A 56,050-nucleotide genomic window follows, 5' to 3' on the forward strand; every position below is an offset into this window, starting at 1 on the left:
GTTGGCTGAGTTTTTCTCCGGCTAGGCCACTGATCAACGGCCTAGCCCCACTCCCGGTGGTGGGTGTAGCGCCAGTTGTTGTGTGTTGTGCGGCGGTTGCTTTGAGTTGCTCTAGTGCTGGAGTAAACGCGCCGTGGCTGCCTGCGGATGGGTTGGTGGCAAACACTTGTGATGGGTGCATCCCATGGCTTGTGCTTGGGCGATGGTGGTGGTTGCTTCGGCGTGGATGGCGTTCATCAGGGAGACGTTGGTGGCCATGGTGTGGGCGGTGTCGATGAAGTGTTGACCAGAGGTGATGATGGCGTTGATTTGCTCGCCTGCAGCGGTGAAGTGGTGTGTGCTGTCTGCGACAGTGGCACCGGCGTGCGTGTCGCCTGGTGTGGTGGAGATGCGTGTCTGAGCGCCGTCAATGTACTTAGACGTAAAAAATACTTGAATCGGTTCCATGGGGTAGCAGAAGTGATAAAAAGATTCCCCGAAGACTCCCCACAACGACTAGTCGATGAACAGTGGCAGCCTATGCGCTCAAGCGGGCGTGCTGCTCAATCTCGCCGACCACCAACGAACGCACCCGACGATCATGCGGCATATTTTCATGCAACACCACAACATGCGGGAAGAAATCCTGCACATAGGAGTTCTCCGCACCCTCAAGGAAACACGACGAAGAAGGCACCACCGTTGTATCCGTCTTCGTGGCCAGACAGGTGTACATCACCCCGGGCAACAGGTCACCGTCGGCGTTCAACTGCTCCAAAACTTCGGAACCAGCGATTTGTTGCATCCCAGCGGGGCCAAAGTAGTTGTCGATCATCGACTTCATCAGTTCCGCGCGGCGATCATTGGTCACCCGCGAGGACAGCATCCCACCCAGCGAGGTGCCGTGATTGGGCGTCGACAAACAAATGATGTGGCGAGTGGGAATGCCAAAAAATCTAGCGCACCAGCGGGCAATCAACCCACCCTGCGAATGTCCAACCATAATCACCTTTTCCGCACCGGTCGCATCCAGCACCTGGCGAATATAGGCAGCTACTTGCTCTGCAGAATCCGGCACACTGGACGTCGCGCGCTGCCCGTAAGCCGGCGCAAACACTACCCACCCAAGCTTGCGCAGTTGGGTACTTAGCTCCAGCCAGTCCCCGTTGGACACGCTCGTGCCATGCAGCAGGACAACCGGCCACGGGCGCTGCGGTGTGGGGCGTGCGCGCCAGTCGTCTTCAAACCAGCCACGCGTTGGTAAATAAGTAGAAACTGGCACGGGTTACTTCCGTTCTTGATTGCCCTGGGGTGCGAAACGATTCTGCGGTGCAGCAGGATATTGCTGGCGGGGTTGGGCTGGGTACGGCTGCTGAATAGGTTGCTGGATGGGCTGCTGTTGCATCATCTGCTGCGGTTTGTTGCTTCCACGGCGGCCGATCAGAACAATAACGCCGATGACCAGCAGCGTCGGCACTATCCAAGGCGCAACGATGATCAACAGTTCAACAATTCCAACGCTTCCCATGTGCCCAACCTACCAGGCAGCAAACCGGAAAACGCTGGGCGTAGGCATCCCGGCCAGCAAGCGGAAGTTCCAAAGTAGCAGCAAGCCCCGCGACGTCATTACCCATATGTGTTTTCCCTCCGCTAGCCGCGCATCGGCCACGACATATTGAAATCCGACACGTCCCGCCCCTGGCCCTCAAAGTACTTCTTCAAACCGGCCTGCTGCTTGTAAAACCACACGGCCTGCTTTTCCATCAACTCATCCACTCCCATAGTGGTGAGCTCCGGGTGCTTCTTCGCCAACTTCCAAGCAATGCGGGCCGCAGCCAAGGCATCAGCAGTCGCCTCGTGCGCGTTATCCAGTGGCACAGCATGGTGCTCGCACATCGCGCCCAACGTGCGCTTGCCTTTGCGGTAAGGGTCAAAAGCCTTGTCCACAACATAGGGGTCGAACACGGGGCCGTCGACTGTGAAATCGCCGCTGAGCTGCCGTAATACACTCAAATCAAACGCCGCATTAAAAACGATCAAGGTATGGCCCTTGTCCCAACCCTCGCGTATAGCCTGGATGGTCGATGCCAAGACATCCTCGTGCGGCTGGCCGTTCTCACGCGCATACTCGGTGGTGATCCCGTGCACCTTGGTGGCTTCCTCCGGAATGTCCACGCCCGGATCCGCCAGTAACTCGACCTTGTCTACGTCTTTGCCCGCAATGGTGATCATTGCTGACGTCACGATCCGCGCGGTCGCAGGATTCGGCGAGGTTGTCTCCAGGTCAAAGGACAGCATCGAAGCAGGATCAAACGTAGCGGCGAGAGGCATGGTTACAGTATGCCAGCGCCATAACTTATGGGGGTGCCAAGTAGACTGGGGCGCTATGAGCCAGGCCCCCCACAACGACAGTCAGCTCCGCCGACAATGGGACGAACTTGCGGAAAAAGTCCGCTACCACCGCGAACAGTACTACAACGGTGAACCATCAATCCCCGACGCTGATTTCGACGCATTGTTCCGCGAACTGGAGCAGCTCGAGCGTGACCACCCCGAGCTTGCTGTTCCCGACAGCCCTACCAAGCAGGTCGGTGCACCTGTACCGGAGCAATCCACCTTTGACAACGTTGAGCACCTCGAGCGGATGCTCAGCCTTGACAATGTGTTTGACGAGGCCGAACTGGGGGAGTGGCTTGCCCGTACACCCGCGGACAAGTACCTGTGCGAGCTGAAAATCGATGGGCTCTCCCTCGACGTCATCTACCGCAATGGTGTGCTTGAACGCGCAGCCACTCGGGGTGATGGACGCGTGGGTGAAGATGTCACGGTCAACGCGAAAACCATCACTGACCTGCCGCACGAGTTGCACGACTCCGAGGACTTCCCCATTCCGGAGGTCCTTGAGGTGCGCGGTGAGGTCTTTATCAGCGTGGCTGATTTTGCCGACGTGAATGCAGCGCGTATCGAAGAAACGGCCACCGAGAAAAACCCACAGGGCCGCCCCTTTGCAAACCCGCGCAACGCAGCAGCCGGAAGCTTGCGGCAAAAAGACGTCGAGCAAGTCCGGCGACGCAAACTGCGAATGATCTGCCACGGGCTTGGCCACTGCGAGGGCTTCACCCCCACCTCGCAGCATGAGGCCTACCGGGCGCTCGAAGCATGGGGACTGCCCGTCAGCCCCTACACCGAACTTGTTGACGCCGCGGACGTGCCGGGCCGCGTGAAGTACTGGGCCGAACATCGCCATGATGCCTTGCACGAAATGGATGGCCTGGTTATCAAGGTCGATAATATTGCCGAGCAGCGGGACCTAGGGGCAACCTCCCGCGCACCGCGTTGGGCCATCGCTTACAAATATCCACCGGAGGAAGTAACCACCAAGCTCGTTGATATCCAGTGCGGTGTGGGCAGAACCGGCCGCATCACGCCCTTTGCCATCATGGAACCGGTGTATGTCGCCGGCTCCACCGTAGAGATGGCCACTTTGCACAACCAGTATGAGGTTCAGCGCAAAGGCATACTCATCGGCGACACGGTGGTTCTGCGCAAAGCGGGCGAGGTAATTCCCGAAGTACTAGGCCCCGTGGTGGAGCTGCGCGACGGTAGCGAAACCCCCTTCGTGTTTCCCACCACCTGTCCTTCTTGCGGCACTACCTTGGCGCCCCAGAAAGAAGATGACAAAGACTGGCGCTGCCCCAATAGTCGTTCCTGCCCCGCACAATTGTCGGCGCGACTGACCTACCTGGCGAGCCGCAGCGGATTCGACATCGAAGCTCTAGGGGAGAAGGGCGCGCGCGACCTGATTGAGTCCGGAGTCCTCTCGGATGAAGCGGGGCTGTTCGATCTTGATGAGCAAGCCTTGCAGCGCACCCTGGCCTATACAAAAGGCAGTGCGCGCGAAAAGGACAAGGTTCGGGCGCGCCGGGCCGAAGACCCCACATTTGTGTACGAAGGCGAGATCAACGCTAACGGCCGTAAACTGCTCAAAAACCTTGAAGATGCCAAAAATACAGACCTCTGGCGGGTGCTCGTCAGCTTGTCGATCAGGCACGTCGGTCCCACGGCTGCTCGTGCTTTGGCGGACAAGTACCACAGCCTCCCCGCGCTTATTGACGCCCCGGTGGATGATCTCGCGCAGATTGATGGGGTGGGGGAGATCATCGCGGCGTCATTCAAGCAATGGTTTGAAGTCGATTGGCATCGTGCGATCGTCGACCGTTGGGCTGCCAGTGGTGTGACCATGGAGGAAGAAGTCGGCGAGCAGCTGCCCCAGACACTGGAGGGGCTGACTGTTGTGGTGACGGGGTCCCTCGAGGGCTTTACTCGCGACGGCGCCAAGCAGGCGATTGTCGAGCGCGGTGGTAAAGCTGCCGGGTCGGTGTCGAAGAAGACGGACTTCGTGGTGGTGGGTGAAAATGCGGGTTCGAAGGAGGCTAAAGCTCGCGACCTGGGCCTGCCGATTCTGGACGAGGCCGGGTTTGTGCGCCTGCTTGACAACGGTGTGGACAACTAATTCAGCTCAACGTTGCGTTTTCATTAAGTTTTTAATAAGGTGGCGGCTAGGCAATAACCCCACCACCTTTTGGAGATCACTATGCACAACGTTCACGAAAGCCACGACCACGTCCACGGTGAAGGCTGCGGCCACGTCGCCGTTCCCCACGGCGATCACGTCGACTACGTCCACGACGGTCACCTACACCACAGCCACGACGGCCACTGGGATGAATGCGGCCACAGCACCTGCGACGCAGAGCACCCCATCCACGAAGACCACGACCACGTCCACGGTGAAGGCTGCGGCCACGTCGCCGTTCCCCACGGCGATCACGTCGACTACGTCCACGACGGCCACCTGCACCACAGCCACGACGGCCACTGGGACGAATGCGTCTGCGACTGCGCCTAAGCACAAGTAAAAAGCGCGCTACCTCAACAAACAGTGGGGTAGCGCGCTTTTTGTAGCTCGTCGAATAGCCACAAAGCTAAAGGCTAACCGATTATAGCCCCGGCAATACGCCCCAAATTGCCCAGATGCTCGACTTCGCTGGCCAAGAAGTCCGGCCCACCAGGACGGCCGAGGATCAGCAGCAGCGAATCACCCACCGGGGTAGCGGCCAACGCCGCATCAAGCAACGCCCACGGCTCCGGAATCCACTGCTCGGACTCGGGGTCCAAAATGCGCGCCCCGCTGATCTCTGGAATCACAGGATTGTTGCTATCGTCTTCCGGTGCGGCAGCAGAAGCAGCCACCCGGCGGGAGGACCCAGACACGTCCAGCAGAATGGCCCAACCGGCAGTCATCGTCTGGGGCAGTGCGCTGACAAACCGCTCCGCCGCACGTTCCTTGTTGTGCCGATTTGACGCGACGTCAGCAAGCAAAGCGATCTGGCCACGGCGGTCGACAGCGCCGGAAAATGGGCGGATCGAATCGACCTCCACGCCGTCCAGACCCTGCGCCGCGGTAATGAGGGTGTCAGGTAGGGAAGAAGCGGGGATCTCCACCACGAGATCATCCATCGCGGTGCCTTCGGGGAATGTCTGCACAACGTCGACGGAGCGAATGTTGCAGTCCACCGTGCCCAGCGCATCAGCAAGTCGGCCCAGGCTACCTGGGGTATCGGGGAGTAGAACACGGAGAAGGTAAGACATTGGAAACCAATCTGAAAATGTCGGTGGTGTGAATCAGTGTTCCCTAACTCTACCAACACAAGTGCCTATCGCGTCGATAGGCCCCCGCTAGAGCACACCCCCGGGTGGGGTGCAGTAGACTGCTAGAGATCGATCCCTTGAATCCCCGTAAAGGAATGAAGACGTGCCAGAAATTTCGCGCGACAAGGTTGAGCACCTCGCCAAGCTCGCCCGACTTGCCCTGACCGAAGAAGAACTTGAACAGTTCGCAGGACAGATCGACGGCATCATCGCTAACGTGTCCGCGGTGGGCAAAGTCGCCGCCGACGGTGTGGAACCTATGAGCCACCCTCACTCCATTCAGACCACCATGCGCGAAGACGTCGTGGTGCCCACCCTCACCGCCGAGCAGGCGTTGGAGATGGCACCGGCTGTTGAAGAGCAGCGCTTTATGGTCCCGCAGATCCTTGGCGAAGACGAATAGGAACGGCACGAACAATCATGACTGAATCTACCTACCTTGCTTCCCAGTCGCCCAGCGAACTGACCCGCATGACCGCGGCGGAGCTAGCCGACAAGATCCACAGCCGCGAAGTGTCTTCTGTCGAGGTCACCCAGGCTCACCTCGATCGCATCGACGCAGTTGATTCCGACTTGCATGCCTTCCTGCACGTAGGTGCCGAGGCTGCTTTGGAGGCCGCTTCGCGTGTTGACGCTGCGTTGGCTGCGGGTGAAGCTCCCGCATCGCCGTTGGCGGGTGTGCCGCTGGCACTCAAGGACGTTTTCACGACTACGGATGCGCCGACCACTTGTGCGTCCAAGATTTTGGAGGGCTACGTTGCGCCCTACGATGCAACCGTCACCCGGAAGATCCGGGAGGCCGGCATCCCAATCTTGGGCAAGACCAACATGGACGAGTTCGCCATGGGCTCTTCTACCGAGAACTCTGCTTACGGACCCACCCACAACCCGTGGGATGTTGAACGTACTGCCGGTGGCTCCGGCGGTGGATCTTCTGCGGCTTTGGCTGCTGGCGAAGCGCCTCTGGCAATCGGCACCGACACTGGTGGTTCCATCCGTCAGCCCGCAGCACTGACCAACACTGTTGGCGTGAAGCCCACCTATGGCACCGTTTCCCGCTATGGGCTCGTTGCGTGTGCGTCTTCGCTAGATCAGGGTGGTCCTACTGCGCGTACAGTGCTTGATACGGCACTGCTGCATGAGGTCATCGCCGGGCATGATCCCTTTGATGCGACTAGCGTGAATAAGCCGGTGGCCCCGGTTGTTGCCGCCGCTCGCAAGGGCGCGAATGGTGATCTGAAGGGTGTGCGCGTCGGCGTCGTGAAGCAGTTTGACCGCGAGGGCTACCAGCCCGGCGTGCTCGAGCAGTTCCACAAGGCAGTCGATCAGCTCACTTCCCAGGGGGCAGAAGTGGTGGAGGTCGATTGTCCTCACTTTGATGATGCTTTGGCGGCTTACTATTTGATTCTTCCCTGTGAGGTGTCCTCTAACCTCGCGCGCTTCGACGGTATGCGGTATGGCCAGCGTGTTGGCGACGATGGCACTCGTTCTGCGGAAGAAGTGATGGCTATGACTCGTGCGGCTGGCTTTGGCCCTGAGGTTAAGCGCCGCATCATCCTTGGCACCTATGCCTTGTCGGTCGGCTACTACGATGCCTACTACCTGCAGGCTCAGCGTGTGCGTACGCTGATCGCCCAGGATTTCGCCGCAGCTTACGAAAAGTGCGACGTGTTGGTTTCGCCCACCACGCCCACCACTGCGTTCAAGCTCGGTGAAAAGGTCTCTGACCCGCTGGCTATGTACAACTTTGACTTGTGCACCCTTCCGCTAAACCTTGCGGGCCTGTGTGGCATGTCCGTTCCGGCGGGTCTGGCATCCGATACGGGCCTTCCTGTTGGTCTGCAGATCATGGCTCCAGCATTTGCTGACGATCGCCTTTACAAGGTGGGTGCAGCTTTCGAAGCTGGGCAGAACTAAACACCCCCTTCCCTGGCGGGGCAGCAGGCACACATGTGGTGTGTTTTGTCCGTGCGGATAGTATTAAGCCCGCCACCGAGTATCGAGGGGCAGGGTGGCGGGCTAAACGGAACTCTGCAGCCACTTTACCGGGCGTCGGAGAGGAAGTGCGCAGCGCACGCAGTCGCACCAGTAACAGCGATGACGGAAGGCCACGCGCCGATCTTCTTCGCAAGCGGGTGGGAAGCGCCAAAGGCGCCAATGTATGCACTGGTCAGGCCGGCAGCCAACGTGAAGCCGCCCTTAGCCCACCAACTGCGTGCAGCCCAGCCACCGGCAGCGGCCAACAACGCACCGCCAAGGGGGCGGATACCGGTCTCGCGGGCGATGAGCCAACCACCCACCAACCCCACGCTGACTAGAGCTGCGGTGTTGACGTCTTCGGGGGCTTTAATGTCGATGGCGCTGGAAGTCTTTTTCGAGTTACTCATGCATTCAACTGTAGACCGATTATCGGAATACGCCAGAGTCACACCCGTTCGGTAGGAGATTAGGTGGCCGAATAAAGGGGACTTTAGACTGATATACGACCATGGAGCGGCTGCGAGGAACCCGGTGGGAATCCGGGACTGGCGCGCAACGGTATTGCCCTTAAGGGCACAAGTCCGATACTCGCCCGTTCACCATGTCTCGAGTGCGTACCTCGCGTCCAGGTGCTGCTCACGAACGAAAGGCCCAGCGTGAGGCTGTCTTTACTCTCGCTATTGCTCAGTATCCTGTTGCTTTTAAGCCTGATCGCATCCCTCACCTTTGGATCGGTGGAATATTCCCACGCCCAAGTATGGGAGGTTGTGTCGGCTCGTCTGCAAGGGATGCATGGCCCTGATAAAGCCATTGATTCGATCGTGTGGGAGTTGCGCGCGCCGCGCGGACTTCTTGCAGCCGTGGTTGGCGCTGGCCTTGCTTTAGCCGGCGTCGCTATTCAAACATTGGTGAGAAACCCACTGGCAGACCCGTATTTGTTGGGTATTTCCAGCGGTTCAGCGGTGGGCGCCACCGCGGTGATCACCTTTGGATTGTTTTCCGGGCTGGGCGTCTACGCCTTGTCCGGTGGTGCTTTGCTCGGTGCCATCGCCGCAACTGCAGCGGTGTACCTTGTGACCGTCGCACAGGGCGGTATTACCCCACTGCGATTAATCCTCACAGGCGTTGTGCTCAGCTCCGCGTTTTCCGCGGCGTCAAGCTTTCTGGTTTTTAAAGGGCCAGACCCCCGGGCGGCACAATCGGTGATGTTCTGGATGCTCGGTTCGGTTGCCGCAGCACACTGGGACACTCTGTTGTTGCCCGCCATCATCGTGGCTGTGTCGTTGGTGATCCTGGTGCTGCTGTCCGGAAAACTTGATGCTCTTGCTGCGGGACCCGATACTGCTGCTGCCCTCGGCGTCGATGTTGGAGCATTGCGCAAGTTTCTATTTTTCCTCCAGGCGCTGTTGGTGGGCACCATGGTCGCGGTGGCCGGTGGAATTGGCTTCGTCGGGTTGGTTATTCCCCACATTGGTCGTTTATTGGTGGGATCGCTGCACCGCAGGCTTCTGCCCATCGCGGCACTGTCTGGTGCGATCTTCTTGCTGTGGGTTGATGTGGTTGCGCGCATTTCCGCCCCGCCACAAGAGATCCCGCTGGGTGTGGTTACCGGTGTCATCGGCGCCCCGCTATTCCTTTTGCTGATGGGGCGTAAAAGCACACTCAGTGGCGAGGGGGCGCGTTAATGACACAGCTTCAATGTCACAGCGTGCTCGCCGGTATTGATGCCAAGCATCCTATTGTCGGCGGCGTCAGCTTCACGGCTGCTCCCCATACGATGACCGCGATCGTCGGCGTCAACGGCGTTGGAAAATCCACCTTGTTGCGTTCGCTTGCTGGGATCACGCGGCCTTTGGGCGGCACCGTGGAGCTTCAGCTCGATGGTGCTTCCGCTCCGGTTGACGTGCATGGGTTAAAGCCGAAGGCCCGCGCGAAACTCATGACTCTGGTCGGCCAAGAGGAATCACCACCCGGGGACCTCACCGTGTCAGAGGCGGTGCAGTTAGGGCGGCTACCGCACCTGAAGTCTTGGCAGATTGGTGGCAAACGCGAGCGCGTTATCGTCGGCGAGGCGCTGGAGTTGGTGGGCATGTCGCACGTCGCCGACCGGCCCACTGCCCAGCTATCCGGTGGTCAGCGAAGGCGCGTCATGTTGGCCAGAGGTTTTGCCCAGGGCACGGATCTCATCGTGCTAGACGAACCCACCAACCACTTGGACGTCCACCACCAGCTACATCTGCTGAAAGTGCTACGCGAATCCGGCCGCACCATCGTCGCGACTATTCACGATCTCGACTTGGCGATGGCTCACTTCGACCACGTCGTCGTCCTGCACAAGCAGCCGAATGATGACGTCGCGGGGGTACTTGCCGCCGGACATCCCCACGACGTCCTCATCCCCGAAACCATTCGGGAAACATTCGATGTCCGCGCGCTCGTCGCGCAGCCTGAGGGTGCATGCAGCCCCCATGTGCTGATCGATTCCCTGTAGTCAACGAACCCCAAACTAGCTGCCTTTCAAGCTAGTTGATCACAAGGAGAACACTTATGAACATGTCCACCCAACGTTCCCGCAAGATTGCAGTCAGCGCATCAGGTCTGGCGCTCTGCGGCTTGCTTGCGGCCTGCTCCGGTAACACCGCCCAAGACGCATCCAGCTCGGCTAGCGTCCAAGCTCAGGGCAAAGGCACACCGGTAACCATCGTCAACTGTGGCGAAGACGTCACCTACGACCACACCGGCAGCCTTATGGTCAACGACTCCAACATTTTGGCCGCCGTCTACGCAGCGGGTGCAGGCGACAAGGTTAAAGCAGTCACCTCAGTCAACAAAGACAAAGACGTGCTGGTCGAAAAATACGGCAAGATCGCCGACCGCGACGAGCTAAGCGACAAGGCCGCCGGACTCGAACAAATCATCGCCGAAGCCCCCGATGTTTATGTCGCTGGCTGGAACTACGGCATGACTGATGCCAACGGAGTGAACCCCGAATCCCTCGCCAGCCATGGCATTGGCGCCTACGTCCTCACCGAATCCTGCCGCCAATCCGACGGCGCAAAACGCGGCACCGTCGAACCGTGGCAGGCCGTGCGTGACGACCTCAACAACCTCGGCACCGCCTTCGGTGATGAAGAAACCGCCAAGAAAGTCATCGAAGATCAAGACTCCCGACTTGATAAGTTGAAGGCTGCGCCGCAGGCGGACACCAAGCCCGTCGCCTTCGTTTTTGATCAGGGCCGCGACGGTGTGTTTACCTCCGGTCGCTTCGGCGGTCCCGAGGCCATCATCACGGCAGCCGGCGCCACCAACGCAGCGGGCGATGTTGACGACACCTGGACCACCGTCTCCTGGGAAAAGATCGCATCCACCAGCCCCGACGTATTTGTATTCGTCGATTACCCCGGCCAAAACCTCGATGAAAAAATCGAGATGCTCAAGACCAACCCGGTCACCAAGGATCTGCCCGCGGTGAAGGAAGAACGCTTCGTGAACCTGCCCTACGTCATGTGGACCTCCGGCCCCTTGAATATTGACGCCGCGGAACTGGTGCGCAAAGCACTCGAAGACTACAACCTGGTTCCCGCAAGTGACATCCAGGCACAGTTCCAATTGCCTGCCAGCGTCGCCGGACAGAACTACTGGAACTCCAAATAAACAACTCAAGGTGTACCCTGTGTGAGTGAATTCAACCCCGCGCACTCAGGACACACCGCCCGCCGGTGCACACGGGCAGCAGCCGCAGATTCCAGAAAAACAAGCGTGGAAGGCTCTGACCGCCCTGTGCATCGGCTTCTTCATGATCCTTCTGGATCAAACCATCGTGGCGGTTGCCTCGCCGAAATTCCAATCAGAACTCGACGCAAGCCTTAACGCCGTCGTCTGGGTCACCTCCATCTACCTACTGACGTTCGCAGTACCTCTTCTTGTCACCGGGAGACTAGGGGATCGCTACGGTCAACGGAATGTCTACATCGTCGGCATGAGCCTGTTCACACTGAGCTCTCTAGCATGCGGGCTTGCCCCAAACATTTATTTCCTCATTGTCGCCCGTGCATTCCAAGGCCTCGGCGCTTCCATCCTTTCGCCCCAAACCATGAGCGTCATCAACCGGCTATTCGCCAGAAACCGACGCGGCGCAGCCATGGGAGTCTGGGGCGCAGTCGCGGGACTGGCAACCCTTGCCGGACCACTGCTTGGCGGGCTACTGGTCGGAACCGTTGGCTGGGAATCCATCTTCCTCATCAACGTGCCCATCGGAGTCGTATCGATCATCCTCGTCCTGCGCTGGGTGCCCAAGATGCCACGCACCGCACGCAGCGTTGATGCAGCAAGCGTCGCGGCGTCAATAATCGGTGTTTTCTGTCTGGTGTTCGCAGTCCAGCAAGGTCCCGAACTCGGGTGGCCGGCGTGGATTTGGGGCGTGCTCGTACTGGGAATCGCAACAATGGCAGGCTTTGTCTACCTGCAACGCCAAGCCAGCGTGCAGGGGCGCGACGCACTGGTCCCGCTGGGGTTGTTCCGTAACATCAACTTCGCACTCGGTACCTTTTCCATCGCCATGATGGGATTCACCGTTGCAGGCACCATGCTGCCCATCATGATCTACCTCCAAGACGGGGCAGGGCTTAGCGCGCAAGCAGCAGGGCTGATGCTCACCCCCATGGCGCTCATCTCCGGCATACTCGCACCATTCGTCGGCAGGCTATCCGACCGCGTACACCCCCGCGTCCTGTCAACAATCGGTTTCTCCATGATGCTCATCGCCATGATCCTCATGGCCATCACCATGAATGACCACGTCTCCTACTGGTGGGTGCTCGTCCCCATCGCGGCTCTCGGCGTAGGCAACGGCTTCGTATGGTCACCCAACTCCGCAACCTCCATGCGCGACGTCGACGTCACCAAAGTTGGAGCAGCCTCCGGTGTGTACAACACCAGCCGACAAGTAGGATCCGTCATCGGTTCCGCAGCCATCGGAGCAGCCATGCAAGTCGGCGTGACCCACACATCCGTGGCCAACGCGATGGGACACGTCATGTGGCTGCCCGCCGTTGCGATGCTGCTCGGCCTGATCGCCGTCACACAGTTCCGCAGCCACGCCAACTAAAGCCGCACCCCACCTAGCGCTTGGGTACCAGAGCACACACACGACTAAGCTTGACGCTATGCGAATTGCAACTCTCACCTCCGGTGGCGACTGCCCAGGACTCAACGCTGTCATCCGAGGCATAGTCCGCACTGCTGCCGACTTCGGCTCCACCGTCGTAGGTTACGAAGACGGCTGGGTCGGCCTCATGGAAGACCGACGCATCCAGCTTTACGACGACGAAAACATCGACCGCATCCTGCTGCGTGGCGGCACAATCCTCGGCACCGGCCGACTGCACCCCGACGAGTTCAAAGCCGGCATTGACCGCATCAAGGCAAACCTTGAAGATGCGGGAATTGACGCGCTCATCCCCATCGGCGGCGAAGGAACCCTCAAGGGTGCCAAGTGGCTGGCCGACAATGACATCCCCGTCGTAGGCGTACCCAAGACCATCGACAATGACGTCAACGGCACCGACTACACCTTCGGCTTCGACACAGCAGTATGTGTAGCGACCGACGCGATCGATCGCCTGCACACCACCGCTGAATCCCATAACCGCGTGATGATCGTCGAAGTCATGGGACGACACGTCGGATGGATCGCCCTGCACTCGGGTATGGCCGGTGGTGCTCACTACATCGTCGTTCCCGAAGAACCCTTCGACATCGCAGAGATCTGCAAGGCGATGGAACGTCGCTTCCAGATGGGTGAAAAATACGGCATCGTTGTCGTCGCTGAAGGTGCACTGCCGAAACCCGGCACCATGGACTTCAATGAAGGCGGGGTCGACCAGTTCGGCCACCAAACCTTCAACGGCATTGGGCAGGTTATCGGCGATGAAATTAAGCGCCGTACTGGCCACGATGTGCGCACCACCGTGCTCGGTCACATTCAGCGCGGCGGAACCCCAACTGCCTACGATCGCGTGCTAGCAACCCGTTATGGCGTCCACGCTGCCCGTGCCTGCCACGAAGGCAAGTTCGGAACCAGCGTCGCCCTGCACGGCGAGCACATCGATCTCATTCCTCTCGAAGAGGCTGTCGGCACCCTCAAGCGTGTTCCGATCGGGCGTATCCGCACCGCGCAGCAGCTCTTCGGCTAAAACTAGCCCCCTGGCGTTGATTAGTGCCCACCTGAGTGCCCGGATCGGCGGGCACTCAGGTAAAATCCTTAGCCATGTCTTTGCTGATGGATTACGACGACGTCGTCGAGCAGTTCGACCCGGTGATGGGCCTGGAAGTGCACGTAGAGCTCGCAACAGAAACCAAGATGTTTTCTGCTAGCTCCGCCCACTTTGGCTCCGCCCCCAACTCCAACGTAGACCCCGTGTCTTTGGGCCTGCCCGGTGCACTACCCGTAGTCAACGCCAAAGGTGTGGAATGGGCGATCAAGATTGGCTTGGCGCTCAACTGCTCCATCGCAGAATCCTCCCGCTTCGCCCGCAAGAATTACTTCTACCCGGATCAGCCGAAGAACTACCAGATCTCCCAGTACGACGAGCCCATCGCGTATGACGGCTACCTCGATGTCGTGCTGGATGATGGCACCGAATGGCGCGTCGAGATTGAACGCGCACACATGGAAGAAGACACTGGCAAGCTCACCCACCTCGGCGGTGCAGATGGCCGCATCCACGGTGCTACCAGCTCGCTTGTAGACTGCAACCGAGCAGGCATCCCCCTTATTGAGATCGTTACTAAACCCATCGAAGGGGCAGGGGAGCGTGCACCGGAGGTCGCCCGCGCCTACGTTTCGGCACTTCGTGAACTGGTCAAGGCTCTCGGTGTGTCCGATGCCCGCATGGACCAGGGCTCCATGCGTGTGGACTCCAACCTCTCCCTTAAGCCCAAGGGACAGCAGGAGTTCGGCACCCGCACAGAGACCAAAAACATCAACTCTCTTAAGTCCGTTGAGCAGGCTGTGCGCTACGAAATGATGCGCCAGGCCCAGGTCATCGTCGATGGCGGCACCATCATCCAGGAGACTCGTCACTACCAGGAAGCAGACGGCTCCACCACAGCAGGTCGATTGAAGGAAACAGCGGAAGATTACCGCTACTTCAATGACCCCGACCTGCCTCCGGTGATTGCACCGCGCGAATGGGTTGAGGAAATCCGTGCCACATTGCCCGAGTTGCCCTGGGTGCGTAAAGCACGCATCCAGAAAGAATGGGGATTGTCCGACGCAGAAATGCGGGACCTCGTTAACGCCGGTGCTCTGGAACTCATTATTGAAACCGTGGACGCCGGTACTACCCCCGGTGAGGCTCGTTCATGGTGGGTGTCTTACTTGACCCAAAAAGCCAACGCTGCAGAAGTAGAGCTCTCTGAACTGGCTATTACACCCGCTCAGGTTGCTGAAGTTGTGTCGCTTATTAACGAGGGCAAGCTGACCAACAAGCTCGCTCGACAAGCCGTTGATGGTGTCCTTGAGGGCGAAGGCACGGTTTCTGAGGTTGTGGCCGCCCGTGGTCTCGAGGTCGTCCGCGACGACGGCGCTATCGAGGAGGCAGTCGATGAGGCCCTGGCCGCCAACCCGGATATTGTCGAAAAGATTCGCGGGGGTAACGCCAAGGCCGGCGGCGCTATCGTCGGAGCCGTCATGAAGGCCACTCGCGGCAAGGCGGATCCCGCTCTAGTCAACAAGCTGATTGCAGAGAAGACCCGCTAAAAGCTCGTGGTCATATGCTATGACCCCAGTGCTTGAATGAATCAACACGGCCGACGGAAGATTACTTCCGCCGGCCGTGTTGTGCAATGTCAGATCACTACTATGACCTGTTTGGTTGTGGGGTGAGGGGACCTAGTCGTGCACTTTGTCCGTGGCAACGGCGTTTGGTGCTTCGGTCGGGTGTATAGGTTGAGTGTGCTCGTCGATTTCCGGGATTTTTCCTTCGTCGGCGTGCATGCGGTAGTTAAGAATCTCACGACGCAAGGGGCCGGCAAGTAGGTACAACATGTAGCTCAACTACTTGCGCACGTGCTCACTGATCCTTAGTGATCGCACTGAGAGCCGGCTGCGCAGTTCGAAACTGACTTAGTGGTTATGTACACTGTTAAAACGTTCGGTGCCCAGTGCGCCGGAGTGGCCAGCCAGCGACACACGCATCGGGGGATGTGAACGCATGATTGGCAGGCCGCCTCTCACCTGAAAGGTTTTCTCGTGAACACCGTGGTTAAACGCGTGTTGAGTATCTCTATGGCTTTCGTCGGCCTCAGCGTCGGCGCAGGCTTCGCCTCCGGTCAGGAGGTTTTGCAATTCTTCGTCACGTTCGGCATGAAGGGTGTCTTGGGCGCCCTCGCTGTCGGCGTCGCAATGGCCTTCATCGGCATGATCATCCTCCAGCTCGGTAGCTACTACCAAGCGGACGGCCACAATGTGGTGCTCGATAAGATGGCGCACCCCATCACTGCGAAATTCCTCGATTTCTGCGTGATGCTCACCATCTTCTCCATCGGCATGGTTATGTTTGCCGGCGCCGGCGCCAACTTTGACCAGCAGTTTGGCTGGCCATCATGGACAGGGTCAGTTCTTCTCCTAGTTCTTACCCTTGTTCTTGGTCGCTTTGACGTCGATAAGGTCTCGCAGATTATTGGTGCGATCACCCCTGGCATCATCATCCTGGTCTTGGTTGCCGCTGTGTACTCCATCATGCATGCTCCGAGCGACCTGTCTGCGCTGGAGCCTATGGCCGCAGAAATCCAGAGCACGCTGCCCAACTACTGGATTGCGTCCCTGAACTACATTGGCTTCTCCCTCATGGTGGTCGTGTCCATGTCGATCGTTATCGGCGGCTACTACCTCAACCCCCGTATTGCGGGCATCGGTGGCCTGGTCGGTGGCGCCGTGTTTGGTGCTCTGCTCTTCCTCAGTGCGCTGATCCTCTTCCTCCAGGTTGGCGACCTTGGTGATGCCGATCTGCCGATGCTGACCCTGGTGACTAACATTCACCCCACACTGGGTCTGCTCATGTCGATCGCTATTTACGGCATGATCTTCAACTCCGCACTGGGCATGTTCTTCGCCCTGACCTCTCGCCTGACCACTGGGCGCCCTGAGCGCTTCAACAAGGTATTCGTTATCACCGTGCTCATTGGCTTTGCGGCCAGCTTCATGGGCTTCAAGACCCTGGTGAGCTACGTTTACCCGGCACTGGGTTACGTTGGCGTACTGCTGATGGCTTTGCTGTGCATCAACTGGATCCGCGACCACGCGACCATCAGTGCAGAGTCCCGTCGACGCGCCCGCATCCGTGACCTCGTTCGCCTCAAGCTGGACCCCGCGCAGCGCTTCACAGCCAAGGACGAAAAAGAATTGGCCAAGTGCGTGTCCAAGTCCAACATTGCAGACGCCGACCTAATCGAAACCGTTCACGAGAAGGTCACCGAAGAGCTCGTCGCAGATGACGACATCGAATTCACCGAAGAAGACGCCGTCGTTGTCATGGAGGAAGTGTCGACCTCCGAGGAAGGCACCGTCGCTGAAGTCCCTGTGGTTGCAGGTAAAGAAGTTCCTGCTGAAGACGTCGCGGAAATCGCCGCAGACGTTGCCTCCGATGTCGTCGCCGAAGTTAAAGGCGCGAAGGGCGATAAGTAGCTAGACTGATTCTTTATGAATCCGGCTCACCTCGCGACCCTCCTCGCCGTACTAGACGAAGGCACGTTCGAAGCCGCGGCTCACTCACTGGGGATCACCCCCAGTGCCGTCAGCCAGCGCATTAAAGCACTCGAGTCCCAAGCGGGCCGAGTGCTTGTGCGTAGGTCCACCCCACCCACCACAACCCCAGCGGGTGAAGTATTCGCCCAACTCGCACGACGCATGCAACTGCTCCAAGCCGAAGCAGAAGCAGAAATCGGCAGCCTACTATCCCGCGTTCCGCTCACCGTGGCCGTGAACGCCGACTCGCTAGCAACATGGTTCCGCGACGTCATCAGTGAAGTCGCGCATTGGGACAACGCCACACTCAACCTCCGGGTAGAAGACGAAGCGGCCACCCTCAACCTGCTACGCCTGGGCGAAGTGGTCGGGGCTATCACCAGCGAACCCACCTCGGTCGCAGGATGCGATGTAGTACCCATCGGGGAAGTGCGCTACTACGCCTGCGCCACCCCTTCACTGGCAGCAGCACACGCGGCAACAGAGCCCACCAACGGGGAGCTCTACGATCTCCAGTCCATGCCCTCCCTGCGCTACGGCCCTAACGATCGCATGTCCGATCGTCTGATCAGCTTCAACGAACTCCACCACGTCAGCGAAATCCCAAGCTCTGAAGCCTACCTGCATGCCGTTACCGCCGGCCTCGGATGGGGACTGCTGCCGGAAGCCCAATGCGCATCCCTGCTTGAAGAAGGCAAACTGGTGCGCGTCGACCCCCGCGACGTCATCATCCCAATGTTTTGGCAACAATGGCGCCTCGAATCTGACATGCTCAGCCGACTCAGAGACGCAGTGATTAGCGCAGCGCCGCGCCCCGCATCCACCACATAAGGGTGATTGTCACCTAACCTTAGACACATGTCTGAAAATACCCCCGATCGCGCAAACCCAGCGGACTCTCTGGACGTCCCCACCTACCAACAGCCCAACATCCACGAGCGTGTGGGACGCGCAGCACCCCAGCAGATCCCAGCGCAGGGGGCCGCACCAGCGGACGCGGAGGCTCAACCGAAAGACATGCATTCCGCGCCCTTAGCATCTGACGCGCCGACCACCGCGTTTGACGAAGTCTCCGTCGACGAACCCGCTGCAGCACCCGCGCAGGACACCACCGTGGCGGAACCCGCCACCACCCCTGCAGCCGTCGCCGAGCCGGCAGTAGACCCCGCCCCCACCACGGTCGCCCCGGCTGTCGTTCCCGCAGCAACCCCCGTCGCAGAGGCGGAAGAACCCATGGTTCTGGACGAGAAAAACGTCACGGTCGTCTCCGACCGCCGCGGCACACTCAACTTCGGGCTGTTCCTCATTCGCGCGACTGTTGCGGCCGTGCTCATCGCGCATTCCGTGGTCGTATTTTTCGGGCTCGGTAGCTCTGCAGGACTCAGTGGACTCCAAGCAGACTACGCAGCATACAACCAGCCTTCTATCCTGTCGGTCCTCATCCCGTCCCTCGAGCTGACCGCAGGCGCCTTCCTACTGCTTGGCCTGATCACACCAGTTGCCGCCAGCCTGGGCCTCGTAGCAACAGGTTTCGCCATGCTGCACGATCTGAGCACCAACGGTCTACGCGACACCGCAGCAGGGCACGACAGCTACACCGCCATCATGCTGTTCCTTTTGGTCCTCGGCCTTCTGTTTACCGGCCCCGGCCGTTGGTCCCTGGACTTCTCCCGCAGCTGGGTACGTCGCCCGTTGGCGTCCTCATGGATCTTCGCACTTGTCGGTACCGGCGGTCTCGTAGCCATCTGGTGGTTCCTGGCTGGCACCTTCTAGCCCGCCGCAAGTGTTGTCCGGTGCTCGGCAGTACTAGGCTTATCTGAATGAAAAATGGTGAAAGCGAAATGAACAGCGATCTTTAAGCCGCACTCGCTGCGTACTCGCTGGCCTCATCGGCTGGTTCGGCCTCTTTGCGTGGGATAATCAAGCAGGCTACAACGCCGATGGCTCCGTTCAGTCCGTGTATAGCCCATGGCAGATCGCGCTCATGGCTGTGCTAGTGATCGTGCTGAGCGCAGCATTTGTGTGGTTGAAAAACCTCGCGACGTCGATGACTTTCAACCTCATCGTCACTTTTGTTTTCTGTGGTTGCTGGGCGATTCATGCAGCCCGCAGCGACGTGCTGGGTTTCTGGCAGATGATTTTTATCGAAATGATGCTGGTCATGTTTATTGGCTTGACCGCCGTCTCGGCGATCACCCTCGGGCTGAAAAAGCTCGCCACGGGGCGCAAGAACTAACACTGCGCAAACATACGCGGGGCTGCTTCCTTAAAATTCTGGAAGCAGCCCCGCGTATATGTCGGGTCGATTAGTCGACTTGGCGCACCGCACCTTTGTCTGCTGACGTCGCGAGTTTCGCGTAGGCGCGCAGCGCCTTGGTCACAGTGCGTTGACGCGACGTCGGGCTGAAGGGAACATCCCGTTGCAATTCCTGTTCGCGCCTGCGTTGGATCTCAGCTTCGTCGAGGTCCACCGACAGCTCACGCGTGTGCACATCGATGGTGATCTGGTCGCCGTCGCGGACCAAACCAATCAATCCACCGTGCGCGGCCTCAGGGGAGACGTGCCCAACAGATAGTCCAGAGGAGCCACCGGAGAATCGCCCGTCGGTCACCAATGCGCACTTTTTACCCAGGCCAGCACCCTTGAGGAAGGCTGTGGGGTGAAGCATTTCCTGCATACCTGGGCCACCGGAAGGACCCTCGTAGCGCACAACCAGCACCTCGCCGGGTTGGATCGTGCCATTCAAAATCACGGACACGGCCTCTTCCTGGGACTCAACCACGCGGGCAGGCCCAGTGAAATGCCACAGGGACTCGTCAACACCGGCGGCCTTAATGATCGCGCCGTCGACTGCCAAGTTACCTCGAAGGACAGCGAGCCCACCGTCTTTGGTGTGGGCATGCTCGACATCGCGGATGCATCCGCCCGCGGCGTCCACGTCCAAGGAGTCCCAACGGTTGCTGGTGGAGAAAGGCTCTGTTGTTCGCACACCACCTGGGGCGGCGTGGAACAGCTCGATAGCCTCATCGGTCGCCTTCCCGCCGCGAATATCCCAGTCTTCTAGCCACTGCTGTAAAGAATCGGCATGCACTGCGCGCACATCATCGTGAAGCAGGCCACCCCGATGCAGTTCACCCAAAATAGCGGGGATACCGCCGGCTCGGTGGACGTCCTCCATGTGATAGTCGGAGTTTGGGGAGACCTTGGACAGGCAGCCAACCCTACGGGACAAGGCGTCGATATCATCGAGAGTGAAGTCCAGCTCTGCTTCTTGCGCCGCTGCGAGGATATGCAGCACGGTGTTGGTCGATCCGCCCATAGCCATATCTAGCGCCATGGCGTTATCAAAAGCGTGGGCGTTGGCGATGCTGCGGGGCAGTACGGATTCGTCACCCTGTGCGTAGTAGCGCTGGGCTAACTCGACGATCAGTGAACCTGCGCGCTGGAACAACGCCTTGCGTGCTGCATGTGTGGCCAGGGTGGAGCCATTACCGGGCAAGGACAACCCCAGCGCTTCGGTGAGGCAGTTCATCGAGTTGGCGGTGAACATGCCAGAGCATGATCCACAGGTTGGGCATGCAGAGCGCTCGACCGCACCTAGGCCTTCGTCGCCGACCTCATTGTTTGCGGACGCTGAAATGGCTGTGACCAGGTCGGTGGGGGCATGAGCTACGCCATCGACAACTACGGCCTTTCCGGCTTCCATGGGGCCACCGGAAACGAACACCACCGGGATGTTCAGACGTAGCGCGGCATTGAGCATGCCGGGGGTGATTTTGTCGCAGTTGGAAATACACACTAGGGCGTCGGCTGTGTGGGCGTTGACCATATATTCCACAGAATCCGCAATGATTTCGCGGGAGGGAAGCGAGTACAGCATGCCGCCGTGGCCCATAGCGATGCCGTCATCGACTGCAATAGTGTTGAATTCCTTTGCGACACCGCCGGCCGCGTGCACCGCTTCGGCGACAATACGGCCCATGTCGCGGAGGTGAACGTGTCCGGGTACGAACTCTGTGAAAGAGTTGGCGATGGCGATGATTGGTTTGCCGAAGTCATTGTCGGTCATGCCCGTTGCGCGCCATAGAGAGCGTGCACCTGCGGCATTTCGGCCAACCGTGGTCACCTTGGACCGTAGGGGGATGGCGTGGGAATTTCGGGGGCTATTCATCAGATGTTTTCCTTAAAAAGGCTTCTTTTTGTGCACCATGTAAGGGGCTGAGCACGGTGCAGCGTTGTGTTTTAGTTTTCCACATCCTTGGTGGTTGCTTCAATGGCATCCACAAGTACTTGGCGTCCGTCGCGGTGAATGATCGTGACTTTGTCGTGCGACGCTTGCTCGGCTTGGGCGATGACATCTGGGATGCGCCCGCGTGAGGCTTCGGCTAGGCGGGAGACATCGTTGAAACTGACGCCGGGGAGGGAGTGTTGCGAACCATTAGTGGTGGTCACCTTGGCGAAACTACGGCCGAAGCCGATGCCTTCAACCTGATCCCACGGGAGGTCGACTGGTTTTTTAAACACGTAGCGGGCGTGCAGGCCATCGTCGTCAACGCGGGTGGAAGAGCGTAGTACCCACACGATGAGGCCTATGGGGATGAGATAAAACCAGCCGAGGAGAAGTGGCTTGTGGCCGACTGTCAAAGTGAGCATCATGGCCATGACAATCGCGCTGATCAAGTTCATTCGATCGACACGAAACAGGTGCTGGTCGCTTTTAGCGGGGGCCTGGGAGGTCACGGTGGGCTGGTCGCTGGTGCTCATGAGTTAAAGATTCTACCGTCCGTCTAGTTTTGCTGGTTGGATGGGGCCGGTTGCTCTTGGGTGTTTTCCGGCGCTGGTGCAGCGGGCTGGTCGCCCTGTTCTGCTGGGGGTTGTGCGGGCGATGCTGGTTCGTTGCCTGCGCTGTTGTCCTCAGGCGATCCGGTGTCGGTGTTGCTCCCGGGGTGTGTAGGCGTGTCGGCGCTGTCGCTGTCTTTATTGTTTGCTTCCTCTTTGTCGCTGTTCGAAGTGCTGGTTGTGCTGGTGCTCGTTGATTTTTCTTTGTTTGATGACGTCGCGGGGGTCGTTGTGGTTTTTTGTTGCTCGGGTTCGGCTGGGGTGGCGGGGGAGTCGGTGGGGTTTTCCGGGGCGGTGGTTTTGATCTCAGGAGCGAGGATGCCTTTGTGGAAGCGTTCGTCATGTTGGGAGCCATCAAGGGATAAACCCTTGAGGGTGAGGAAGACGATGAGGAGAACCAGCAGCACCGTGGTGGAGGGGCGACAGCGACCGTTGATGGACAGTGCACGGGCGATGTTGCTTTTGAAAGACGGTTGCCCGACCGAAGCTTCGGTGGATTGCGTCGAATCGGTTTCCGCAGTGGTGGGGATGTTGGTGGATGCAGCGTAGTCGTTGGTGGGGGCGCTTAAGTCCGCCCGGCCGCGCTCCTTTGGTGAGGACGCGTCCGATTCCACGGCGCTCTCAGCAGGTTGCGGCACGCGGCTGAGGCGTTGTGCAGGATCTTTGGATACGTAATCCGCCAAAGGGCGCGTGCTGAGCGCAGGGTTTGACGCGACGTCATCATCAATTTTTAGGCCAGGTAGTTGCTCGGGGGACAACTCCGATGAGGGCGTGATGGTGGCGAGTTGATCGAGCACAACACCGCTGGTTGTCGTCGCCGAGCCGTACTCCTCCCAGAATTCCTCCAAAATGTAGGTGCGGATGGTGCGCTCAACAATCCACTGCTTCGCGGGATTAACCTGGACGACAAAGCGCATGTTGACCATCCAGGGCATGCCGACGACCGTTGGTTTTTCGATCCCCACAGCTGGGTGCACGTCGAGTTCGCCACGAATATCCTGCCGGATTTCCGGATCGTTGAGCGCCCGGAGCGTGGCAGCAGTTGAGCGGTCAATCGCATCCTGAATAGTGGCTGAACCCAACAAGGGAACCGGAACGACAGCGACAGCCCGAGCCCAATAATTCGAGTGGTTGATGCAGATCCTGGCCGCCGAGTTAGGCACAATCACGGTTTCGCCATTGAGCGTGCGCACCGTGGTAGCGCGCATCGTGATGCCAATAACATCACCTTCGACTTCGACGCCGGAGCCCTTAAACAACACCCAGTCGCCCACGCCAAACTGTTTTTCCTGAAGGATGAAAAAACCGGCGAGGAAGTCCGCAATAATCGATTGGGCGCCCAAACCCACTGCGGCGGAGATAACGGTCGCGGGGATGGCGGCTCCAGCCAGGGAAACGCCGAGGTACTTCAGCAGAAGTACCGCAGCCAAGAAGTACAAGACAATTTCGCCGATGTAGACAAAGGTGTCAAGTAAAGCGCGACGAGTTTTAAATTCTTCTTCCTGCTGGTCCATGCGGTTGGACAATCCCCGCACAACCATGCGCCCGATCCGGGGGATCAGCATCACCACGATGATAAATATCAGCGGGGTCAGTGCTGTGGTGAGGAACCATGTCCAGATCGAGTACAGGATGTAGTTGACGGGCATGGCCGCCATACTACCCCCCGTTTACCCCTATGCCGGGGGTGCATGTGATCTAGACCGCCCGAAGCGCTATAGTTTTAAGCCATGACGATCGTACGAATTATTAACGTAGTAAAGCCTCGGTGTTTGGCTTAGGCTGCAACGTTATATTTGTTCGTTCAAGTCAAACACCCTCGTTAGGTGCCAGTGATGGCGCCACACGAGGGTTTTCGTTTTCATAGGGACGCCGCATATCCCCTCGAAGAAATGGAAGAAATGAAGGAGCCAAAAGATGCCTGAATCTACGCCGCAGAAGATGACGGGCGCGCAGGCCATTGTGCGCTCGTTGGAAGAGCTCGGTGCCGACGTTGTGTTCGGCTTGCCCGGAGGCGCAGTCCTTCCCCTGTACGACCCGATTTACTCTTCGGAGAAGCTGCGCCACGTGCTTGTGAGGCATGAGCAGGGCGCAGGGCACGCTGCGACCGGCTACGCTCAAGCGACCGGCAAGGTGGGTGTGTGCATCGCAACGTCGGGGCCCGGCGCCACGAACTTGGTGACACCCCTGGCTGATGCCAATCTGGATTCAGTTCCGATTGTTGCCATCACAGGCCAGGTCGGGCACACCCTGCTGGGTACTGACGCTTTCCAGGAGGCAGACATTCGCGGCATCACGATGCCTGTCACCAAGCACAACTTCATGATTACTGACGCCAATCAGATACCTGCGGCGATTGCTGAAGCGTTCCACTTGGCATCGACTGGCCGCCCTGGCCCGGTGTTGGTGGATATCCCGAAAGATATTCAGAACTCTGAGATGGAGTTCGTGTGGCCGCCTGAGTTAAACCTTCCCGGTTACAAGCCGACAACTACACCGCATCCGCGCCAGATTGAAGAAGCGGTCCGGATGATCTCCGAGGCTAAGCAGCCGGTGTTTTATATCGGTGGCGGTGTTATCAAGGCAGATGCTCACAAGGAGCTCCTGGAGTTTGTCGAATACACCGGCATTCCCGTTGTGACTACTTTGATGGGCTTGGGTTCCTTCCCCGACAGTCATCCGCTGCACCTCGGTATGCCCGGCATGCACGGCTCCGTGTCGGCTGTGGGTGCCATGCAGCGTTCCGACCTTTTGATCACCATTGGTGCACGTTTTGACGACCGCGTGACCGGCGACGTTGATTCTTTCGCTCCGGATGCTCAGGTCATTCATGCCGATATTGATCCGGCTGAGATTTCTAAGATCCGTGAAGCCCAGGTTCCGATCGTCGGTGATGCTCGTGAAGTATTGGCAGCGTTGCTCGACGCTTATAAGCGTCTGGATTTGCCTCGCCCGCAGATTACGGAGTGGACTGCCTACACCGCTGGTCTGAAGAGCAACTTCCCACGCGGCTGGGATGAGCCTTCCGATGGCAAGATCAGCCCGCAGTATGTCATCAACACCCTGTCGAAGATTGCTGGTCCCGACGCGGTGTATGCAGCTGGCGTCGGCCAACACCAGATGTGGTCTGCGCAGTTTGTTGACTTTGAAAACCCTCGCACGTGGTTGAATTCTGGTGGCGCAGGCACCATGGGATACTCGATTCCAGCAGCGATGGGGGCTAAGGCTGGTTGCCCGGATAAGGAAGTGTGGGCGATCGATGGTGACGGTTGCTTCCAGATGACCAACCAGGAGCTCACCACCTGTGCTGTGGAGGGTTTCCCGATCAAGGTTGCTTTGATCAACAACGGTAACTTGGGCATGGTGCGCCAGTGGCAGACCTTGTTCTATGAGGGTCGTTATTCGAACACGAAGCTACGCCCGCAGGACGAGTACATTCCGGACTTTGTTGGGTTGTCGGAGGCCATGGGGTGTGAGGCTATTCGTGTGACCAAGACGGAAGATGTCATTCCTGCTATTGAGAAGGCTCGGTCTATCAATGATCGTCCGGTGGTGATTGATTTCATCGTGGGGGAGGACGCACAGGTTTGGCCGATGGTTGCCCAGGGTAAATCCAACTCGGATATTGAATATGCGCTGGGGTTGCGCCCGCTGTTTGATGAGGATTCTGCTGGGGAGCCGCCGGCGGTTATTGATCGCGCGGTGGACGATAACGCTTTTGATGCTGCCAAGCGTGGTGGTCATGGTTTCGGTCATAGGTCCGATCCGGGTGGCGCAGCTCCTGGCCCTGCGGACTCTCGGGCGGCAGGCCATCATACTGCTGCCTACAATGCGGCTCACGCTGAGAAGGGAAAATAATCATGGGTGCATACGCTTCAAACAATAGCGAGGCGACTAACCGCTACACCTTGTCGGTGTTGGTTCAGGACGTTGACGGTATTACCTCCCGCGTGGCCGGTATGTTTACCCGCCGTGGTTTTAACATGTATTCGATTGTGTCGGCGGCTACCGAAACCGAGGGCATCAGTCGTATTACGGTGGTTGTTGATGCGGATGAGGTTGTTATCGAGCAGATCACTAAGCAGCTCAACAAGTTGATCCCAGTGCTTAAGGTGGTGCGCTTGGATGGTGATTCCTCTGTTGCTCGCGCTTTGATGCTGGTCAAGGTTGCTGCTAACAACGCGAACCGTCCTCAGGTTGTCGACGCCGCGAATATTTTCCGCGCTCGCGTTGTGGATGTGGCTCCGGATTCGGTTGTTTTGGAGACCACGGGTAACCCGGGCAAGCTTGAGGCATTGCTGGAGGTTCTGCAGCCTTTCGGGATCATCGAGATGATTCGTTCTGGTGAGATTGCTTTGAACCGTGGGCCGAAGCCGTTGTCGATGCGCCGTTAGGCCCTAAAGCAACCGATGTTCCACATTGTGGGAAGTGCATTCTACAATGTGGACATGTCGGGTGCTGTTTTGCTATAGTTTTTTTCTGACGTCGGGGAGTGTCTCCGGCACAATGTGAAAGGTTTATCCATGGCTATTGAACTCTTGTACGACGCTGACGCTGACCTGTCGCTGATCCAGGGCCGCAAGGTCGCCATCATTGGCTACGGCTCCCAGGGCCACGCACACGCGCAGTGCCTGCGTGATTCTGGTGTTGAGGTTGTCGTCGGTCTTCGTGAGGGCTCCAAGTCCGCTGCGAAGGCAGAAGAGGCAGGTTTCACCGTCAAGAGCAACGCCGACGCAGCAGCATGGGCCGACGTGGTTATGCTCCTCGCTCCCGACACCTCTCAGGCAAAGATCTACTCGGAGGACATCGCCCCAAACCTCAAGGATGGCGACGCCATCTTCTTCGGCCACGGATTGAATGTCCACTTTGATCTGATCAAGCCGGCAGACAACATCACTGTCGGTATGGTTGCCCCGAAGGGGCCGGGCCACCTCGTTCGCCGTCAATTTGTCGACGGCAAAGGCGTGCCCTGCTTGATCGCTGTCGACCAAGATCCCAAGGGTGAAGGCAAGGCCCTGGCTTTGTCCTACGCAGCCGCAATCGGCGGTGCTCGCGCGGGCGTCATCCCCACCACCTTCAAGGAAGAGGTCGAAACTGACCTCTTCGGTGAGCAGGTCGTTCTGTGTGGTGGCCTTGAGTACCTGATGATGGCTGGCTTCGAGGTTCTCACCGAGGCTGGTTACGCACCCGAGATGGCCTACTTCGAGGTCCTCCATGAGATGAAGCTGATCGTCGACCTCATCTGGGAGGGCGGCCTGGAGAACATGAACTACTCCATTTCTGACACCGCAGAGTTCGGTGGCTACGTTGCAGGTCCCCGCATCATTGATGCAGACACCAAGCAGCGCATGAAGGATGTTCTGGCGGATATTCAGGACGGCACCTTCGTCAAGCAGCTGATCGCTAACGTTGAGGGCGGCAACAAGGACCTCGAGGCTAAGCGTGCAGCTGTTAACGCTCACCCGATCGAGGAGACCGGCAAGAAGCTCCGCGATCTGATGAGCTGGGTGAAAAACCCCCTCGACGCTACTGCCTAACAGTGGCGTAGCGGGAGCCGCTCCTAGCATGTAGGTGCAAAAGAGGGCTGGTGCCGTAGAAACTTTTTTCTACGGCACCAGCCCTCTTGTTGTTTTTAGCTCAAGGACAAGAAGAGCTTTTCTAGTTTCTCTTCATCGATGGAGCTTGCGCCCTCGCCTTCCGCGAAACACTTCTTCATGCCAGTGACGATGATGGAATACCCGGCTTTGTCGAGCGCTTTTGATACGGCTGCGAGCTGCATGATTGCCTGGTCGCATTCGTTGCCTTCCTCCAGCATGCGGATAACGCCCGCGAGCTGACCGTGAGCGCGTTTCAGCCGGGTCACGGACTTTTTCACTTCATCGGGTTGCAGGTGCATAGTCCGCCTTTAGTTGCTCTTGTAGTTTGCCTGCGAGTAGGTCAGGTAACCGCCGGCTAGGTTGGAGGCGGTGATGCCGTGGCCGCGCAGCAGTGACGCTGCGATGTGGCCTCGCATGCCGACCTGGCAGAAGACGACAAGGTTGTCGACGTCGCGCAGCTTGTCGATGTTGTTGCGTAGATCATCGACTTCGAGGTTGATGGCACCGGGGATGCTGCCGCGCTCGAATTCCTGCGGGGTGCGCACGTCGACGAGGGTTGCGCCCTCGAGCTCGTGCCATTGAACGAGGTTTTCGCCTTGGATGGCGTTGTCGTCGACGAATCCGAGCATGTTTATCGGGTCTTTGGCGCTGCCGAATTGGGGAGCATATGCGAGCTCGAGGTCGGCGAGGTCGGCTGCATGCAAGCCACCGCGCATGGCAGTTGCGATGACGTCGATGCGCTTGTCTCCGCCGGCTTGGCCAACAGCTTGGGCTCCAAGGATTTCGTCACTATCTGCGTCGACGACCAGTTTGAGGTGTAGTTGTTGTGCGCCGGGGTAGTAGCCGGCGTGGTCGAGCGGGTGCACATGGATACAGCGCACGTTGCGGCCAGCTGCGCGGGCGCGTCGCTCGTTCCAGCCCACAGAGCCTGCGCTGATGCCGCAGACACCGACGATGGCGGTTCCGAGCGTTTTTTGGCTGGTGACGTCGCGGGACGTGATGTTGTCAGCGACCAGGCGGCCGTGCCGGTTGGCGGTTTGTGCTAGTGGGATGAGGGTGGCTTCGCCGCTGATGGCGTCGATCTTGGTGGTTGCGTCACCGACTGCGTAGATGTGTGGGTCGCTAGTTTTTTGGTATTCGTCGACGACGATACCGCGGTTGACTTCGAGACCTGCGTCTTCTGCTAGTTGAGTGTTGGGGATGACGCCGATGGAAGCGACGACGAGTTCTGCGGGCAGCTCTTGTGCATCATCGGAGTCGAGGGGTCTGTAGGTGACGCTGTTATCGCCTACGGCTGTTACTTCGGCGTTGGTGAGTACGCGGATGCCGGTGCTTTCCAGATGTGCGCGCACAATGTTGGCCATTTCAACATCGAGCGGGGTGAGGATTTGCGGTGCGCGTTCGATGACTGTGGTGTCGATGCCGCGGGCATGGAGGTTTTCGGCTAGCTCGAGGCCGATGAATCCTCCGCCGATGATCGCTGCGCTCTTCGGGGTTGGGCCGTCGTTGACAGCTGCGTAAATGGTGTCGACGTCCTCAACAGTGCGCAACGTTAGGGCACGTTCGATTCCAGGGATTGGGGGAATGAAGGGGCGGGCACCGGGGGAGAGGACGAGGTAGTCGTAGCTGAGGGTGTCGGTGCCGTGAGGCCCTTCGACGGTGACTGTTTGTGCTTCTGGGTCGATGCTTGTGACCGTGTGATTGACACGTACATCAAGGTTGAGCCGCGCTTTGAGGGACTCTGGCGTTTGGAGCAGCAGTGCTTCTCGCGCGGCGATGGTCCCGCCCACGTAGTACGGCAGGCCGCAGTTTGCGAAGCTTACGTAGCCGCTGGCTTCGAACACGATGATGTTCATGTTCTCGTCGCGTCGGCGTAAGCGGGCTGCGGTGGACATGCCGCCGGCGACGCCACCGACGATGATGGTCGAGGCGTTTGCCTTGGGGGTTGTTGTTTCTTGCGCTGTTGTTGGGTTGTGGGGGTTCATCGCGTGCTCAACCTTGTCTCGTGCGTGGGTTAGAGGATCTTTCGGCTAGTTCTTGTCGAAGATCTTGGACAAAAATCCACCGGCGTTGTTTTCGCGTGGGCAGGTGCACCATTGGCCGGCGGGAACCTGGGCTTTGACCTGGTCAATGTGTTGGCCGCAGCCGGCCCAGGTGGTTTTTCCGCACTTGGAGCAGGGGACAGGACGACACATGGGAAACTCCTTCGTGTTGTGGCCGGGCCGGTGGTGGCCCGATCCGTGGATTTGGTGATGTGTGAACATCAACGATGCTCAGTATACCCCCGGGGGTATAGATGGGGAGTTTTCATTAAGGTGTCAATAAGGATTAAGGCTGTGCTAAGGTTGTTGCATGCATCGCGACAACAGCCAGCGCACCGGACATGTGCACGGCCACCACCATGCCGACGACCATCCCCACGGCCACCACCATGCCGACGACCATCCCCACGGCCACCACCATGCCGACGACCATCCCCACGGGCATCACCATGATCACGCCCATGATCACGTTCATGGGCACACCCACGCGCCCGATAGTGTCAAGGCGCTCGTCGGCGTCATCATTCTGACGACCACCATCTTCGCCGCTGAAGTTATCGGCGGTTTCTTATCGGGGTCCCTGTCGCTGTTGGCAGACGCAGCCCACATGCTGTCGGATTCTGCGGGGCTCATCATGGCCCTGGTTGCGGCGATCATTGGCCGCCGGGAGGCCAACAACAAAGCCACTTTCGGTTATAAGCGCGTCGAGGTGTTGACCGCAGCGATCAATGCTGCGGTGGTCGGAGCGATCGGCCTATGGATTGTTGTGGAAGCGGTGATGAAGCTCTTCCGGCGGGTCGAGGGCCAACCCATCGATACCGGGTTGATGCTGGTTGTTGCGGTGATCGGCCTGGTTGCAAATGGTGCTTCCGCATTGATCCTGGCCAGGGGTTCGCACGATAGCCTGAATATGCGCGGGGCGTACCTGCACGTGTTGTCGGATTTGGCGGGCTCGGTAGCGGTGATCATCGCGGGCTTAATCATCCGCTACACCGGGTTTCATTACGCCGACGCTATCGCCTCCATCATTATTGCGATCATTATTTTGCCGCGCACCAAAAAGCTTCTTGATGATGCCGTGGGGGTCCTTCTCGAACACGCACCTGCGGGGATCGACGTGGATGAAGTGCAGCGCAGTGTGCTCGGAATCGATGGTGTGATTGGCGTGCACGATCTGCACGTGTGGTCCTTGGACGGGACGAAGGCTTTGGTTAGTTGCCATCTTGTCGTCAACGCGGATGCCGGCGGTAGCCCCGAGTGCTTGCTGAAAAACCACGTCAATCAGTGCGCGGTGCTTGACGAAGCGGAGAGACGTCTGGGGGAACTAGGTATTTCACACACCACCATCCAGATCGAGGGGGCGCAGCATGTGGGACATGAAGACGACGCTAATGACTGCGGGGCGACCGCAGCCAGCACGCCGAAGCACTAGTGCTACACCGTCGCTGCAGGTGAGTGGCCTACCGGAGTAGTGTCGGAGCCATGGGTTTTTCTACTCCGAGTTATGACCTCATCGACCTTTTTGCCCGCATTGATCGGGGTGATTTGCAGCTTCCAGATTTCCAGCGGGAGTACACCTGGGATATTGATCGGATGCGTGCGCTGGTGGTGACCGTGCTGCGTGGTTATCCCATGGGGTCGATTATGGCTCTGGATACTCGCAATACGCCGATGCGTTTCCGTCCGCGTCCTCTGGCCGATGCACCCGACCATGGGGTCAATCCAGGCCTACTGTTGCTCGATGGCCAGCAGCGTTTGACCACTTTGTATCACTGCCTCCGAGGGGACGGTTTTGTTGATGCGCGGGATTTTAGGAACAAAAAAATCAGGCGTGCTTTTTATGTGGACATCGCCAAGGCCGTCAGCCAGAATGTGATGCCGGATGAAGCCGTTATTTCAGTGGATGGACGCGGCGTCATTCGTAGTCATTTTTCTACCGTGCAACCGATCGATCTTGATGATCCTGCCAGCGCCCTGTCCCACGGGGTGATTCCTGTTGCCGCATTGCTCAGCGACGAGGGCACCGACATGTTGTTCGACCTCGCTGAGCAAAAGCCCGACATGAAGGAAGCGATCAAGAGCTTCCACAATCAGGTCGCCAAGCCACTGATTCGCTATCAGGTGCCCATGATCAGGCTCGATCGTGAAACCGCCCAGGGTGGCGTCGGTTCTATTTTCGCCGCAGCTAACAGCGTGGGGCTCCCGATGGGCATTTTCGATCTGCTTACTGCAGTGTTCTCAACCCAAGACCCGGAGTTCAAGCTGGTCGACGATTGGGAGCGTACCTCGGCGCAGTTGCGCACCCACCCTAACCTCGACGGGATCAAGCGCACTGAATGGCTCCAGGCCGTTGCCCTGTATGTGACTGCCCGCGCCGGGCATCCTAGTGGCCAGCGGGAAGACATTTTGAACCTCACCCTGAAGGACTACCTGGCTGCGGCGGAACCTCTGCGCGAGGGCTTCAACAAGGCTGCGGACTATTTGGCGGAGCGTTGCATGCTGGCCCGCCATGATGTGCCCTATACTTTCCAGATCGTGCCGTTGGCTGTCATCTTGACGCTGCTTGATCGAAAGCTCGCAGCCGAGGGCGAAGCAGCGATGACTCAACCCCAGCTCGATCGGCTCAACCGGTGGTTCTGGTGTGGTGTGTTCGGTGAGCTTTATGGTTCCAGTGCGGTGATCCATCGGGCCGCCATCGACATCGCTGAGGTACCCGCGTGGGTGCTGGATGCGCCCGCACCGGGTGAAAAGGGCAGTAAAGACAGTAATGACGTCGCGGGGCGACCTGGCGTTCAGGTTCCCTCCAGCGTGCAGGGTGCAACCTTCAACGAATCACGATTGCTGTCGGGCACCGACAAGTCGGCCGTGTACAAGGGCGTGTATGCACTGATCCAGGGGCGTGGTGCTAAGGATTGGCGCAGCACGCTACCCTTCAAGGACAACCAGGAAGAACTTGACCCGCATTTTGCACCGATGTTCCCGCTGGCGTGGTGTGCGGAAGTGGGCATCGAGCCTGCGCTGGCCACCTCGGTGATCAACAGGACACCGATGTCACCAAAAACACAAGTGTTGATCGATGGAACCCTGCCCACCCGATACCTGCCACGGGTGCAGTCGAAATCACTACTTGATGACGCAGAGTTTGACGCTGTGCTCACCTCCCATTTGATTGATCCAGAGCTGCTTTACCATGGTCAGGCCATGGAATTCTTAGCCGATCGACGCGACCGGCTAATCGGCATGGTCGAATACGCGATGGGTTCTACTGCGGTACGCGACGTCAACGAATCCGATCTCAGGGGCGGCGAGGAAGGGCCCAACGCCTTTATCTGATCCCCCCCACCCATTAACCCCGGCACCAGCTTTGGCTAGCCTGCCAGCTAAACTTTATGCCGGTATCGCGCTTGCGATGCAAACAACAAAAGACGCTTTCAGGAGCATGAAGCTAGTGAGCCAACCGGTAGTACTTATTGCAGACAAGCTCGCCCAGTCCACAGTGGACGCCTTGGGCGATAAAGTAGAGGTCCGTTGGGTAGACGGCCCCAACCGACCCGAACTTCTGGCCGCTGTGGCGGACGCCGACGCACTGTTGGTACGAAGCGCCACCACCGTTGACCGGGAAGTCCTCGAAGCCGCACCCAACCTGAAGATCGTCGGCCGCGCGGGCGTCGGCCTCGACAACGTTGACATCCCCGCCGCAACCGAACGCGGCGTCATGGTGTGCAACGCACCTACCTCCAACATCCACTCCGCATGTGAACACGCAATCTCCTTGCTGCTGTCCACGGCCCGTCAGATCCCCGCAGCAGACAAAACTCTGCGCGAGGGCGAGTGGAAGCGTTCCTCCTTCAACGGAGTCGAAATTTTCGGCAAGACTGTCGGCATCGTCGGCTTCGGCCACATCGGCCAGCTGTTCGCCCAGCGTCTTGCTGCATTTGAAACCACCATCATCGCCTACGACCCCTACGCCAACCCCACCCGTGCAGCCCAGCTAGGCGTGGAATTGGTTGAGCTTGAAGAGCTCATGGGTCGTTCGGACTTTGTGACCATTCACCTGCCGAAGACCAAAGAAACCGCAGGCATGTTTGACAGGGACCTCCTGGCGAAGGCCAAGAAGGGTCAGATCATCGTCAACGCAGCACGCGGCGGCCTGGTTGACGAGCAAGCTTTGGCAGACGCTATCACCTCCGGCCACATCCGTGGTGCGGGCTTTGACGTCTACGCAAGCGAGCCCTGCACTGACTCCCCGTTGTTCGCGCTGCCGCAGGTTGTTGTCACCCCGCACCTCGGCGCTTCCACTGTGGAGGCCCAGGACCGTGCAGGTACCGATGTTGCGGATTCTGTGCTGAAGGCTCTGGCTGGCGAATTCGTCGCAGACGCAGTCAACGTTGAAGGTGGCCGCGTGGCTGAAGAGGTCGCACTGTGGCTCGACCTTGCGCGCAAGCTCGGCCTGGTTGCTGCTGAGTTGCTGGATTCTGCCTGCGACACCATTGAGGTTGAAGCTCGTGGTGAGCTCTCCCACGAGCAGGTTGACGCCCTGGGCTTGTCCGCTATGCGCGGTGTGTTCAGTGGCATTGTTGACGAGCCCGTCACCTTCGTTAATGCTCCCCGCATTGCGGAAGAGCGCGGCGTGACCCTCAAGGTCAGCACTGCGCCCGAGTCCGCTACCCACCGTAGCGTTCTGGAAGTTAAGGCCATTTCTGCTAGCGGCCAGGTTGTCTCCGTCATTGGTGCACTGACCGGGCTGGAGCGTATCGAGAAGATCGTTCGTATCAACGGCCGTGGTTTGGACATGCGCGCAGAGGGGCGCAACCTCTTCCTGCACTACAGAGATGTTCCCGGCATGCTCGGTAAGGTTGGCACCATGCTTGGTGCTTCCGACATCAACATCAACGCGGCTGCACTGTCCCAGGACTCTGATGGCGAAAAGGCCACCTTGATCTTGCGTGTAGACAAGGAAGTTCCGGAGGCTTTGCTCGAGGACATCCGCGCCGATCTTGCTGCCGTTGCCTTCCAGCTTGATCTGGACTAGTCCTAGCCCTTAGCTAGAAATCCCGCCGCCCACCCTTGTGTGGGCGGCGGGATTTGTGCTTTGTGCTGTGTTTTTAAGTGATTAGTAGACTGCTCGGTCCGTTTAAACTAGACAAAGTAGTCTCTAGGCGGCTAGGGTGGTTAATGCTTCGCCAAACGGCGTCGTTTTACACACATCCTCCGGCCCCGCAAGCCATGGGGCTCGAGTATCGAGTACAAGGAGCACTCACACTATGTCCCTCACCCCGAATCACATCCAAGGGCAGCCCCTCGCGCCGATCGACGCGCAGCGTCTGAGCGAACTAGCGCAAAAAAATATTGACAACCCGGAGGGTGGCCGCAAGACCATCCGCACCCACACCGAGGCCGACGGCCAGTTCCGCAACTACACCCAGATTCGCAACCTCAAGCCGGTACTCGTATCGGAGCCCCCAGCACTACTTGGTGACGATAGTGCCCCCAACCCCACCGAGGTCGCCCAGTCGGCCTTGGCCGCGTGCATCTCCGTAGGTATTCAGGCAATCGCAACCCATCGCGGCGTCACCCTGACCAACATCTCCATTGATATTGAAGGCGATATCGACATCTCTCCGACCTGGGGCGTGGGCGACCTGGGTGAGCACAAGCGTCCGGGTGTATCCGACGTGAGGGTGAAGGTGACGCTCGAGGGGGATGCTGATCGCGAGACGCTGCAAAAGATCCACGATGATGCGATCGCCTGGTCGCCCGTGGTGAATACATACACCCGTCCCGCCACTCTGACCTCCGAACTGGTATAAGCCATGGCACAGCTGAGTACTAAGGTCGCGCGGCGCCTGGACGGCAGTAAACCGACTCTTTTAGACACGGTGGGTGACCGTGCTGCGGCCGTTGATAAAGGAGAGCTCTCGGCGTACTACATTTTCGAGGAGCTCGCCGCCCGGCACGGCTTTGCGTCCAGCAGTCTGGCTGCCCGCGCTCAACTGCTGTTTGATCTTGCAACCAGGGATCTCTCCGTCGCTTTTTCAACCTGGGCTCAGCTGATGACGCTCGAATACTTGCGGCATGGAAATGCCAGCGCTTACATACAACAGCGCATCTCCGAGTTGGAATCTGGTCGTCCCGGTGTCACAGGAATGGCAGCCGCGTTTAAGTACGCCAGTGGCTGCGGCGACATACCGCTCATTGCAGAGCCGCAGCCTGACGGTGCATGGCGAGTCAAGGGGCGTTTGGCCTGGGCGTCAAACCTCTATCCAAACGCGGTGATTATCACGGCGGCGGCTGTCCGAACCGGTATAGAGCACGAGTGGGAGGGCTGCGAGCATGCTCGACAGGGCGAGCGTCCGCAGGTGTTGATCTTTGCTGTTGACGCCAATGCACAAGGCGTCACTATTGGCGATGAACTGTCGCTACTTGGATTGAACTCCACGGCAAGTTCCTGGGTCGATATCGACATTAGGGTTAGACAGGAACAGGTTCTGAGCTTCGATTTCTGCGATTTTGTCGCCGCCGTCCGTCCCACTTTTTTGCTGTTGCAGGTGGCCGAGTGCCTGGGAGTTGCGCAGGCTGCACTCGACGGCGCTGCGCCGCGTTTTGTAGGCGTCAACCAATCCCTAGGGTGTGAATACCGCACCGTTGTTGAATCCTTAACGCGTGCGCGGCGTCATCATTCCGAATTGATCTCCGAGGTCGAGTTGGGTGCTTCTGTAAGTAAGGTGGACTTGCTGACGCTGCGTTTAGAGGCCGCAGAGCTGGCTGCCCAGGCTAGCCGCTTGGAAACTCGAGTGGCTGGCGGTGCGGGGTATGCGCGGTTTAGCCCGGCATCGCGCCGGATGCGGGAGGCTGCGTTCCTGCCCGTGCAGTCGCCTTCTGAGGCGCAACTGCGTTGGGAGTTGGCTCGTGCAGAGGCGGCCGAGGTGTCAGAGTTGTTTTCGCAACTGCTGTTGTCTAGCGGTGATCACTCTAGGGGGAGCAGGTAGTGTTGATTGCCATGGATACGGTCACGGGTCAGCAACTGCGAGCTTCGGTGGGTAGTTTCCCCTCTGGTGTCACTGTGGTTACCGGCGTTGATTCTTCGGGTAGGGACCATGGGCTGACTGTCAGTGCTTTTTGTTCGCTGTCTCTGGATCCTGCGATGGTGCTGGTGAGTATTGATAGTCGCTCGCAGACCTTAGCTAAGCTCGAGCCTGGTCAGGTTGTGGGGGTGAGTGTGTTGTCCGAGGATCAGCTTCAGATCGCGACTCAGTTCGCTCGCCATGTGCCCGATCGTTTTGCTGGTGTCGAGGTGGAGCGTCGCGGTGATGTGGCGTTTATTGCTGGTGCTGCGGCGTGGTTCCTGGGCACCGTTGATAGCTGGCTGCCTGGGGGAGACCACACGATTGTCACTATCCGGGTTAACGATTGTGGACATGATGACGCCGTGTTTCCTCTGCGTTACATGCGCGGAAAGCTCAAGACGTGGGGTGGGGGAGTCGGCGATCGCCCCTAGGGCGGGGGTGTTGGCCGGTGACGCTGCTACTATAGCTGCATTGGTTCCATGGAGTGGGAAAGGTATTCCGCAAAATGAAAATTGCAGTTATTGGTGGGGACGGTATCGGTCCCGAGGTCACGGCGGAGGCGTTGAAGGTCCTGCGCGCGGTTCGCGATGACATCACCACGACGGACTTCGACCTTGGCGCTCGCCGTTACTTGCGCAATGGTGAATTGCTTACGGATGCAGACCTCCAGCTGCTTCGTGAACACGACGCGATTCTGCTCGGCGCCATTGGGGCGCCCGGCGCGGTACCTCCCGGGGTGCTGGAACGTGGATTGCTGCTTAAGATGCGCTTTGCCCTCGATCACCATGTCAACCTTCGCCCCTCTAAGTTGTATCCCACGGCTACCAGCCCTCTAGCGAACCCGGGAGAGATCGACTTCGTTGTTGTTCGTGAAGGAACCGAGGGTCTGTACTGCGGCAACGGCGGTACCCTGCGTGAAGGCACGCCCCACGAGGTCGCTTCGGAGGTCAGCCAAAATACCCGCTTTGGTGTTGAACGGGTTGTCCGCGACGCCTTCGAGCGCGCGCAGGCCCGCCGCAAGCACCTTACGCTGGTCCACAAGACCAACGTGCTGGTCAACGCGGGGTCGCTGTGGCAGCGTACCGTCGACGAGGTCTCCCAAGACTTCCCTGAGGTCACCGTGGACTACAACCACATCGACGCGGCTACGATTTACATGGTGACCGACCCAGCCCGTTACGACGTCATTGTCACTGACAACCTTTTTGGTGACATTCTTACTGACCTCGCGGGTGCCGTTACCGGTGGCATCGGCCTTGCTGCCAGCGGAAACATTGATGCCACAGGTGCCAACCCTTCAATGTTCGAACCCGTCCACGGTTCCGCGCCAGATATCGCCGGCCAGGGTATCGCAGACCCCACTGCCGCCATCCTGTCTGCCGCTATGATGCTTCGACACCTGGGTGATGAAGACAACGCCCAGCGCATTGAAGCTGCCGTCGCTGATGACGTCGCGCAACGCGATGGCAGCACGGTTCGCACCGTCGAAGTCGGAGATCGCATCGCTGGCGCGCTGCGTGCTTAAGCGCGTGCAATCCGATGGTGCTTGGTGAGCCTTATGTTGCATGCACACCACGGCATGAAGTGATTAGCATTGTTATGTACATGCACTAGTTGCATTACACACATTAGGCAGGAGGATGCTTACAGCATGAAGGGCGTCAAGGTTTCCGAGGTTGACATCGCGTTCACAGGCCACAGGTTGGAAGGCGCACCCTCAGCAAGATTTTTCGTATCCTTTTTGATCGACACTGCACCAGCGTTGTCTCGCAAAGAGCTCAACGAGGCGCCTTTGGGCCTGGGGGCAAGCACCCACATGGTGGTGACACCACGCAGAAAAGGCGAGCCCCTCCCTGAGGATTCCTCCCTTGGGCGTTCAGCAGCTCACACCACCACGGTTAAGAGCTTTTGGGTGCAGCCTCTCGCTAGCGACAGTCGCAACTGGTTAAGCGAAATTAGCGAGTGGGCTTCGCGTCAGCACTTCAACGAGGGCCGTGTTGTGCGTTACGCCGTCTATGTGGGTTCCGCTCCGGAGGACGCGGATGCCCGAGTCGACGGCACGATCGAGGCACAAGAGCTTTTGCTGCTCCATAAGAGCGCCTGCTAAAAACCCCACGCAAACGCCCTCGTGGCCATTACAATCGCCATGTGTGAGCGTCGAACTAGAAGAAGTACGCGGCTTCCTCGCCGGAATCGAGCCTTTTGCGCACTTGCCCGAGCATGAGCTTGATACGCTGCCGGCGCAGATGACGATGCGCTACGCCAGGCGAGGCGACGTCGTTGTCAAACAAGGCGAAGACAACTCCACTCTCTACATCATTCGCAGCGGCGCCATTGATATTGCTGGTGATGAGGGAATCCTGCTTGACCGGCGCGACGCTGGGCGAACCTTCGGGTATTCGACGCTTCCTATCGGCGCTCATCCTGCAGCGCCCTCACGCTACGACATGATTGCTGTGGAAGACACCCTTTTGTTGTGCCTGCCGGCTTCTGCAGTGACAGAACTCGCTGAACGCAACCCAGACCTCGCCCGCTACTACTCTGGGCAGTCCGCGCGCATTAAAGCAGCCGCTGAAGACTTGCGCCACCATTCTTCGAGTGAGATCCTGCGCACCAGGGTCGGTGAGTTTATGACTCCCACCCCAGCCCACGTCGACACAGATGCCACGATTCAACAAGCAGCCCAGACCATGGAGCAATACAAAGTCTCCTTCCTGCTTGTGATGGATGGTGGCACGCTGGTAGGCATCGTGACCGACCGTGACATGCGCGGCCGCGTTGTCGCTTGCGCCCTCGACGTCAACACCGGCGTAGACACCATCATGACGCCGCGTCCCCTCACCGCAGCACCTGACACTCTAGCGTTTGAAGCGATGCTGCTCATGGCCGAACACCGCATCCATCACTTACCAATCATCGATGCACAAGGCGGAGTTTGTGGCATCGTCGCCACCGCAGACATCATGCGTTTGCTTCAAGACGACCCCATCTACCTCACTGCGGACCTCAGCCAGCGCAGTACGCCTGAAGAGCTGCGCGAAACCTACCAATCCGCTGGAAAGGTCGCGGCGCGCTTTATCGAACGTGGGGCCAGTGCCGAAGAAGTCACTGGTCTACTCACCGTCGCCGCGGACGCGCTCGCTGGGCGGCTGATCACGCTCGCCGAAGAACAACTGGGCCAGCCGCCGGTGCCCTACGCCTTCGTTGTTTTAGGAAGCCAAGGGCGCCGTGGAATGGGGATCGCGTCGGACCAAGACAACGCCATCATCCTCAGTGACGACTACGACCCAACCAACCCCCAGCACGTTGACTACTTTGCGGAATTGAGTCAACGCGTGTGCACCGGGCTCGACGCCGCCGGCCAAGTACTGTGCCCCGGGGACATGATGGCTAGTAATCCCGAATGGCGCAAAACCACCAGCCAATGGGAGCGCACTTTCCACCAGTGGATCACAGCGCCCGAACCCGACGCGCTGCTTAACGCGCAAGCGTTTTTCGACATGCGCGCCATCCACGGCGATCGCGAATTGGCCGAGCGCGTGCACAGTTATGCTGTTGCCACTGCCAAAAACGCGCGCCGTTTCCACGCTCATCTCGCAGCGCTGGCCGCTCGACGCGAGCCGCCCCTGGGCTTTTTCCGCGGGCTCGTCGTTGAACGCGGGGGTGACTACGCCAACACCCTCGACGTGAAAAAGGGCGGCATCGCGGGCATCGTACAGATGGCTCGATTGTTCGCACTGGCAAGCGGTAGTGAAGAAGTTGGCACGCGCCAGCGCCTAGCCGCAGCCGCCGGAGATTCGGTATCAGCGCGCGGAGCATCAGATCTGACTGACGCCTTCGACTTCCTCAACTCCATCGTGCTGCGCCACCAAGCAACACACATCCGCGCTGGCCAAATGCCGGATTATCATATAGATCCACAGCAGTTGGGCCGTCTCGATCGCGAGCATCTGCGGGATGCTTTCCGCATCATCAAATCCATGCAAGACGCGCTAGCAACCAAGTTCCCTGTGAGGAACATCTGATGGCTGGCTGGCTAAAACAACTAATCACCGGCGACACCACACGCCCCACCTCTTCCATGCGCACCGCAGCTACTGGCGCCCTCCGCGACTTCTACGCGGCCGAAACCCCCGCGACGTCAACACCCTCCGAGCAACTGCCCCTGCTCGCTGTCGATGTAGAAACCGGTGGCCTCGACCCCAACAAACACTCCCTGCTATCCATTGGGTGGGTTCCCATCAATGGTCGCGAGATTGACCTGTCTGGCGCCGGATATTACGTCCTCAACTCCAGTGATGACGCCGCGGGGGTGGGGGAGTCCGCTACCATTCACGGCCTCACCGACGATGATGTGGCGGCAGGGGCAGACCCCGAGCAGGCACTCACGGCGTTACTAAATGCCCTCAGCGGGCGGGTAATGTTGGCGCATTTTAAAAATATCGAGCAAGGGTTTCTCTCTCATGCTTGCCGACGTTACTTCGGTGCGGCGTTGTATATTCCCATCGTCGATACCTTCGCCCTTGAGCGTAGACATATGGAAAAGATGGGCACCTATCCACGCGGCGAAGACCTTCGCCTTGCACGAATCCGGGGGAGGTATGACTTACCCCATTATCCGAGCCATAATGCCCTCACTGATGCTCTGGCCTGCGCAGAACTCTATTTAGCGCTTGATGCCTCCACAGGCGCTACCCTCAAGCAGCTGCTCAACCCCTGAATAAAGTTGTACACTACTCTGTCATGCGTTACGGACGAATTGCGACACCAGACGGAATGACCTTTTGCGTAGTGGAAGGGGAGGGAGACTCCATCCGCTACAAAGCCATCGAAGGGCACCCTTTTAGCGAACCGGTATACACCGGCAAAGAGTATGGCGCGGAGGAAGCGCGAGTGCTGGCTCCCATGCTGCCCTCCAAGATCGTAGCGATCGGCCGCAACTACGCCGACCACGTCGCCGAGGTGTTCAAGAAGAGCGCAGAGTCCCTGCCGCCGACGCTGTTCCTTAAGCCCCCGACGGCCGTTGTGGGCCCCGAGGCTCCCATCAAGATCCCGGATTTCGCCACTCGCGTCGAGTTTGAGGGCGAGCTTGCTCTGGTCATCAGCCGCCCCTGCAAAAATGTCAAGGCGGAAGACTGGAAGTCCGTCGTGCTCGGCTACACCATCATGAACGATGTGTCTTCCCGCGATCTTCAGTTCGCTGACGGCCAGTGGGCGCGCGCGAAGGGCATTGATACTTTCGCCCCGATGGGCCCGTTTATCGTCACCGACCTTGATTCCATCGACCTGGACAACCTGCCTATCAAGGCGTACCTGACCCATGAGGGCAACACTGAGCTGAAGCAGGATTCGAACTCAGATCAGATGATTTTGTCGATTGGCGAGATCATCGAGCGCATCACCGAGTCGATGACTCTTCTGCCTGGTGACGTCGTGACTACCGGATCTCCGGCAGGTACCGCGCCGATGGTGCCGGGTGACTACATCCGCATTGAGATTCCGGGTGTCGGCACCTTGGGTAACCCAGTCGAGCGCGCCTAAGAGGCTTCTTTAGACGCCGAGGGCACGGCCAATGGTGCGGAGCTTGGCCTCCGCCTCCGCTACCTCGGCATCCGGCGCGGAGGCGGCAACAATGCCGCCTCCTGCCCACGCGCGTGTACTCAAACAGTCGGGCGCGACCTCCGCGCAACGAATCGCCACCATATATTCGCCATCGCCCTGGGCATCGCACCAGCCGACCGCCCCGGCATAAAAACCACGATCGAAGGGTTCCAGGTGGGCGATCTGCTCGTAGGCATCTGAGGTGGGGGTACCGCAGATCGCGGGCGTGGGGTGCGCGGCCATCGCGAGTTCCAAAGCCGTGGTCGAGGCGTCGCGCAGCGTGCCCTTGATGGGGGTGGCCAAATGCCACATCTCTCGGGTGGCAGTGACCTCCGGCTTCTCCGGGATGCTGAGCTCGCAGAACGGGGCCAAGGACTGCCTGAGGCTCTCCACCACAAAAGCGTGCTCGGCCAGATCCTTAGCTGAAGACAGTAGCGCGTCGCGGCGTCGTATATCTTCCTGACTGTCTTCGCTGCGGGGCAGGGAACCCGCTAGGGGATACGCAGACACCACGCGCCCGTGGCGCCGCACCAGCACCTCCGGTGAACAGCCAACCAGCATGCCGCCGCCAGCCGGAGACAAATCGGCAATAAAACCATTGCCGTGCAAAGATCCATCGATAAGGCGAGCGGCGATCAGCAGGGGATCAGTGGGGGAGTCGAAGCGATAATCCACCGCTCGCGCCAAAACAACCTTGTTCAGAGCCGCGTCTGAGCGCAACACCTCGACCGCCTGGGCGACTAGCGCGGCGTGCTGATCAGCAGAAGGAATCGTGCCCACCACATGCGCGCTGGGAGCCGGCCCACGATAATGCTGGTGCGGGTGGAGCTTGGTAGCCTCGCGTCGAATCACCTCGGGGACAGTCAGGGCTGCAGCCGCGCCACCTGCTCCTGTTGGGAGGAAAGGCAGCGCCCCCACCACCATCTCCACCCGGGAACCCTTCAGCGCATCTACCGCTTCCGAAGGATCCGTGAACGTCTGCGCACACCCCTGCGTGAGTACCGAACCAGTGGAACGGGAGAGCAAAAAATCCGGAGCCGTCGAGGGACGATCCGGAAAAAGAGAAGCCATCTGGGAGGCAAGAGCAGAAGTCACAACTATCCGATTTTAGCAGCCAGGTAAGATGGAGCCTTATGTCTGACGTTCGCGTACGCTTTTGCCCCTCACCCACCGGAACACCCCACGTTGGGATGGTGCGCACCGCGCTATTCAACTGGGCTTATGCCCGCCACACCGGCGGCAAATTGATCTTCCGCATCGAAGACACCGATGCAGAACGAGACTCCGAAGAGTCCTACCAAGCAATTATTGACTCGCTGAAATGGTTGCACATGGACTGGGACGAAGGCGTCGAAAAGGGCGGACCCAACGAGCCTTACCGTCAGAGCCAGCGCATGGACATTTACCTCGACGTGTTGGAAAAACTTAAACAAGCAGGGGAGATCTACCCCGCCTACTCCACGGCAGAAGAGGTCAAGCAGCGACACATCGACGCCGGCCGCGACCCGCAACTTGGTTACGACAATTTCGACCGCGACCTCACCGAAGAGCAGATCGCAGCGTTCGAAGCGGAAGGACGTAAACCTGTGTGGCGTCTACGGATGCCGAACAAGGTGTGGAAGTGGAACGACCTCGTGCGCGGCGAGATCGAATTCAAGCCCGAGACTCAGCCTGACTATGTTGTGGCGCGTTCCAACGGTGCCCCGCTGTACACCCTCGTCAACCCGGTTGACGACGCGTTGATGGGAATCACCCATGTTCTGCGTGGTGAAGACCTTCTGCCTTCCACCCCGCGCCAGTTGGCGCTCTACGAAGCCCTGATCCGCATCGGTGTCGCAGAACGCACCCCGGAGTTTGGTCACTTGCCCTTCGTGATGGGGGAGGGCAACAAGAAGTTGTCCAAGCGTGATCCGCAGTCCAACCTGTTCAATCACCGTGATGCAGGCATCATCCCCGAGGGCATGCTCAACTATCTAGCACTCCTCGGATGGTCCCTGTCCAAGGACCAGGACATCTTCAATATCGACGAACTTGTCGCGAACTTCGACGTGGCCGACGTGCTGGGTAACCCCGCGCGCTTTGACCAGAAGAAGCTCGAAGCGATCAACGCCGATCACATCCGCCTGCTGGAACTCGATGACTTCACCAACCGCCTGCGTACCTACCTGGAGGAGTACAAGGACTTCCCCGCTGATTATCCGGCGGACAAATTCGCTTTTGCTGCTGAGCAGGTGCAGACACGCATCAAGAAGCTTGAAGACGCCTGGGGCTTGCTGAAGTTCCTCGTCACTGCAGATGAGGACCTCACGCTGGATGACAAGGCTGCGAAGAAGAATCTTAAAGATGACGCCGTGCAGCCACTGACCGAAGCCATCAACGTTCTTGAAGGCGTTGACGACTTCACCACTGACGCCATCGAAAAGGCCCTCTCAGCCAAGCTGATTGACGAGCTTGATCTGAAGCCTCGCAAGGCCTACGGTGCGCTCCGCGTGGCCGTTTCTGGTGAAGCCATTTCGCCCCCACTGTTTGAGTCCATGGAACTGCTGGGCAAAGAATCGACGCTCAACCGTCTGCGCTCCTGTTTGGCCCAGACCCCGTGGGCGAGCGAGCCTGCGGAAGGCTAAGCCCGCACGTTCAGAAGTTTTTAGCGCGTGGCCTGCTGATTTGCGGCCATGTGTTCGCTGTGGTTATATTATTCCTCGTTGCTTACGCGGCCGACTCGGATCGCGAAAGTAAACGATGGCCTATGGTGTAATTGGCAACACTACGGTTTCTGGTACCGTCATTCTTGGTTCGAGTCCAGGTAGGCCAGCTGCAGTTTCTACTGCTAACGCTAGCCCCGTTCGTCTAGCGGCCTAGGACGCCGGCCTCTCACGCCGGTAACACGGGTTCAAATCCCGTACGGGGTACAAAATACAACGCCTCACCCGCATCAGCGGGTGAGGCGTTGTGGTTTATGATGACAGAATGCTTGACCCCTCCCGTATTCCACGCGTCCTCGAAGAGCTGCGCGACACCTGGGAAGGGCAGCCAGAGCTCTCCCTTCCCGCGCTATTCGGAGCGCTCGAACTGCGCGGCATCGGTTGGACATCTACAGATGAAGAACTTATTCAAGCCCTCCAAGACCTCCGTGCCACCCACCCCTCCCGCATTCGCCAAATAGACCCCGGCACCTGTGTACGCGTACAAACCGACGGCAGTGTTGTCTACATTGACCATCGCGACGTCATTACCCTTCCTGGAGGTGAGGTACGGCCATCTGTGTGGCAATACGCCTCGATTGACGTTTGCGAAGTGGGGCGGCCGCTGCGCCTCACCACCGCCGATGGGGTGAGTGCGCGGTTGGGAGTAGTCGAGGCTCTCAATTCAATGACGATTCCTCGTGCCGGGCTATCGCTGAATTCGACTGAAGGTGCGGCGCAGCCTCAACCGTGGTTCGCCGCCGATATCGACCCTCATGAGGTGCGTCTACTCGTCGACATAGAAAGCGAAGATCCGCATCTGCCCGCAGCGCCGTCTGCTGCGGAAGCCACCTCCGACAGGGGCATCGCTGATTCTAAGAATCAGGCGCAGGAGTGTCGCTGCTTGGTAGGGCACGATATTCATACCTGGATACAGGGGCGTCGCGAAACCCAGCACACGTTGCGCGGTTGGGATCGCATCGGGGCAGTGGCGGTGAACCGGGAGGTTGTCGTTGACGGACGCAGCTTGGGCCGGGCACGGGCAGTATGGGTGTTGCCGCAGTTCAGCGACCTTATTTGGTAAAGGTCGCTGCGCTCTATATAGTTGATCTTCGTCGCATAGAGCGCATATGCCCCGTTCGTCTAGCGGCCTAGGACGCCGGCCTCTCACGCCGGTAACACGGGTTCAAATCCCGTACGGGGTACAAAAATAATCCCGGAGTCTTTACAAGCTCCGGGATTTGTTATTTCTTCAGCTACTGGGCGGGCGGCTGATAGTCGGTGAAGTCGTCAATCATTGCTGTGGTCACCATCGCTGCATCATCGCCGTTGGAGGTGTAGTGCAGCTCGATGAACAACGACTGGATGTCGTCGTCGGCGGCCTTAGCCGGCAAGTGTGCGGCCACATCGCTGAGTGCCTGCGTGGGCGGTGCTGCCACCGTCCGCTTTGGATACTGCGTTGTCACCCTCGATGCGGCCTTGGACTTGCTTGATCGCATCGATGCGGCTGATGTCCGAATATTCTGTGGCCGTGTACGTGTGCACTAGGGGCGTGCGATCATCTTTGGGAATTGACGCTGTGGCGGTTATTTCTGTGCCGGAGGTTTGGCGTTGGTCTTCCGGGGTTGGCCCGCACGCTGTAATGAACAGGGTGCAAGCCAGCGCTGCGGCGGGGAGCGCGAGTGCCGGGCGGCCTGTACGGGCAAATGAGAAACTCATGGCGTGTCCTTTCAGGTCACAGTGTTAGGATAATTGTGAGCCTACGCTGGTTTTTGTTTTCTAGTCCTTGGAGGTCTGATGTTCGCTGCCCGTACGTTAAAAATCTGCGCTGTCGTCAGTGCAGCTGCGCTATGTATGGTCGGTTGTGGCGCGATCACGATCGAGAAAAAAGATGACGCCGCGACGCCTGCGGCCAGCAGTACAGGCGCGACGTCAACACCCACAGCGGCACCCGCAGCAGGGCTGTTGGACAAACTTAAACCGCAGCTAAAGAGCTCCCACGGCAGCGATTGCGGGCCTGTGTATATGACCCAAGGCTTCGTCGATGAAGTGTCGGGGGTGTTGCCGGAGCCGGACTACCGTGAATGGACGGTGCTTAATTCCGATTATGACCCTTGCGCGCCGGCCAGTTACGCGCTGCTGATGCGCTGGTCTACACACCCGACCGGGACCTCGACGCAAAACAGCGCACAGTGGGCTTTGGCGGCCTTCGATAAAGGCAAGGTGGTCGCCGCTGAGAGGATTAGAGGTGGTGCGTCTGCGCGCTTTGATGGAAGCGGTGAGGCCCTCATCTATGAGCAAGGCACGTGCAATAATGCTTCTCAGGGTGCTGATTATGAAGGGAAATGGGTACTCAGGGGCGGGGACATTCAGGTGTGGGGCAAAGACAAGCTGCCGAATTGCAACGTCAAAATCGACACCGAAGGCAGCCCGCTGGAAGCAGTCGACTACGGCAAGGATGAAGCAAAGATTGTGTCGCTCGCTAGCGGCTTCCCCTTCGCCAGTGAAGACGGGACGGTGATGTGCCATGCCGGAAGCGGCAACAGGCAGCCGTATGTCACCTGCATGGCGGTTGAATCCTCAGATCGTGATGCCCGGACTGCATCCTGGGTGCTGGGCGAGGATGAAGTGTGCGGGATCTACCCGGGTGAGGAACAAAGCGTAGCCAAGATTATTTGGACCGATGAAAAGCAGTTCTGTGGAACATTCATGGAGGGGCAGTCGCTATGGATCGCACGTGGCGGCAATACGGCCAAGCCCACCGACGTGCGCAGGCTGGACAAGGGTGCCGTCGTAGTGGTGCCGGGCTTCGACGGGTTCGAGGCCCACGTGGGTAAAGACTTTATTGAGGTGAGCTACGAAGGGGAAACTGCGCGCATCACCAACGACAAGGTCGACTTTTCCTAAAACCCAGGGGCTGGGTTCTAGAGCATGGCTTGGGTGATGGCCTCGGATGCGCTGACCAACGTTGGGCCGAAGCGCTTGCCTGGGGTGTCGCCCAAACGTTCCGCTGGCCCCGAAATGGACAAGGCGGCAATTATTTTGTCCTCAAAGAACACTGGCACCGACACACTAGCCAGGCCCGGTTCGCGTTCGCTGATGGACTCCGCCCATCCTTTAGAGACGACCCCGCTGAGTTCTTCGGTGCTAAAAGAGGCTTGCGGCAGTATTGCTTCGCGCAGTGTTTCATCGCCGAAAGCTACGAAGACCTTCGCCGCACTGCCGGCACACAGCGTCATCCTCGTGCCCACGGGGACAGTGTTTTGCAAACCAGTTTTGGGTTCCATGCTGGCGACGCAAATACGTTGAAGCCCTGTTTGGCGGTAGAGCTGCACGGATTCTTTGGTGTCGTCGAGCACGGTGCCCATGATGTGTTCCGCGGCGTCAAGAAGCCTGTCCTGCTGCGAACCCGCCAGTTGTGCTGCGCGCGGACCGATTGCCCATTGGTTGCTGCTTGTGCGCCACAATAAACGGTGTGCTTCTAGCGCGGTGGCTAGTCGGTGGGTGGTTGCGCGGGGGAGTCCGGTGGCTTCCGAGAGTTCCCCTAAAGAGCGGGGCTTGGCGGCGATTGCTTCCATGATGAGTACGGCGCGATCAAGAACTTTGATGCCGCTGACGTCTTCGGGGGTGGAGCGGGTGCCCTTGCTTCGTGTTGTTTTGCCCTCTGCGCTATACTGTCCCATACAGTGATATTAACATCTCGCACTGTGGGAAGCTACCTTGTTGGTTTCTCACGCGAGATCGGATAAGGAGACGACGAACTATGACCGCAGTCAGCCAGCCCCTGACTATGGCAGAAAAGGTGTGGAATGACCACATCGTCGCGCACGGTAGCAACGGCGAACCGGACCTCATCTACATTGACCTCCACCTACTCCACGAGGTCACATCACCACAGGCCTTCGATGGTCTCCGACTCGCCGGGCGCAGTGTCCGTCGGCCCGACCTGACCATCGCGACCGAAGACCACAACGTCCCCACCGAAGGTATCAAAACCGGCGCCATCACCGAGATCAAAGACATGATTTCGCGGCTGCAGGTGGAAACACTGCGCAAAAACTGCGAGGAATTCGGCGTTCGCATCCACCCGATGGGTGACGTCGACCAGGGTATCGTCCACGTGGTCGGGCCCCAGCTGGGCCTCACACAACCCGGCATGACGGTGGTGTGCGGCGACTCCCACACCGCAACCCACGGTGCATTCGGATCAATCGCCTTCGGCATCGGTACCTCGGAGGTCGAGCATGTTCTGGCCACCCAAACCTTGCCGCTCAAGCCCTTTAAAACCATGGCGATCAATGTCTCCGGCGAGCTGCAGCCGGGCGTGACAGCTAAAGACCTAATCTTGGCCATCATCGCCAAGATCGGCACCGGTGGTGGGCAGGGCCACATCATCGAATACCGCGGCGAAGCTATCGAAAAACTGTCGATGGAAGCCCGCATGACCATCTGCAACATGTCGATTGAAGCAGGCGCACGTGCCGGCATGATTGCCCCCGACGAGACCACCTTCAACTACCTCAAAGGCCGCCCCCACGCACCGACCGGGCAGGACTGGAACGATGCTGTTGCCTATTGGCGTAGCCTGCGCACAGACGATGACGCCGTGTTCGACACCGTGGTCGACATCGATGCCAGCAGCCTCACCCCCTTCGTTACCTGGGGCACCAACCCCGGACAAGGCCTACCACTGGGTGCAAGTATCCCCAGCCCTGAGGACTTCACCAACGACGCAGACAAAGCCGCGGCGCAAAAAGCACTGGACTACATGGATCTCACGCCGGGTACGAAGCTACGCGATATCAAGATCGACGCTGTTTTCGTAGGCTCCTGCACCAATGGTCGAATTGAGGATATTCGCGCTGTTGCAGAAATCCTGGATGGCCGCAGCATCCACCCCGATGTCCGCATGATGGTCGTTCCCGGATCCGCGCGAGTTAGCCAGCAGGCCCAGGAAGAAGGACTCGACCAAATCATTACCAAAGCCGGTGCGCAGTGGCGTCAGCCCGGATGCTCGATGTGCTTAGGTATGAACCCCGATCAGCTGTCCCCGGGTGAGCGCAGCGCGTCGACCTCCAACCGCAACTTTGAGGGACGCCAGGGCAAAGGCGGCCGCACCCACCTCGTGTCACCCCAGGTAGCTGCCGCCACGGCTATCGCTGGAACACTAGCCAGCCCCGCAGACATTTAGACAGCGAGCAGAGAGTTAAAAGTCATGGAAAAATTTAGTATTCACACTGGTGCTGGTGTTCCGCTGCGTCACTCCAACGTCGACACCGACCAAATTATCCCAGCGCAATACCTCAAGCGTGTCACACGCACAGGTTTCGAAGACGGGCTGTTTTCCGGATGGCGGAGCGACCCTGATTTTGTGCTCAACCAGGACGGCTACAGGGAGGGTTCTGTGCTGGTCGCAGGGCCGGACTTCGGTACTGGTTCTTCCCGCGAGCACGCCGTTTGGGCTCTCATGGATTATGGCTTCCGCGTGGTGTTTTCTTCCCGTTTCGCCGACATTTTCCGTGGCAACGCGGGCAAGGCAGGGCTGCTTGCCGCCCAAATGAGCCAAGATGATATTGAAACGTTGTGGAAGCTGCTGGAACAGACTCCCGGTCTTGAGCTCAGCGTTGACCTCAACGAGCGCCTGGTGACCGCCGGGGGAGTCACACTGCCCTTCGATGTGGACGATTACACGCGTTGGCGGCTGCTTGAAGGGCTTGATGACATCGGGCTGACCCTTCGCCAGGAAGAGGCCATTGCCTCTTTCGAAGCCCAGCGCCCGGCATTCAAACCAGCCACCCTCTAGCCACTGCGGTCCGGGGGCCCGGGGCACGCGGCTCTGCCGGAGCTATTTCACCGGCAGCGGGGACTCAATATAGTCGGCAGCAACCAAGCTGCCCTTGTGGAAATCCAGAACCCACACGGAGGCTTTTTTAGCGCTCGCGCCTTGTAAAGACTCATCGAGGCTGCCTAAAAGCTCCGGGATAACCAGCCCCTGGGAACACACCACTGTGGTGCCGCCGGAGGCGACGATTGTCGACAGCGCTTTGGCTGCTGCCCGGGTATCTGTGGCATAGGTGTCGTCATCGAAGGCCGGCTCGATTGTGAGGTCCATCGTGGTAGCCATCGCGAAGGGGCGCAGTGTCGTCATGCAGCGATCCGGGCTCGCCGAAAACAAGACCGTCGGCTTGTACGCATCTAACAATCGCACGAGTGCGTCAGCCTGCCGGCGTCCTTTTTTATCCAGTGGACGCATCGAATCGTCCCCGGTCCAGGTCCGGCGGGGGTGCGCATGTGCGTGGCGAACTAACAATACACGCGCATCAACGGGGTGGGCGGTGCGCTGTACAGCACGCCCGATAACGTCTTTGTCCATCGGATAGCTGACCTTTGCGGCGGCTTCCTCGGGGGATAGCCACAGCAGCTGGTCGCATTCACTGTTGGGTTGGAACTCGCCCTCGGGTGCGTCTGCGGTGAAGTAGTACACCACTTTGGTGCGCTTGCCCAGGGGGTAGCTGACATGGCCGAGTAAACCTCCGAGAGCCACGTCAAACCCGGTTTCTTCCTTAATTTCCCGCACTGCGGTTTCGGGTAGTGACTCGCCGGGGTCGACTTTGCCTTTGGGTAAAGACCAGTCGTCGTAGCGGGGACGGTGTACTACAGCGATGCGCCCCTGCCGGAACAGCACTGCTCCTGCCGCAAAAACCGGCTTGGTGAATAACTGCGCGGGCCGTGCGGGGATCGCGTTGACGGGGTGGAGCGAGTCAGTGCTGTGTGTAGCTTGCATGCCACAAACTTACCGCCTATTCGGGTAGTTTCGTCTGTATGGATACCCACATGTCTTCTCCCACGGTTGCTGTTATGGGGGCTGGTTCCTGGGGAACCACCCTGGCGAAGGTTTTCGCGGACGCAGGTTCCAGCGTGCGTTTGTGGTCCCGGCGCGCGGATGCTGCGCGTAGTATCCAGATCACGCGGGAAAATCATGATTACCTGCCTGGTTTGACTCTGCCTTTTGGTATTTCGGCTACTGCGGATGCGGCGCAGGCTTTGGATGGTGCGGATATCGTGGTACTTGCGGTTCCTAGCCAGACGCTGCGCGGTAACTTGGCCCAGTGGCGGGATTTGATTGGCTCGGATGCGTCGATTGTGTCTTTGGCTAAGGGCATCGAAAAGGGTACGGGTAAGCGGATGAGCGAGGTTATTGCTGACGTCGCGGGGGTTGATGCTCAACGTATTGCGGTGTTGTCTGGGCCAAACCTTGCTCGCGAGGTTGCGTTGGAGCAGCCTGCGGCGACGGTGATTGCGTGCCCTGATCAGCAGCGTGCTGAGTTTATTCAGCATGCGGTTGCAGCTCCGTATTTTCGTCCCTATACCAACCCGGATGTGGTTGGCTGTGAGATCGGTGGTGCGTGTAAGAACGTTATTGCTTTGGCTTGCGGTATGGCTAGTGGCCAGGGGTTGGGGGCGAACACTGTGGCGTCGTTGATGACGCGTGGGCTTGCGGAGATTACGCGTTTGGGTGAGGCGTTGGGGGCCGATGCGCGGACGTTCGCGGGGCTTGCTGGTGTGGGTGACTTGATTGCTACCTGTTCGTCTCCGTTGTCGCGCAATCGTAGTTTCGGTGTGCGTTTGGGCAAGGGGGATACGTTGGAGCAAGCTGCCCATGCAACACACGGTCAGGTGGCGGAGGGCGTGACTAGTTCGCGTTCTGTGTATGAGCTGGCTGTGGAACATGGTGTGGAGATGCCTATTACCCGTGCGGTGTTCGATGTGTGCCACAACGGCTTGGCCGTGTCCGATATGGTTGGCGCGCTCATGGGGCGCTCTAAGAAAGCCGAGTAGCGGGGGTAGAGTAAATGGTCGTGACTGAGCAATCCGCTAAGAATTCTTCCGCACCCATCCGCGTAGCGATCATTTATGGTGGTCGCAGTTCGGAGCACTCCGTGTCCTGCGTGACAGCCGGTGCGATTATGAGCCACCTTGACCCTGCCGCTTATGAGGTCTTCCCCGTGGGCATCACCCGTGAGGGTGTGTGGACGGTGGGGCAACGCGACGTCACCAAATTGGTGGTTGATGGGCGCAGATTACCCGAGGTCGAGCTCACTGAGGCCATCACTTTGGCGCTCGACCCGGAGCACAAGGGGCAGTTCACAACCTCTGACGGGCGGCTGCTATTCGAGGCAGACGTGGTATTCCCCTGCCTGCATGGCCCCTTCGGTGAAGACGGCACGATCCAGGGCCTGTTCGAGCTATCCGGTGTGGCTTATGTTGGGCCCGGTGTGCTCGCATCGGCTGCCTGCATGGACAAGGAATACACGAAGAAGATTCTGGGTGCCGCGGGTCTTGCGATCGGCCGCGAACACATCCTCTACCCAGGCGACAGCACAGACTTGGGCCAGCAACTGCGGGAAGAACTCGGCCTTCCGGTGTTTGTGAAACCCGCCCGTGGTGGTTCCTCCATCGGTATCTCCCGCGTGACTTCCTGGGATGATTTCGATGATGCCGTGACGCTCGCTCGCGAACACGACGCGAAGGTCATCATCGAATCGGAAATCATCGGCGACGAGGTAGAAGTCGGTGTTCTTGAACTTCTCGACGGCCGCATCATCGCATCCGTACCCGCGCAGTTGCAGGGCACAGATGAGGGCGAAGAAGGCTTCTACGATTTCGATACCAAGTACCTCGACAACGTGGTGGCACCGCTGATCCCCGCGCCTATTGGCGATCACGCCACGGAACAGCTGCAAAACCAGGCCATCACAGCGTTCCGTGCGCTCGGCTGCCGTGGGCTTAGCCGCGTGGACTTCTTCCTCACCGACAACGGGCCCGTCGTCAACGAGGTCAACACCATGCCCGGGTTCACCCCGATCTCTATGTACCCGCAGGTGCTTCAAGCCAGCGGCTACAGCTACCAGCAACTACTCGACATTCTGATCGAGCGCGCACTGACCACCAGCTAGCCTCAGCACAGCCCACGCGAGACCACCCCAGCCCGACCCCTGAACTCCGCGCAACCCCTACATCGACAAACCTGGGGCCAGCGTAGAGGACTAGGGGCTAGGGCTGGGGCTGTTCGGGCAGATTCTTCGCAATCGCATTCGATAAAGGCGTCAACACTTCGGTACCAAGAGCTTGCGGCAAATTAACAGCCACGATTTGTTCATAGCCCAACCCGTACAACGTCGACGCCGTAGTGCCGTTACCGAGCGTGCTATCTTCCAGCCACGCGACGTCATTAACCTGCTGCAACGCAGCACCGGGCTTATAAGCCTGGGGGAGTGCCACACCACAACGCACCACCACAGGCTCCCGGCCTTCAGCCACCCACGCAGCCATCGTCCCGGGGGCAACTAGGGGGCCCACCTCGGACGCATCCAACACACGCAACTGGTAACCATCCACCTGCGGCAGGGCGGCCATCAAACCACGGCACTGACGCGACACCACCTCGGCGCCCTCACCAGACGACGCCCCGCCCGAAGACGCAAGAGTCGACAACGCAATCGGATGGGGCTTGGCCGCCGGACCATCACCTGCGCCAACCTGCTCGATCAACTCAGTCACAGCAGAATCCGCATCCTGATCAGCCGTCACAGCAACAACCGGAGTCGACCCCACCCGATACCACGTCGACAACGTCGAGCCCGGAGTCTCATCCCCAACCCGCATCCACCCGTCATCAACCACACTCAAATCACTAAACTGCGCAGGCGTATCAACACCACACCGCAACGTCACCCGCTGCTGGGAACTCTTCGCCCACGCAGCAGCACCCTCCGGCGCAGGATCCACTAGATCCACCGACCGAAAACCCCCAACCTTCGACGGCAGACGCTCAAGAAGATCAGCACACTGCGGGCTGGACGCCTCCGGGGCATCAATAATCGATAAAGCCACCGGTGCCTGAGCATCAGACAACGCCAGATGACGCCCCACTCCAATGACACCAGCGACCAAACCCACGGCCAACAACAACGACACGATCGAACCGTTGACCACCACACGCGACGACGAATCCATGGGCGTCATATTAGTGTTAAACCCCTATGAATACCGCACCCACTCCCGCCACGTTATCCAACGTCGGCGAAAGAGCAGCCATCGACGCCATGCTGGAGCACATGCCCAGCAGCAGAAACGGTGATGACGCCGCGGTGCTGCCGGTTCCCGCACCAAACTCACGCACCGTCGTGTCCACCGACACCCTCGTCGAAGGACGCCACTTCCGCCTCGACTGGTCCACCCCCTACGACGTCGGCGTCAAAGCAATCACACAAAACTTCGCCGACATTGAAGCCATGGGGGCTCGCCCCATCGCCGCACTACTGGCCGTCAGCGCGCCGGGCACAACCGAACTGGCCGTGCTGACAGAGCTGGCGCGCGGCGTCGGCGACAGTGTAGAACGCTACAGTGCGCAGACCGTCGGCGGTGACCTCTGTTCGGCAGACAGCATCATCATTGGGGTGACAGCCATCGGAGTTATCGGCGGAAGCATGCCCGCACTCACCCTCGACGGGGCACGCCCGGGGCAGCGCCTGGTGGCAGCAGGCAGGATCGGCTACTCAGCTGCCGGCCTGGCGCTGCTCAACCACTTTGGACCCGAAGAACTGCCGTTGGGCTTTGACGCCCTCATCCGCGCCCACTGCGCTCCCACCATTCCCATCGGCCGTGGCGTCGTGGCCCGCGCGACCGGGGCAACTGCCATGACCGACAACTCAGATGGACTCATCCACGACCTACACACCATGGCCCAGCGCAGTGGAGTGAACATTGACCTCAGCGCCCAAGCAATCGCCCCAGACGCCC

The 56,050-nt window shown here is 59.0% G+C and carries 56 protein-coding genes, 3 tRNA genes and 1 riboswitch (2 of these 60 only partly in view); of the genes, 39 read left to right on the forward strand and 20 right to left on the reverse strand.

Features of this window, described 5'->3' with window-relative positions:
* From L1C91_RS03775 to L1C91_RS03795, 5 genes are all read right to left on the reverse strand, one after another.
* Positions 1-181, reverse strand: the start of a protein-coding gene (locus L1C91_RS03775) for a hypothetical protein (protein WP_234858085.1). Its footprint begins 383 nt before the window's first position; only the first 181 of its 564 coding nucleotides appear in the window; its start codon is at positions 179-181; its stop codon lies off the left edge, out of view.
* Positions 112-447, reverse strand: coding sequence for a hypothetical protein (locus tag L1C91_RS03780; protein ID WP_234858086.1), 336 nt, complete (start codon positions 445-447; stop codon positions 112-114). The genes L1C91_RS03775 and L1C91_RS03780 overlap by 70 nt, the downstream gene beginning before the upstream one ends.
* A 70-nt stretch (positions 448-517) precedes the next feature.
* The gene (locus L1C91_RS03785) at positions 518-1,261 is read right to left on the reverse strand and encodes an esterase/lipase family protein (RefSeq protein WP_234858087.1); all 744 of its coding nucleotides are present in this window, start codon (positions 1,259-1,261) and stop codon (positions 518-520) included.
* 3 nt (positions 1,262-1,264) lie between these two features.
* Positions 1,265-1,507 (reverse strand): hypothetical protein, encoded by a 243-nt coding sequence (locus L1C91_RS03790; RefSeq protein ID WP_234858088.1) that lies wholly within the window; start codon positions 1,505-1,507, stop codon positions 1,265-1,267.
* A 122-nt stretch (positions 1,508-1,629) separates the two neighbouring features.
* Complete coding sequence (locus tag L1C91_RS03795; RefSeq protein ID WP_234858089.1) at positions 1,630-2,310, reverse strand: 3'-5' exonuclease; 681 nt, start codon at positions 2,308-2,310, stop codon at positions 1,630-1,632.
* 55 nt (positions 2,311-2,365) lie between these two features.
* Between L1C91_RS03795 and ligA the strand changes: the two genes are divergently transcribed.
* Together ligA and L1C91_RS03805 are read left to right on the forward strand one after the other, a co-directional pair.
* Positions 2,366-4,492 (forward strand): NAD-dependent DNA ligase LigA, encoded by a 2,127-nt coding sequence (ligA, locus tag L1C91_RS03800; protein WP_234858090.1) that lies wholly within the window; start codon positions 2,366-2,368, stop codon positions 4,490-4,492.
* Between the two features lie 81 nt (positions 4,493-4,573).
* Complete coding sequence (locus tag L1C91_RS03805) at positions 4,574-4,888, forward strand: hypothetical protein (RefSeq protein WP_234858091.1); 315 nt, start codon at positions 4,574-4,576, stop codon at positions 4,886-4,888.
* 83 nt (positions 4,889-4,971) lie between these two features.
* Here L1C91_RS03805 and L1C91_RS03810 read toward each other — a convergent pair whose 3' ends face one another.
* On the reverse strand, positions 4,972-5,631 hold the full coding sequence (locus tag L1C91_RS03810; RefSeq protein ID WP_234858092.1) for an amino acid-binding ACT domain protein: 660 nt from the start codon (positions 5,629-5,631) through the stop codon (positions 4,972-4,974).
* Between the two features lie 163 nt (positions 5,632-5,794).
* Between L1C91_RS03810 and gatC the strand changes: the two genes are divergently transcribed.
* Both gatC and gatA read left to right on the forward strand, forming a co-directional pair.
* Positions 5,795-6,094 (forward strand): Asp-tRNA(Asn)/Glu-tRNA(Gln) amidotransferase subunit GatC, encoded by a 300-nt coding sequence (gene gatC / locus L1C91_RS03815; RefSeq protein WP_234858093.1) that lies wholly within the window; start codon positions 5,795-5,797, stop codon positions 6,092-6,094.
* Positions 6,095-6,111: 17 nt separating this feature from the next.
* Positions 6,112-7,608 (forward strand): Asp-tRNA(Asn)/Glu-tRNA(Gln) amidotransferase subunit GatA, encoded by a 1,497-nt coding sequence (gene gatA, locus L1C91_RS03820; protein ID WP_234858094.1) that lies wholly within the window; start codon positions 6,112-6,114, stop codon positions 7,606-7,608.
* A gap of 125 nt (positions 7,609-7,733) precedes the next feature.
* Here gatA and L1C91_RS03825 read toward each other — a convergent pair whose 3' ends face one another.
* Complete coding sequence (locus L1C91_RS03825; protein WP_234858095.1) at positions 7,734-8,078, reverse strand: hypothetical protein; 345 nt, start codon at positions 8,076-8,078, stop codon at positions 7,734-7,736.
* Positions 8,079-8,122: 44 nt separating this feature from the next.
* A riboswitch (cobalamin riboswitch) is annotated at positions 8,123-8,281 on the forward strand.
* 46 nt (positions 8,282-8,327) lie between these two features.
* Here L1C91_RS03825 and L1C91_RS03830 point away from each other — a divergent pair.
* From L1C91_RS03830 to gatB, 6 genes are all read left to right on the forward strand, one after another.
* On the forward strand, positions 8,328-9,356 hold the full coding sequence (locus L1C91_RS03830; RefSeq protein ID WP_234858096.1) for a FecCD family ABC transporter permease: 1,029 nt from the start codon (positions 8,328-8,330) through the stop codon (positions 9,354-9,356).
* Positions 9,356-10,162, forward strand: a complete 807-nt coding sequence (locus L1C91_RS03835; RefSeq protein WP_268836302.1) for an ABC transporter ATP-binding protein — start codon at positions 9,356-9,358, stop codon at positions 10,160-10,162. Before L1C91_RS03830 ends, L1C91_RS03835 begins: the two co-directional genes overlap by 1 nt.
* 62 nt (positions 10,163-10,224) lie before the next feature.
* Positions 10,225-11,325: an ABC transporter substrate-binding protein gene (locus L1C91_RS03840; RefSeq protein ID WP_234858097.1), complete on the forward strand. Its 1,101-nt coding sequence runs from the start codon at positions 10,225-10,227 to the stop codon at positions 11,323-11,325.
* A 25-nt stretch (positions 11,326-11,350) separates the two neighbouring features.
* A complete protein-coding gene (locus tag L1C91_RS03845) occupies positions 11,351-12,778 on the forward strand; it encodes a DHA2 family efflux MFS transporter permease subunit (protein ID WP_234858098.1) in 1,428 nt (475 codons plus the stop codon).
* A gap of 58 nt (positions 12,779-12,836) precedes the next feature.
* Positions 12,837-13,865: a 6-phosphofructokinase gene (locus tag L1C91_RS03850; RefSeq protein ID WP_234858099.1), complete on the forward strand. Its 1,029-nt coding sequence runs from the start codon at positions 12,837-12,839 to the stop codon at positions 13,863-13,865.
* A 74-nt stretch (positions 13,866-13,939) separates the two neighbouring features.
* Positions 13,940-15,433, forward strand: a complete 1,494-nt coding sequence (gene gatB / locus L1C91_RS03855) for an Asp-tRNA(Asn)/Glu-tRNA(Gln) amidotransferase subunit GatB (protein WP_234858100.1) — start codon at positions 13,940-13,942, stop codon at positions 15,431-15,433.
* A 132-nt stretch (positions 15,434-15,565) separates the two neighbouring features.
* Here gatB and L1C91_RS03860 read toward each other — a convergent pair whose 3' ends face one another.
* Positions 15,566-15,721: a hypothetical protein gene (locus tag L1C91_RS03860; RefSeq protein ID WP_020976097.1), complete on the reverse strand. Its 156-nt coding sequence runs from the start codon at positions 15,719-15,721 to the stop codon at positions 15,566-15,568.
* 204 nt (positions 15,722-15,925) lie between these two features.
* Between L1C91_RS03860 and L1C91_RS03865 the strand changes: the two genes are divergently transcribed.
* The 4 genes from L1C91_RS03865 (at position 15,926) to L1C91_RS03880 (ending at position 19,655) form a co-directional block, all read left to right on the forward strand.
* Positions 15,926-17,359 (forward strand): YkvI family membrane protein, encoded by a 1,434-nt coding sequence (locus L1C91_RS03865; RefSeq protein WP_234858101.1) that lies wholly within the window; start codon positions 15,926-15,928, stop codon positions 17,357-17,359.
* A gap of 15 nt (positions 17,360-17,374) precedes the next feature.
* Positions 17,375-18,250 carry a LysR family transcriptional regulator ArgP gene (locus tag L1C91_RS03870; protein WP_234858102.1) on the forward strand — a complete coding sequence of 292 codons (876 nt, stop codon included), beginning with the start codon at positions 17,375-17,377 and terminating at the stop codon, positions 18,248-18,250.
* A 27-nt stretch (positions 18,251-18,277) separates the two neighbouring features.
* Positions 18,278-19,192 carry a DoxX family protein gene (locus L1C91_RS03875; RefSeq protein ID WP_234858103.1) on the forward strand — a complete coding sequence of 305 codons (915 nt, stop codon included), beginning with the start codon at positions 18,278-18,280 and terminating at the stop codon, positions 19,190-19,192.
* A gap of 211 nt (positions 19,193-19,403) precedes the next feature.
* Positions 19,404-19,655, forward strand: coding sequence for a hypothetical protein (locus tag L1C91_RS03880; RefSeq protein WP_234858104.1), 252 nt, complete (start codon positions 19,404-19,406; stop codon positions 19,653-19,655).
* Positions 19,656-19,725: 70 nt separating this feature from the next.
* On the opposite strand, the gene ilvD is transcribed toward L1C91_RS03880, so the two are convergent.
* The 3 genes from ilvD to L1C91_RS03895 form a co-directional block, all read right to left on the reverse strand.
* Complete coding sequence (gene ilvD, locus L1C91_RS03885; protein ID WP_234858105.1) at positions 19,726-21,591, reverse strand: dihydroxy-acid dehydratase; 1,866 nt, start codon at positions 21,589-21,591, stop codon at positions 19,726-19,728.
* A gap of 71 nt (positions 21,592-21,662) precedes the next feature.
* The gene (locus L1C91_RS03890; protein WP_234858106.1) at positions 21,663-22,184 is read right to left on the reverse strand and encodes a PH domain-containing protein; all 522 of its coding nucleotides are present in this window, start codon (positions 22,182-22,184) and stop codon (positions 21,663-21,665) included.
* A gap of 23 nt (positions 22,185-22,207) precedes the next feature.
* On the reverse strand, positions 22,208-23,908 hold the full coding sequence (locus L1C91_RS03895; RefSeq protein WP_234858107.1) for a mechanosensitive ion channel domain-containing protein: 1,701 nt from the start codon (positions 23,906-23,908) through the stop codon (positions 22,208-22,210).
* A 268-nt stretch (positions 23,909-24,176) separates the two neighbouring features.
* Here L1C91_RS03895 and L1C91_RS03900 point away from each other — a divergent pair, with 268 nt between their 5' ends.
* The 3 genes from L1C91_RS03900 (at position 24,177) to ilvC (ending at position 27,796) form a co-directional block, all read left to right on the forward strand.
* The gene (locus tag L1C91_RS03900; RefSeq protein ID WP_234858108.1) at positions 24,177-26,117 is read left to right on the forward strand and encodes an acetolactate synthase large subunit; all 1,941 of its coding nucleotides are present in this window, start codon (positions 24,177-24,179) and stop codon (positions 26,115-26,117) included.
* 2 nt (positions 26,118-26,119) lie between these two features.
* Positions 26,120-26,653 carry an acetolactate synthase small subunit gene (ilvN, locus tag L1C91_RS03905; protein WP_020976106.1) on the forward strand — a complete coding sequence of 178 codons (534 nt, stop codon included), beginning with the start codon at positions 26,120-26,122 and terminating at the stop codon, positions 26,651-26,653.
* Positions 26,654-26,782: 129 nt separating this feature from the next.
* On the forward strand, positions 26,783-27,796 hold the full coding sequence (gene ilvC, locus L1C91_RS03910; RefSeq protein ID WP_234858109.1) for a ketol-acid reductoisomerase: 1,014 nt from the start codon (positions 26,783-26,785) through the stop codon (positions 27,794-27,796).
* 95 nt (positions 27,797-27,891) lie between these two features.
* On the opposite strand, the gene L1C91_RS03915 is transcribed toward ilvC, so the two are convergent.
* From L1C91_RS03915 to L1C91_RS03925, 3 genes are read right to left on the reverse strand one after another with little or no spacing between them, the layout of a single operon-like run.
* Positions 27,892-28,155, reverse strand: a complete 264-nt coding sequence (locus L1C91_RS03915) for a metal-sensitive transcriptional regulator (protein ID WP_020976108.1) — start codon at positions 28,153-28,155, stop codon at positions 27,892-27,894.
* A 9-nt stretch (positions 28,156-28,164) separates the two neighbouring features.
* Entirely contained in the window at positions 28,165-29,841 is a 1,677-nt protein-coding gene (locus L1C91_RS03920) for an FAD-dependent oxidoreductase (protein WP_234858110.1), read from the reverse strand.
* Positions 29,842-29,886: 45 nt separating this feature from the next.
* Entirely contained in the window at positions 29,887-30,051 is a 165-nt protein-coding gene (locus L1C91_RS03925; protein WP_234858111.1) for a hypothetical protein, read from the reverse strand.
* A 157-nt stretch (positions 30,052-30,208) separates the two neighbouring features.
* Here L1C91_RS03925 and L1C91_RS03930 point away from each other — a divergent pair, with 157 nt between their 5' ends.
* The 11 genes from L1C91_RS03930 (at position 30,209) to L1C91_RS03980 (ending at position 42,506) form a co-directional block, all read left to right on the forward strand.
* The gene (locus tag L1C91_RS03930; protein WP_234858112.1) at positions 30,209-31,330 is read left to right on the forward strand and encodes a cation diffusion facilitator family transporter; all 1,122 of its coding nucleotides are present in this window, start codon (positions 30,209-30,211) and stop codon (positions 31,328-31,330) included.
* A 50-nt stretch (positions 31,331-31,380) separates the two neighbouring features.
* Positions 31,381-33,231: a GmrSD restriction endonuclease domain-containing protein gene (locus tag L1C91_RS03935; RefSeq protein WP_234858113.1), complete on the forward strand. Its 1,851-nt coding sequence runs from the start codon at positions 31,381-31,383 to the stop codon at positions 33,229-33,231.
* Positions 33,232-33,337: 106 nt separating this feature from the next.
* Positions 33,338-34,930 (forward strand): phosphoglycerate dehydrogenase, encoded by a 1,593-nt coding sequence (gene serA, locus L1C91_RS03940; protein ID WP_234858114.1) that lies wholly within the window; start codon positions 33,338-33,340, stop codon positions 34,928-34,930.
* A gap of 232 nt (positions 34,931-35,162) precedes the next feature.
* A complete protein-coding gene (locus L1C91_RS03945; protein ID WP_234858115.1) occupies positions 35,163-35,708 on the forward strand; it encodes an OsmC family protein in 546 nt (181 codons plus the stop codon).
* 3 nt (positions 35,709-35,711) lie between these two features.
* Positions 35,712-36,887, forward strand: coding sequence for an acyl-CoA dehydrogenase family protein (locus tag L1C91_RS03950; RefSeq protein ID WP_234858116.1), 1,176 nt, complete (start codon positions 35,712-35,714; stop codon positions 36,885-36,887).
* 11 nt (positions 36,888-36,898) lie between these two features.
* The gene (locus tag L1C91_RS03955) at positions 36,899-37,396 is read left to right on the forward strand and encodes a flavin reductase family protein (protein WP_234858117.1); all 498 of its coding nucleotides are present in this window, start codon (positions 36,899-36,901) and stop codon (positions 37,394-37,396) included.
* A gap of 74 nt (positions 37,397-37,470) precedes the next feature.
* Positions 37,471-38,490, forward strand: coding sequence for a 3-isopropylmalate dehydrogenase (locus tag L1C91_RS03960; protein ID WP_234858118.1), 1,020 nt, complete (start codon positions 37,471-37,473; stop codon positions 38,488-38,490).
* Between the two features lie 126 nt (positions 38,491-38,616).
* A complete protein-coding gene (locus L1C91_RS03965) occupies positions 38,617-39,072 on the forward strand; it encodes a hypothetical protein (RefSeq protein WP_234858119.1) in 456 nt (151 codons plus the stop codon).
* Between the two features lie 43 nt (positions 39,073-39,115).
* Positions 39,116-40,990 carry a DUF294 nucleotidyltransferase-like domain-containing protein gene (locus L1C91_RS03970; protein ID WP_234858120.1) on the forward strand — a complete coding sequence of 625 codons (1,875 nt, stop codon included), beginning with the start codon at positions 39,116-39,118 and terminating at the stop codon, positions 40,988-40,990.
* A gap of 56 nt (positions 40,991-41,046) precedes the next feature.
* Entirely contained in the window at positions 41,047-41,685 is a 639-nt protein-coding gene (locus L1C91_RS03975) for an exonuclease domain-containing protein (RefSeq protein WP_234858197.1), read from the forward strand.
* A 23-nt stretch (positions 41,686-41,708) separates the two neighbouring features.
* Positions 41,709-42,506, forward strand: coding sequence for a fumarylacetoacetate hydrolase family protein (locus L1C91_RS03980; protein ID WP_234858121.1), 798 nt, complete (start codon positions 41,709-41,711; stop codon positions 42,504-42,506).
* A 9-nt stretch (positions 42,507-42,515) separates the two neighbouring features.
* Here the strand turns inward: L1C91_RS03980 and L1C91_RS03985 are convergent, their stop codons facing one another.
* Entirely contained in the window at positions 42,516-43,637 is a 1,122-nt protein-coding gene (locus L1C91_RS03985; protein WP_234858198.1) for an isochorismate synthase, read from the reverse strand.
* A 62-nt stretch (positions 43,638-43,699) separates the two neighbouring features.
* On the opposite strand from L1C91_RS03985, the gene gltX reads away from it, so the two are divergent.
* From gltX to L1C91_RS04010, 5 genes are all read left to right on the forward strand, one after another.
* Complete coding sequence (gene gltX / locus L1C91_RS03990; RefSeq protein ID WP_234858122.1) at positions 43,700-45,190, forward strand: glutamate--tRNA ligase; 1,491 nt, start codon at positions 43,700-43,702, stop codon at positions 45,188-45,190.
* Between the two features lie 116 nt (positions 45,191-45,306).
* A tRNA-Gln gene (locus tag L1C91_RS03995) sits at positions 45,307-45,378 on the forward strand.
* A gap of 24 nt (positions 45,379-45,402) precedes the next feature.
* Positions 45,403-45,475: transfer RNA gene (locus L1C91_RS04000), tRNA-Glu, on the forward strand.
* Between the two features lie 58 nt (positions 45,476-45,533).
* Complete coding sequence (locus tag L1C91_RS04005) at positions 45,534-46,331, forward strand: hypothetical protein (protein ID WP_234858123.1); 798 nt, start codon at positions 45,534-45,536, stop codon at positions 46,329-46,331.
* Positions 46,332-46,379: 48 nt separating this feature from the next.
* Positions 46,380-46,452: transfer RNA gene (locus L1C91_RS04010), tRNA-Glu, on the forward strand.
* Between the two features lie 51 nt (positions 46,453-46,503).
* Here L1C91_RS04010 and L1C91_RS04015 read toward each other — a convergent pair.
* The gene (locus L1C91_RS04015; protein ID WP_234858124.1) at positions 46,504-46,653 is read right to left on the reverse strand and encodes a hypothetical protein; all 150 of its coding nucleotides are present in this window, start codon (positions 46,651-46,653) and stop codon (positions 46,504-46,506) included.
* The gene (locus L1C91_RS04020; protein WP_234858125.1) at positions 46,631-46,966 is read right to left on the reverse strand and encodes a hypothetical protein; all 336 of its coding nucleotides are present in this window, start codon (positions 46,964-46,966) and stop codon (positions 46,631-46,633) included. Before L1C91_RS04020 ends, L1C91_RS04015 begins: the two co-directional genes overlap by 23 nt.
* Before the next feature lie 78 nt (positions 46,967-47,044).
* Between L1C91_RS04020 and L1C91_RS04025 the strand changes: the two genes are divergently transcribed.
* Positions 47,045-48,154 (forward strand): hypothetical protein, encoded by a 1,110-nt coding sequence (locus L1C91_RS04025; RefSeq protein ID WP_234858126.1) that lies wholly within the window; start codon positions 47,045-47,047, stop codon positions 48,152-48,154.
* Positions 48,155-48,171: 17 nt separating this feature from the next.
* Here L1C91_RS04025 and L1C91_RS04030 read toward each other — a convergent pair whose 3' ends face one another.
* Entirely contained in the window at positions 48,172-48,930 is a 759-nt protein-coding gene (locus L1C91_RS04030; RefSeq protein WP_268836303.1) for an IclR family transcriptional regulator, read from the reverse strand.
* Between the two features lie 80 nt (positions 48,931-49,010).
* Here L1C91_RS04030 and leuC point away from each other — a divergent pair, with 80 nt between their 5' ends.
* Positions 49,011-50,438, forward strand: coding sequence for a 3-isopropylmalate dehydratase large subunit (gene leuC, locus L1C91_RS04035; protein ID WP_234858127.1), 1,428 nt, complete (start codon positions 49,011-49,013; stop codon positions 50,436-50,438).
* Between the two features lie 24 nt (positions 50,439-50,462).
* The gene (gene leuD, locus L1C91_RS04040; protein WP_234858128.1) at positions 50,463-51,050 is read left to right on the forward strand and encodes a 3-isopropylmalate dehydratase small subunit; all 588 of its coding nucleotides are present in this window, start codon (positions 50,463-50,465) and stop codon (positions 51,048-51,050) included.
* Between the two features lie 42 nt (positions 51,051-51,092).
* Here leuD and L1C91_RS04045 read toward each other — a convergent pair whose 3' ends face one another.
* Positions 51,093-52,031 (reverse strand): NUDIX hydrolase, encoded by a 939-nt coding sequence (locus L1C91_RS04045; RefSeq protein WP_234858129.1) that lies wholly within the window; start codon positions 52,029-52,031, stop codon positions 51,093-51,095.
* A 38-nt stretch (positions 52,032-52,069) separates the two neighbouring features.
* Between L1C91_RS04045 and L1C91_RS04050 the strand changes: the two genes are divergently transcribed.
* Both L1C91_RS04050 and L1C91_RS04055 read left to right on the forward strand, forming a co-directional pair.
* Positions 52,070-53,086 (forward strand): NAD(P)H-dependent glycerol-3-phosphate dehydrogenase, encoded by a 1,017-nt coding sequence (locus L1C91_RS04050; RefSeq protein ID WP_234858130.1) that lies wholly within the window; start codon positions 52,070-52,072, stop codon positions 53,084-53,086.
* 14 nt (positions 53,087-53,100) lie between these two features.
* Complete coding sequence (locus tag L1C91_RS04055; RefSeq protein ID WP_234858131.1) at positions 53,101-54,204, forward strand: D-alanine--D-alanine ligase family protein; 1,104 nt, start codon at positions 53,101-53,103, stop codon at positions 54,202-54,204.
* A gap of 97 nt (positions 54,205-54,301) precedes the next feature.
* Here L1C91_RS04055 and L1C91_RS04060 read toward each other — a convergent pair whose 3' ends face one another.
* Positions 54,302-55,264, reverse strand: a complete 963-nt coding sequence (locus L1C91_RS04060; protein ID WP_234858132.1) for a DUF3515 domain-containing protein — start codon at positions 55,262-55,264, stop codon at positions 54,302-54,304.
* A gap of 26 nt (positions 55,265-55,290) precedes the next feature.
* Between L1C91_RS04060 and L1C91_RS04065 the strand changes: the two genes are divergently transcribed.
* Positions 55,291-56,050: the 5' portion of a thiamine-phosphate kinase gene (locus L1C91_RS04065; protein ID WP_234858133.1), read on the forward strand. Its footprint extends 233 nt past the window's final position; 760 of the gene's 993 nt are visible here — the first part of the coding sequence; it begins with the start codon at positions 55,291-55,293; the stop codon falls past the right edge of the window.

The organism is Corynebacterium argentoratense, assembly GCF_021491455.1.
Classification (GTDB): domain Bacteria; phylum Actinomycetota; class Actinomycetes; order Mycobacteriales; family Mycobacteriaceae; genus Corynebacterium; species Corynebacterium argentoratense_A.

Bases quoted from the DNA above. Each gene is read 5' to 3' on its own strand.
- L1C91_RS03780 (WP_234858086.1), bottom strand. From the start codon at position 447: ATGGAACCGATTCAAGTATTTTTTACGTCTAAGTACATTGACGGCGCT.
- L1C91_RS03790 (WP_234858088.1), bottom strand. From the start codon at position 1,507: ATGGGAAGCGTTGGAATTGTTGAACTGTTGATCATCGTTGCGCCTTGG.
- L1C91_RS03795 (WP_234858089.1), bottom strand. From the start codon at position 2,310: ATGCCTCTCGCCGCTACGTTTGATCCTGCTTCGATGCTGTCCTTTGAC.
- ligA (WP_234858090.1), top strand. From the start codon at position 2,366: ATGAGCCAGGCCCCCCACAACGACAGTCAGCTCCGCCGACAATGGGAC.
- L1C91_RS03805 (WP_234858091.1), top strand. From the start codon at position 4,574: ATGCACAACGTTCACGAAAGCCACGACCACGTCCACGGTGAAGGCTGC.
- L1C91_RS03810 (WP_234858092.1), bottom strand. From the start codon at position 5,631: ATGTCTTACCTTCTCCGTGTTCTACTCCCCGATACCCCAGGTAGCCTG.
- gatA (WP_234858094.1), top strand. From the start codon at position 6,112: ATGACTGAATCTACCTACCTTGCTTCCCAGTCGCCCAGCGAACTGACC.
- L1C91_RS03825 (WP_234858095.1), bottom strand. From the start codon at position 8,078: ATGAGTAACTCGAAAAAGACTTCCAGCGCCATCGACATTAAAGCCCCC.
- L1C91_RS03835 (WP_268836302.1), top strand. From the start codon at position 9,356: ATGACACAGCTTCAATGTCACAGCGTGCTCGCCGGTATTGATGCCAAG.
- L1C91_RS03840 (WP_234858097.1), top strand. From the start codon at position 10,225: ATGTCCACCCAACGTTCCCGCAAGATTGCAGTCAGCGCATCAGGTCTG.
- L1C91_RS03850 (WP_234858099.1), top strand. From the start codon at position 12,837: ATGCGAATTGCAACTCTCACCTCCGGTGGCGACTGCCCAGGACTCAAC.
- gatB (WP_234858100.1), top strand. From the start codon at position 13,940: ATGTCTTTGCTGATGGATTACGACGACGTCGTCGAGCAGTTCGACCCG.
- L1C91_RS03860 (WP_020976097.1), bottom strand. From the start codon at position 15,721: ATGTTGTACCTACTTGCCGGCCCCTTGCGTCGTGAGATTCTTAACTAC.
- L1C91_RS03870 (WP_234858102.1), top strand. From the start codon at position 17,375: ATGAATCCGGCTCACCTCGCGACCCTCCTCGCCGTACTAGACGAAGGC.
- L1C91_RS03875 (WP_234858103.1), top strand. From the start codon at position 18,278: ATGTCTGAAAATACCCCCGATCGCGCAAACCCAGCGGACTCTCTGGAC.
- L1C91_RS03880 (WP_234858104.1), top strand. From the start codon at position 19,404: ATGGCTGTGCTAGTGATCGTGCTGAGCGCAGCATTTGTGTGGTTGAAA.
- ilvD (WP_234858105.1), bottom strand. From the start codon at position 21,591: ATGAATAGCCCCCGAAATTCCCACGCCATCCCCCTACGGTCCAAGGTG.
- L1C91_RS03890 (WP_234858106.1), bottom strand. From the start codon at position 22,184: ATGAGCACCAGCGACCAGCCCACCGTGACCTCCCAGGCCCCCGCTAAA.
- L1C91_RS03895 (WP_234858107.1), bottom strand. From the start codon at position 23,908: ATGCCCGTCAACTACATCCTGTACTCGATCTGGACATGGTTCCTCACC.
- L1C91_RS03900 (WP_234858108.1), top strand. From the start codon at position 24,177: ATGCCTGAATCTACGCCGCAGAAGATGACGGGCGCGCAGGCCATTGTG.
- ilvN (WP_020976106.1), top strand. From the start codon at position 26,120: ATGGGTGCATACGCTTCAAACAATAGCGAGGCGACTAACCGCTACACC.
- ilvC (WP_234858109.1), top strand. From the start codon at position 26,783: ATGGCTATTGAACTCTTGTACGACGCTGACGCTGACCTGTCGCTGATC.
- L1C91_RS03915 (WP_020976108.1), bottom strand. From the start codon at position 28,155: ATGCACCTGCAACCCGATGAAGTGAAAAAGTCCGTGACCCGGCTGAAA.
- L1C91_RS03920 (WP_234858110.1), bottom strand. From the start codon at position 29,841: ATGAACCCCCACAACCCAACAACAGCGCAAGAAACAACAACCCCCAAG.
- L1C91_RS03925 (WP_234858111.1), bottom strand. From the start codon at position 30,051: ATGTGTCGTCCTGTCCCCTGCTCCAAGTGCGGAAAAACCACCTGGGCC.
- L1C91_RS03930 (WP_234858112.1), top strand. From the start codon at position 30,209: ATGCATCGCGACAACAGCCAGCGCACCGGACATGTGCACGGCCACCAC.
- L1C91_RS03935 (WP_234858113.1), top strand. From the start codon at position 31,381: ATGGGTTTTTCTACTCCGAGTTATGACCTCATCGACCTTTTTGCCCGC.
- serA (WP_234858114.1), top strand. From the start codon at position 33,338: ATGAAGCTAGTGAGCCAACCGGTAGTACTTATTGCAGACAAGCTCGCC.
- L1C91_RS03945 (WP_234858115.1), top strand. From the start codon at position 35,163: ATGTCCCTCACCCCGAATCACATCCAAGGGCAGCCCCTCGCGCCGATC.
- L1C91_RS03950 (WP_234858116.1), top strand. From the start codon at position 35,712: ATGGCACAGCTGAGTACTAAGGTCGCGCGGCGCCTGGACGGCAGTAAA.
- L1C91_RS03955 (WP_234858117.1), top strand. From the start codon at position 36,899: ATGGATACGGTCACGGGTCAGCAACTGCGAGCTTCGGTGGGTAGTTTC.
- L1C91_RS03960 (WP_234858118.1), top strand. From the start codon at position 37,471: ATGAAAATTGCAGTTATTGGTGGGGACGGTATCGGTCCCGAGGTCACG.
- L1C91_RS03965 (WP_234858119.1), top strand. From the start codon at position 38,617: ATGAAGGGCGTCAAGGTTTCCGAGGTTGACATCGCGTTCACAGGCCAC.
- L1C91_RS03975 (WP_234858197.1), top strand. From the start codon at position 41,047: ATGCGCACCGCAGCTACTGGCGCCCTCCGCGACTTCTACGCGGCCGAA.
- L1C91_RS03980 (WP_234858121.1), top strand. From the start codon at position 41,709: ATGCGTTACGGACGAATTGCGACACCAGACGGAATGACCTTTTGCGTA.
- L1C91_RS03985 (WP_234858198.1), bottom strand. From the start codon at position 43,637: ATGGCTTCTCTTTTTCCGGATCGTCCCTCGACGGCTCCGGATTTTTTG.
- gltX (WP_234858122.1), top strand. From the start codon at position 43,700: ATGTCTGACGTTCGCGTACGCTTTTGCCCCTCACCCACCGGAACACCC.
- L1C91_RS04005 (WP_234858123.1), top strand. From the start codon at position 45,534: ATGCTTGACCCCTCCCGTATTCCACGCGTCCTCGAAGAGCTGCGCGAC.
- L1C91_RS04020 (WP_234858125.1), bottom strand. From the start codon at position 46,966: ATGAGTTTCTCATTTGCCCGTACAGGCCGCCCGGCACTCGCGCTCCCC.
- L1C91_RS04025 (WP_234858126.1), top strand. From the start codon at position 47,045: ATGTTCGCTGCCCGTACGTTAAAAATCTGCGCTGTCGTCAGTGCAGCT.
- L1C91_RS04030 (WP_268836303.1), bottom strand. From the start codon at position 48,930: ATGGGACAGTATAGCGCAGAGGGCAAAACAACACGAAGCAAGGGCACC.
- leuC (WP_234858127.1), top strand. From the start codon at position 49,011: ATGACCGCAGTCAGCCAGCCCCTGACTATGGCAGAAAAGGTGTGGAAT.
- leuD (WP_234858128.1), top strand. From the start codon at position 50,463: ATGGAAAAATTTAGTATTCACACTGGTGCTGGTGTTCCGCTGCGTCAC.
- L1C91_RS04045 (WP_234858129.1), bottom strand. From the start codon at position 52,031: ATGCAAGCTACACACAGCACTGACTCGCTCCACCCCGTCAACGCGATC.
- L1C91_RS04050 (WP_234858130.1), top strand. From the start codon at position 52,070: ATGGATACCCACATGTCTTCTCCCACGGTTGCTGTTATGGGGGCTGGT.
- L1C91_RS04055 (WP_234858131.1), top strand. From the start codon at position 53,101: ATGGTCGTGACTGAGCAATCCGCTAAGAATTCTTCCGCACCCATCCGC.
- L1C91_RS04060 (WP_234858132.1), bottom strand. From the start codon at position 55,264: ATGGATTCGTCGTCGCGTGTGGTGGTCAACGGTTCGATCGTGTCGTTG.